Annotated in this window: 36 protein-coding genes and 1 pseudogene (2 of these 37 cut by a window edge); 21 read left to right on the forward strand and 16 right to left on the reverse strand. The window is 69.7% G+C overall.

Features of this window, described 5'->3' with window-relative positions:
* From ACGFZW_RS17915 to ACGFZW_RS17930, 4 genes are all read right to left on the reverse strand, one after another.
* On the reverse strand, positions 1–111 hold the 5' portion of the coding sequence (locus ACGFZW_RS17915) for a DUF4232 domain-containing protein (protein ID WP_393894069.1). The gene continues 624 nt to the left of window position 1, outside the view; only the first 111 of its 735 coding nucleotides appear in the window; its start codon is at positions 109–111; the stop codon falls past the left edge of the window.
* A 408-nt stretch (positions 112–519) separates the two neighbouring features.
* Complete coding sequence (locus tag ACGFZW_RS17920) at positions 520–765, reverse strand: helix-turn-helix transcriptional regulator (protein ID WP_393894070.1); 246 nt, start codon at positions 763–765, stop codon at positions 520–522.
* Positions 766–1,030: 265 nt separating this feature from the next.
* A complete protein-coding gene (locus tag ACGFZW_RS17925) occupies positions 1,031–1,789 on the reverse strand; it encodes an alpha/beta hydrolase family protein (protein ID WP_393894071.1) in 759 nt (252 codons plus the stop codon).
* 121 nt (positions 1,790–1,910) lie between these two features.
* Positions 1,911–3,455 (reverse strand): FMN-binding glutamate synthase family protein, encoded by a 1,545-nt coding sequence (locus tag ACGFZW_RS17930; protein WP_393894072.1) that lies wholly within the window; start codon positions 3,453–3,455, stop codon positions 1,911–1,913.
* Positions 3,456–4,107: 652 nt separating this feature from the next.
* Here ACGFZW_RS17930 and ACGFZW_RS17935 point away from each other — a divergent pair.
* Together ACGFZW_RS17935 and ACGFZW_RS17940 are read left to right on the forward strand one after the other, a co-directional pair.
* Positions 4,108–5,799, forward strand: a complete 1,692-nt coding sequence (locus ACGFZW_RS17935) for an SPFH domain-containing protein (protein ID WP_393894119.1) — start codon at positions 4,108–4,110, stop codon at positions 5,797–5,799.
* Complete coding sequence (locus tag ACGFZW_RS17940) at positions 5,796–7,094, forward strand: SPFH domain-containing protein (protein ID WP_393894073.1); 1,299 nt, start codon at positions 5,796–5,798, stop codon at positions 7,092–7,094. The genes ACGFZW_RS17935 and ACGFZW_RS17940 overlap by 4 nt, the downstream gene beginning before the upstream one ends.
* Before the next feature lie 30 nt (positions 7,095–7,124).
* Here the strand turns inward: ACGFZW_RS17940 and ACGFZW_RS17945 are convergent, their stop codons facing one another.
* Positions 7,125–7,616: a MarR family winged helix-turn-helix transcriptional regulator gene (locus tag ACGFZW_RS17945; protein WP_393894074.1), complete on the reverse strand. Its 492-nt coding sequence runs from the start codon at positions 7,614–7,616 to the stop codon at positions 7,125–7,127.
* A gap of 76 nt (positions 7,617–7,692) precedes the next feature.
* Here ACGFZW_RS17945 and ACGFZW_RS17950 point away from each other — a divergent pair.
* The 4 genes and pseudogenes from ACGFZW_RS17950 (at position 7,693) to ACGFZW_RS17965 (ending at position 11,162) form a co-directional block, all read left to right on the forward strand.
* A pseudogene (locus tag ACGFZW_RS17950) lies at positions 7,693–8,942 on the forward strand (MMPL family transporter).
* A 327-nt stretch (positions 8,943–9,269) separates the two neighbouring features.
* The gene (locus ACGFZW_RS17955; RefSeq protein WP_393894075.1) at positions 9,270–9,503 is read left to right on the forward strand and encodes a hypothetical protein; all 234 of its coding nucleotides are present in this window, start codon (positions 9,270–9,272) and stop codon (positions 9,501–9,503) included.
* Between the two features lie 452 nt (positions 9,504–9,955).
* Positions 9,956–10,282: a hypothetical protein gene (locus ACGFZW_RS17960; protein ID WP_393894076.1), complete on the forward strand. Its 327-nt coding sequence runs from the start codon at positions 9,956–9,958 to the stop codon at positions 10,280–10,282.
* 556 nt (positions 10,283–10,838) lie between these two features.
* Positions 10,839–11,162 (forward strand): hypothetical protein, encoded by a 324-nt coding sequence (locus ACGFZW_RS17965; RefSeq protein WP_393894077.1) that lies wholly within the window; start codon positions 10,839–10,841, stop codon positions 11,160–11,162.
* 265 nt (positions 11,163–11,427) lie between these two features.
* Here the strand turns inward: ACGFZW_RS17965 and ACGFZW_RS17970 are convergent, their stop codons facing one another.
* Complete coding sequence (locus tag ACGFZW_RS17970; RefSeq protein ID WP_393894078.1) at positions 11,428–12,159, reverse strand: SDR family oxidoreductase; 732 nt, start codon at positions 12,157–12,159, stop codon at positions 11,428–11,430.
* 84 nt (positions 12,160–12,243) lie between these two features.
* On the opposite strand from ACGFZW_RS17970, the gene ACGFZW_RS17975 reads away from it, so the two are divergent.
* The 3 genes from ACGFZW_RS17975 to atpD all read left to right on the forward strand — a co-directional run bounded on the left by ACGFZW_RS17975 (position 12,244) and on the right by atpD (position 16,063).
* Positions 12,244–12,861 carry a TetR/AcrR family transcriptional regulator gene (locus tag ACGFZW_RS17975; protein WP_393894079.1) on the forward strand — a complete coding sequence of 206 codons (618 nt, stop codon included), beginning with the start codon at positions 12,244–12,246 and terminating at the stop codon, positions 12,859–12,861.
* Between the two features lie 1,132 nt (positions 12,862–13,993).
* The gene (locus tag ACGFZW_RS17980) at positions 13,994–14,470 is read left to right on the forward strand and encodes an ATP-binding protein (RefSeq protein WP_393894120.1); all 477 of its coding nucleotides are present in this window, start codon (positions 13,994–13,996) and stop codon (positions 14,468–14,470) included.
* Positions 14,471–14,644: 174 nt separating this feature from the next.
* The gene (gene atpD / locus ACGFZW_RS17985; RefSeq protein ID WP_393894080.1) at positions 14,645–16,063 is read left to right on the forward strand and encodes a F0F1 ATP synthase subunit beta; all 1,419 of its coding nucleotides are present in this window, start codon (positions 14,645–14,647) and stop codon (positions 16,061–16,063) included.
* Between the two features lie 112 nt (positions 16,064–16,175).
* Here the strand turns inward: atpD and ACGFZW_RS17990 are convergent, their stop codons facing one another.
* The gene (locus ACGFZW_RS17990) at positions 16,176–16,523 is read right to left on the reverse strand and encodes a winged helix-turn-helix domain-containing protein (protein ID WP_393894081.1); all 348 of its coding nucleotides are present in this window, start codon (positions 16,521–16,523) and stop codon (positions 16,176–16,178) included.
* 510 nt (positions 16,524–17,033) lie between these two features.
* Between ACGFZW_RS17990 and ACGFZW_RS17995 the strand changes: the two genes are divergently transcribed.
* The gene (locus tag ACGFZW_RS17995) at positions 17,034–19,778 is read left to right on the forward strand and encodes a LuxR C-terminal-related transcriptional regulator (RefSeq protein WP_393894082.1); all 2,745 of its coding nucleotides are present in this window, start codon (positions 17,034–17,036) and stop codon (positions 19,776–19,778) included.
* A 113-nt stretch (positions 19,779–19,891) separates the two neighbouring features.
* Here ACGFZW_RS17995 and ACGFZW_RS18000 read toward each other — a convergent pair whose 3' ends face one another.
* Both ACGFZW_RS18000 and ACGFZW_RS18005 read right to left on the reverse strand, forming a co-directional pair.
* Complete coding sequence (locus ACGFZW_RS18000) at positions 19,892–22,504, reverse strand: LuxR C-terminal-related transcriptional regulator (protein WP_393894083.1); 2,613 nt, start codon at positions 22,502–22,504, stop codon at positions 19,892–19,894.
* A gap of 227 nt (positions 22,505–22,731) precedes the next feature.
* Positions 22,732–25,359, reverse strand: coding sequence for a LuxR C-terminal-related transcriptional regulator (locus ACGFZW_RS18005; protein ID WP_393894084.1), 2,628 nt, complete (start codon positions 25,357–25,359; stop codon positions 22,732–22,734).
* Between the two features lie 1,134 nt (positions 25,360–26,493).
* Here ACGFZW_RS18005 and ACGFZW_RS18010 point away from each other — a divergent pair.
* The gene (locus tag ACGFZW_RS18010; protein WP_393894085.1) at positions 26,494–26,988 is read left to right on the forward strand and encodes a hypothetical protein; all 495 of its coding nucleotides are present in this window, start codon (positions 26,494–26,496) and stop codon (positions 26,986–26,988) included.
* Between the two features lie 86 nt (positions 26,989–27,074).
* Positions 27,075–29,141, forward strand: coding sequence for a cellulase family glycosylhydrolase (locus ACGFZW_RS18015; RefSeq protein WP_393894086.1), 2,067 nt, complete (start codon positions 27,075–27,077; stop codon positions 29,139–29,141).
* Positions 29,142–29,311: 170 nt separating this feature from the next.
* On the opposite strand, the gene ACGFZW_RS18020 is transcribed toward ACGFZW_RS18015, so the two are convergent.
* Positions 29,312–29,809 (reverse strand): MarR family winged helix-turn-helix transcriptional regulator, encoded by a 498-nt coding sequence (locus ACGFZW_RS18020; RefSeq protein WP_393894087.1) that lies wholly within the window; start codon positions 29,807–29,809, stop codon positions 29,312–29,314.
* A 437-nt stretch (positions 29,810–30,246) separates the two neighbouring features.
* Between ACGFZW_RS18020 and ACGFZW_RS18025 the strand changes: the two genes are divergently transcribed.
* Entirely contained in the window at positions 30,247–31,572 is a 1,326-nt protein-coding gene (locus tag ACGFZW_RS18025) for a hypothetical protein (RefSeq protein ID WP_393894088.1), read from the forward strand.
* Positions 31,569–33,428, forward strand: coding sequence for a GMC family oxidoreductase N-terminal domain-containing protein (locus ACGFZW_RS18030; protein WP_393894089.1), 1,860 nt, complete (start codon positions 31,569–31,571; stop codon positions 33,426–33,428). The genes ACGFZW_RS18025 and ACGFZW_RS18030 overlap by 4 nt, the downstream gene beginning before the upstream one ends.
* 64 nt (positions 33,429–33,492) lie before the next feature.
* Here ACGFZW_RS18030 and ACGFZW_RS18035 read toward each other — a convergent pair whose 3' ends face one another.
* Together ACGFZW_RS18035 and ACGFZW_RS18040 are read right to left on the reverse strand one after the other, a co-directional pair.
* Complete coding sequence (locus ACGFZW_RS18035) at positions 33,493–34,194, reverse strand: FadR/GntR family transcriptional regulator (protein ID WP_393894090.1); 702 nt, start codon at positions 34,192–34,194, stop codon at positions 33,493–33,495.
* 231 nt (positions 34,195–34,425) lie between these two features.
* Positions 34,426–35,727: a DUF3103 family protein gene (locus ACGFZW_RS18040; protein ID WP_393894091.1), complete on the reverse strand. Its 1,302-nt coding sequence runs from the start codon at positions 35,725–35,727 to the stop codon at positions 34,426–34,428.
* Positions 35,728–36,144: 417 nt separating this feature from the next.
* On the opposite strand from ACGFZW_RS18040, the gene ACGFZW_RS18045 reads away from it, so the two are divergent.
* Complete coding sequence (locus ACGFZW_RS18045; RefSeq protein ID WP_393894092.1) at positions 36,145–36,930, forward strand: lysozyme; 786 nt, start codon at positions 36,145–36,147, stop codon at positions 36,928–36,930.
* Between the two features lie 723 nt (positions 36,931–37,653).
* The gene (locus ACGFZW_RS18050; protein WP_393894093.1) at positions 37,654–38,805 is read left to right on the forward strand and encodes a hypothetical protein; all 1,152 of its coding nucleotides are present in this window, start codon (positions 37,654–37,656) and stop codon (positions 38,803–38,805) included.
* 376 nt (positions 38,806–39,181) lie between these two features.
* Here ACGFZW_RS18050 and ACGFZW_RS18055 read toward each other — a convergent pair whose 3' ends face one another.
* From ACGFZW_RS18055 to ACGFZW_RS18070, 4 genes are all read right to left on the reverse strand, one after another.
* Entirely contained in the window at positions 39,182–39,514 is a 333-nt protein-coding gene (locus ACGFZW_RS18055; protein ID WP_393894094.1) for a winged helix-turn-helix domain-containing protein, read from the reverse strand.
* A complete protein-coding gene (locus ACGFZW_RS18060; RefSeq protein ID WP_393894095.1) occupies positions 39,514–40,011 on the reverse strand; it encodes a hypothetical protein in 498 nt (165 codons plus the stop codon). The genes ACGFZW_RS18055 and ACGFZW_RS18060 overlap by 1 nt, the downstream gene beginning before the upstream one ends.
* Positions 40,012–40,938: 927 nt before the next feature.
* Positions 40,939–41,664 carry a 4'-phosphopantetheinyl transferase gene (locus ACGFZW_RS18065; protein WP_393894096.1) on the reverse strand — a complete coding sequence of 242 codons (726 nt, stop codon included), beginning with the start codon at positions 41,662–41,664 and terminating at the stop codon, positions 40,939–40,941.
* Positions 41,661–42,497: a metallophosphoesterase family protein gene (locus tag ACGFZW_RS18070; RefSeq protein WP_393894097.1), complete on the reverse strand. Its 837-nt coding sequence runs from the start codon at positions 42,495–42,497 to the stop codon at positions 41,661–41,663. Before ACGFZW_RS18070 ends, ACGFZW_RS18065 begins: the two co-directional genes overlap by 4 nt.
* A gap of 439 nt (positions 42,498–42,936) precedes the next feature.
* Here ACGFZW_RS18070 and ACGFZW_RS18075 point away from each other — a divergent pair, with 439 nt between their 5' ends.
* The 5 genes from ACGFZW_RS18075 to ACGFZW_RS18095 form a co-directional block, all read left to right on the forward strand.
* The gene (locus ACGFZW_RS18075; RefSeq protein WP_393894098.1) at positions 42,937–45,684 is read left to right on the forward strand and encodes an AAA family ATPase; all 2,748 of its coding nucleotides are present in this window, start codon (positions 42,937–42,939) and stop codon (positions 45,682–45,684) included.
* A gap of 235 nt (positions 45,685–45,919) precedes the next feature.
* Positions 45,920–46,795 carry a glucose-1-phosphate thymidylyltransferase RfbA gene (gene rfbA, locus ACGFZW_RS18080; protein WP_393894099.1) on the forward strand — a complete coding sequence of 292 codons (876 nt, stop codon included), beginning with the start codon at positions 45,920–45,922 and terminating at the stop codon, positions 46,793–46,795.
* 4 nt (positions 46,796–46,799) lie between these two features.
* Positions 46,800–47,777: a dTDP-glucose 4,6-dehydratase gene (gene rfbB / locus ACGFZW_RS18085; RefSeq protein ID WP_393894100.1), complete on the forward strand. Its 978-nt coding sequence runs from the start codon at positions 46,800–46,802 to the stop codon at positions 47,775–47,777.
* A 147-nt stretch (positions 47,778–47,924) separates the two neighbouring features.
* The gene (locus tag ACGFZW_RS18090) at positions 47,925–52,706 is read left to right on the forward strand and encodes a type I polyketide synthase (RefSeq protein WP_393894101.1); all 4,782 of its coding nucleotides are present in this window, start codon (positions 47,925–47,927) and stop codon (positions 52,704–52,706) included.
* Positions 52,703–57,671 carry the 5' portion of a type I polyketide synthase gene (locus ACGFZW_RS18095; RefSeq protein ID WP_393894121.1) on the forward strand. Its footprint extends 62 nt past the window's final position, so the window shows 4,969 of its 5,031 coding nt (coding positions 1–4,969); its start codon is at positions 52,703–52,705; the stop codon falls past the right edge of the window. Before ACGFZW_RS18090 ends, ACGFZW_RS18095 begins: the two co-directional genes overlap by 4 nt.

Below are 57,671 nucleotides of genomic sequence, written 5' to 3' on the forward strand. Positions count from 1 at the left end.
GTCCGAGCCGGAGCAAGCGGTCAGGGTAAGGGCGGCGGCTGCGGTCAGTGCCGCGGCGGCAACGCGCAGGGTGCGGCGACGGACAGTGCGGCCAGTGGTGGCGGAGTTCATTTCGGTTCCCCCGGGTCAGTCGGTGTCGTTGATTCCTCGGTACGTCACCCACTCTGGTCGGGGCCACTATTGCGAGGCTGCCGCTCCGCTAACGACTGGCTAACACGGGTGTGAGGGGTGCGCCGTCGGTGCGCTACGAGTGCACCGGCGCTTCACCACCTGGTCCGCAGCTCGGGTATGGGCCAAGCAGCACCGGGTCCTTCTGGACCAGCTCGGCGCGAAACGACGACGTGGACTGCCGCGTTGCGCGATCGCTTCGATCCGCGTCCGCGCGAGCAAAGGGGGCCCTGACGGGACGGACTCCGACCGGTCGCGGCAAGGACGGTGAACGGTGAGGGTCCACGTCATCTGTGACCGCAGCGGCCTGCCGATCGCGGTAGGCATCTCTGCCGCCGACGTAACTGAGGGTCAGAGATGCTTCGGATTCGCGACGTCGTCGGGTACAGCCTCAGGCGCGCCGCCGGAGAACGGCTCTGCAGTGTCCACACTCAGAGCTTCCGCCAATCGAGCAAAGCTCGCCCTTCTGGCGGACTTCCCTTGCTCATTGCTCGCGACCGTTGTGAAGGAGACGCCCGACCGCTCGGTCAGAGCCTCCTGGGTCAATCCTGCGGCGCGACGGTGCTTGCGGACGGAGTTGGAGATCTGCGCGGACATCCGCCTCACCTACCTTGTCGTCAGCGTACTCGCGCAGATCAACGCAGAAAGCTCCCGCCGGATGTTCCCGACGGGAGCTCTCTCGTTCATCCTTGACGTCCCCACCCCGCCATGCGGAGGGTTGCGGCGCGACGCTGCTCGATGGTGAGCGCCAGTGTCTCGACTGCGCGACCGGACGACCTGCCTGCTCCACGTGGTGATCTTGTAGTCACGGTGCCACTCCGAGCGAGCACCAAACCACCTGAGATGCCTCTCCTGCGGGCCGTCACCCGTGGATGTACTGGTCGGCCCAGGCGCTGATGATGTGGGCGGCTCGCTGTGCTTGTCCGCGGGCGGTCAGGAAGTGGTCTGCTCCTTCGAGGGAGACGAAGCTTCGTGGGTGTCGTGCTTCGCGGAAGATTTCTCCGGCGTTGTCGATGTCGACGGTGTTGTCGGTCGGCGAATGCAGGACGAGTAGCGGCAGGTCCAACTCACCGATCCGATCCCGCAGGTGGGCACGGCGGACGTCTTCGACGAAGGCGCGCTTGAGGATCAGGGTCCTGCCGCCGACGAACCACTCGTGCGACCCGTCACTGAGCACGCGATCCACGACCGCGTCGTACTGTCGCTCGACGTGGCTGGGATCGACCGGTGCTCCGATCGTGACGACCGCGCGGACGCCGGTTGCCTCAGCCGCCGCGGCGAGGACGGCGGCTCCTCCCCACGAGTGCCCCACCAGCAGGTCTGCCGGAGTCCCTCGCTCCGCCATCATGGCCGCGGCACGGATCGTGTCCTGGACCTTGACGGTGAAGGAACCGTCCCCCCAGTCGCCGTCGGAGTCCCCGATGCCGAGGTTGTCGAAGCGGAGCATTCCGATCCCCTCGCGTGCCAGCTGTTTGCTGACACGCGATGCGGCCGGCGAGCCCTTGCCGAGGGTGAATCCGTGCACGAAGATCCCCCAGCCGCGGATCTCGCCGTCCGGAAGGTCGATCGCTCCGGCCAGCTCGGGGCCGACGACGCTCGGGAATCTCACTTTTTCGCTCATGTTGTGATCACCTAGGCAGGGCTGTTCGTGGAGTAGGAGAGACAAGGGTGCCATCAGCCGGCGCCATACGCGCGCTCCGGGCAGGGGAGCGGCGGACGTGGTGCCTGCCGTGCTCGGCGCGTCAGGCGGGCGGCTTCTGGTCGGAGGGCTGCTCGGTGGTGAGCAGTGCGGTGATCTCCTCGGCGAGGTGCGGGCCGAGTTCGCCCCAGCCGTCCTTGTAGCCGTAGACGCCGGCCAGGGTGCGGGCCTCGTAGTCGCCGTTCATGATCTCGATGTCCGTCGCCGTGATGAGCGCCGGGTGGGCGACACCGACGGCCGCCGAAATCTTCATCAGCTCCTTGCGCAGGGTGCGCAGGTAGACGGCGGCACGGGTGGCCTTCGAGGCCGGGTCGAGGCCGCGGGCCAGCCACGGGCTCTGGGTGGCGATTCCGGTGGGGCACTTGTCGGTGTGGCACTTCTGCGCCTGGATGCAGCCGATCGACAGCATCGCCTCACGGGCCACGTTGATCATGTCGGCACCCAGAGCGAAGGCGACCGCGGCGTTCTCGGGCAGGCCGAGCTTGCCGGAGGCGATGAACGTCAGGTCGTCGGTCAGCCCCCGCTCGGCGAACGCGCCATAGACCCGGGAGAAGCCCATCCGGAAGGGCAGCGACACCGAGTCGGAGAAGGTGAGCGGTGCCGCCCCGGTGCCGCCCTCGCCGCCGTCGATGGTCACGAAGTCGACACCACGCTCCCCACGCGCCATCAGCGTGGCCAGCTGCTGCCAGAACTCCATCTCTCCCACCGCGCTCTTGATCCCGACCGGCAGGCCGGTCTCGGTGGCGAGCAGTTCGACGAAGTCGAGCATCGAATCGACGTCGCCGAACGCGGTGTGCCGGGACGGGGAAGCGCAGTCCTCGCCGAGCGGGATGCCGCGGATCTCGGCGATTTCCGGGGTCACCTTCGCGCCCGGCAGCATTCCGCCCAGACCGGGCTTGGCACCCTGGGAGAGCTTGATCTCTAGCGCCTTGACCGGGGCGCCGGCGACCACATCCTTGAGCTTGTCGATGTTGAAGCTGCCGTCCTCGTTGCGGCAGCCGAAGTAGGACGTACCGATTTGGAGGACGAGGTCGCCGCCGTTGCGGTGGTACGGCGACAGACCGCCCTCGCCCGTGTTGTGCAGGGTGCCTGCCAGCGCCGCCCCCTTGTTGAGCGCCGTGATCGCCGCGCCGGAGAGCGAACCGAAGCTCATCGCCGAAATGTTCACCACGCTCGCCGGGCGGAATGCCTTGGCGCGCCCGCGCGGCCCGCCCAGCACCTTTGCTGACGGCAGCGGGGCCTGCGGGTCGTGCATGTCGGGCAGCGTGCCGGCGAACGTGCGCTGCTTGAGGTATGCGTGCCCCTGCGTGTGTTCAACGTCGTTGTCGGTGCCGAATCCGAAGTAGTTGTTCTCCCCCTTCGCCGACGCGTAGATCCAGGTGCGCTGGTCACGACTGAACGGGCGCTCCTCGTCGTTGGAGGTCACTATGTACTGCCGCAGCTCAGGACCGATCGTCTCCAACAGATACCGGGCGTGCCCGAGCACGGGGAAGTTCCGGAGCAATGCGTGCTTCTTCTGGACAAGGTCACGAGCGGCGACCACTGCCAATGCTGTTGCGGTGGCCGTGGCGATGGTCCGGGCGCGCATGAACGTTCCTCTCCTCGGCGCTCGACTCCACTGCCGTGTGGCGGAGTCGTCGTGCCGGGCGTTGGGCGGCGGGCGTCAGCGTCCGTCGGAGGACGCCCAGTGATATTAGGGGCTCGCCTGGACAGCGGGTCGCGCGTGGGGTGGTCTTCCCTGTGCGGGTGGTCCAGGCACATCGGAACAGGCTATGCACGGTGACGCTCGTGCAACACGGTATAGCGTCTGAGCGTCGGCCGGGCCGGGCGGGACAGGGACTGCCGGATGGTCTCGTCACCGAGACCGCGACCAACCGCCCCACCCGCACCTACCGTCCGGTCGCTGGTCGTTCAGCCCTCCCCGGGGGCAGCAGGCTCACTCCGCCACTGCCGCACGAAAGGTACCCCGGAAGGCAAGGCCCCAGCGGCCGGCGACTCCGCCGGCGTAGCCCCCTTTTGACGGATACCGGGCGGACAGGTCGCCAGTTGCCGTCATGTCGGGTTGTCGGCGATCGCGTCCGCCGGGGCGAAGGAGCCTCCTTGATGACGCTGTTGTCGACGGGGCCGGTGGTGCTGAACAGGCCCGTGAAGAGCGCGAGGGTTGGCCGTACACCCGACGTTCTCCGCCCACGAGGCATGCGATGTGATGGAGGCGGCGCTGTATGCGCAGCCGAACGCACATGGAGAGATCAAAAGGGGGATTTGTGGCAGGGAGCCAGAGCGTGCGGAGATTCGCACGGGCGGTGTCCGAAAACGAGGAACTACGGGGGCTGGCTGAGGAGGAGCTGCGTCGTCGCGCCGGCTTCGAGGCCGGCGCGGCGACGGAGGGGGCCGGCGACGCCGTCGCCTCGCGTGAGGCGAGGGAGTCGAAAGTCGACGGTATGGATCCCGCCGACTTCCCTGCTGCCCGGGAGCAGGGCGGCAGCATCGACACGATCATGACGCAGCAGACCGTGCCGCTGGATGAGGCGCGGGAGGTGCTCAACCGCAGTGAGCAGCGGCGCGAAGGCGGGCAGAAGGTCCATGCGATCTGTCCGATGGTGATTCCACGCGGTCGCTCGTTCCTGAGCATGCTGCCGGTGTTGCTGCTGTTGGTTGTGGGAGTGGTGGGGAGCGTCGTCGTTGCCGCGGCCGGCGCTGGCGCGTTCACTCATCCGCTCTTCGGGATCCACTATTGGGTGCTGTCGGTGGCGGCAGTCGCCTTCGTGTGGTGGCGGCAGGGCATGGTGATGGTGCCGGACGGCTGCCAGGCGCTGATCACCCGTTTCGGGAAGCTGGAGCAGGTGGTCGGTCCGGGTCGGGTGATCTTGCTCAACCCGTGGAAGCGGGTGTCGTACATCATCAACACCACCCGCGAATACCCGTTCAACGCGCCGGTGCGTGAGGCTCCGACCAAGGGCGGGGTGAAGGCTTCCATCGACCTGTTCATCCAGTTCCGGATCAGCGACCCGGTGGAGTTCGTCTACACGCTCGGTGCGGTGCGCGGCTTCGAGGAGAAGCTGAGCAATGCGGTCAGCGAAACGATCCGCAGCCTCATCTACGAGCAGGAGGCCGCAGGGATCTACGACATGGTGGGCGAGGACACCGGTCGGCTGCTGGAGCAGCTGAACCAGCAGTTCCGGCCCGCGGTGGAGCTGGCGAACGCCAACATCACGCATGCCGAGCCCTCCGACCGTGCGTACCGCATGGACTTGGCGGCACCGGAAATGGTGCGGGTGGCCAAGGACGCCTACACCCATGAGTACGCGCTTCACCTGCGCAAGGAGCAGGACGAGGGTGACCTGACCAAGGAGCTGGCATCCCGTCAGGAGACGCTCTCGGCGATCATGGCCGATATCGCGCAGTACCAGGCGCAGATGGATACGGCAGAGGAGCGGGAGACCAACCGCGCGGAGGCGCTGGCCCGACAGCGGTATGTGCAGGCCGAGTCGGAAGCGAAGGCCAATGCGGCGCTGCTGGAGGCGCAGGCACTGGACATCCGCGCGGTGACAGCGGCCGAGGCCCCGGAGATTCTGGAGTACCGCTACCAGCAGCAGGTACTGGACACGCTGGAAGAGGTCGCGGACCATCTGCCGCGGCTCGTGCGGATCGGTGGCTCGTCCGGCACCGACGGTGCCGCTGGGGTCGACTTCCTGGCGCTCGCACGAGAGTTGGTCGGCGAGCGGGGCACGGAGCTGTTCTCGGATGAGGACATGGCTGCCGTGCGCGCACGTCTGGCGGAGGTCGGCGACCGGATCTCCGGGCGTGAGGAAGAGATCGCCGCTCTGCTGGAGGCCGAGCGACCGACCGTACCCGCCGTCGACGGGCCCGCAGTGGAGCAGGCATCGGCGACAGCGGAGCACGAGAACGAAGCCGAGGGGGACGGGCAGTGAGCACGGCACGAAACCGCAGGTCGGTCATCTCCGAGGAGGTGGCCCCGTGGAGTGAGATCCGCCAGCTGCTGCGCGGCGGGGAGGCGGGCAAGCTGATTCCCGTCATCATCCCTCGCCAGCACCGCAGGCTGTGGTGGTTGCTGCTGCTGTGGCTCGGGGCGTTCGCGCTGCTGACCGGTCTCATGCTGAACCTCAGCGGGTCGGACGGCGCGGTCGGCGCCGCCTATGGCGCGCTGGCCGTCGTCAGCTACCTCTGCGGGGCGCTCCTGGTGCTCGCCGGTCTGCTGTGGTGGTGGCGCTCGTCCATCGCCGAGATCGAGCAGGGCACCAACGGCGTCCTCACCCGCTACGGCGCCGTGACACGCACCCTGGACCCGGGCCGGCACTACCTGTGGCACCCGTGGTCGCGTGTGGACTTCGTGGTGGACACCGCCACCGAGATCCCGTACTCGGCCCCTGTGGTGGCCTGCCCCACCCGCGAGAACGTGCCGCTCCGGTCGATCGAGTTCTTCCTGAAGTTCAAGATCACCGATGCGGTGTTGTTCGTACGGACCATCGGAGCGGGCAACTTCGACCTGGTGCTGTCCAGCGCGGTGCAGGACGCCATCCGCCAGCGCGGCCGTCAGGTACAGACGGAGCGCGCCTACGACCTGCGCGGCTCGGACGTCGCCGATATGCAGGAGCTGCTCAATCGCCAGCTCTCCCGCTACGGAGTGCGCATCACGGGCTCCAACATTCCCGACGTCCAGCTGCCCGCCCAGTACCAGCAGCACCTCGCTACCCGGGAGCGCGTTGCCAAGGAGCGGACCGCTTACGAGCAGGAGTGGGGCCTGACGCGTAAGCGTCGCATCGACAGTCTGCAGATGGACATCGAGCGGGCGAAGAAGGTGCGCGACGCGCGCATCGTCGAGGTGAAGGCGGCACTTAACAAGGCTCGTGAGGCGGTGGCTCAGCTTTTGGAGGAGCAGGAGACCAACGCGCAGAAGGTCCGCTTCGAGATCGAGACCCGTGGTCGCAGTGGGCTGATTTCCGCGGAGAATGAGGCTCGCGCCCAGCGCCGCCTCGCGCAGGCGTACCGCGATAACCGCGTGGTGCTTCAGTATGAACTGGCCCGTCGGCGGCTGGAAGTCGGTGCGATCCTGGCGGGCAGGGCCCCGCAGCCGGTGGTCGTGCGCACGGACGGCACGGGCACGGACACCTCGGCGCTCTCCACCCTGCTCACCGCCCAGCTGCTGCCGCGGCTGACCGCCTTGCCGCCCGTGAACGCCCCTCGTCGGTCGGCGGAGGACGAGTAGTCGGGTCGTTGTGGCGGTGGCTTCGACCTGTCACTGGCGCAGTTGCGCGAGTTCGTGGTTCATGGCGTCGAGAAAGCGCACCACCACGAGCAGCTCTTCTTCGCTGAACTGCGGACGTGCGGCGTCGGTGCTCCGCGCCAGAGGCATGAAGAACTCCCTGGCCACGGACTTGGCTGCGGTCGCGTAGTGCAGGTGGACGACGCGTCGGTCGTCCGGCGCCCTGACGCGATGGATGTGGCCGGAGCGTTCGAGGCGGTCCAGGCAAGCGGTCACCGCCCCTGAGGTGAGGTTGAGCTGGTCTCGCAGGCGCCCCGGCGTCATGGGGGAGTCTTCGTCCCCCTCGCCGGCGTCCATGATCGCGATCAGTGCCTGCACGTCTGTGAGGTGCAGCCCCTGCTCGTGGGCGAACTCTTGGGCGATCCGGTTGAACTCGGCGTTCATTCCGCGCAGTAGGACCGCGAATCTCTGCAACCCGGTGGGTCCGTCCGGCAGTGTGCTCGGGGACTGATCTTTGCTGCGCATCCGACCGGGATGAAATCTCTCACTCATTGGGATATGCAATGAGTGAGAGAATCGGTCTCGCGCACTTCGGGAAGCAGTGACATCCGCGTCTCGATGGGCCCGCCGCCTCGTCCCGCTCGCTTTGCTGCTCGTCTGGTTGGGCATCGGAGGCACGCTCGGCCCCTACGCGGGCAAGCTGAGCGAGGTCTCCACCAACGATCAAGCCGCGTTCCTGCCGCAGGGCGCCGAGTCGACGCGTGTCCTGGAAGCCCAGAAGGCCTTCAATCAGTCCGAGACGGTGCCTGCGATCGTCGTGTGGACGGTGGCCGACGGCCAGGTCGCTCGGCAGCAGCGGGCCGACGCAACGAGGCGGCTGGCCGCACTCGCGGAAACCGAAGGGGTAGCGGGCACCCCTTCGCCGGCCCTGCCCTCCCGGGACGGCAAGGCGCTGCAGGCTGTTGTGCCACTGGAGCCGAATCTCGGCGACGAGCTGCCCACGGTCCTTCGCGACGTACGTCAGGCCGCCCAGCGGGTGCCGAGCGCTGAGGTCCAGATCGCCGGTCACGCACCGAAGGCGTGGCGTCGACGGGAGCCGTCGGCCGGTCGGGGAGGCCCGGTGCGGGCGATCCGCTGATCGTGGACGGACGAGTCCGCCTCGACGCCACCCTCAAGGACGCCGCCGACAGCGACGCGGCCAAGCAGACGATCCAGCGGCTGCGGGACCGACTCGACAAAGTCTCCGGCACGCACGCACTGGGGGGCGGCTACACGGCACAGCAGTACGACACCCAGCAGACCGCTGCCCGCGACCGGACGCTGATCGTTCCGGCGGTTCTCGCCATCATCCTGTTCATCTTGGTGCTGCTGCTGCGCTCGGTGCTCCTGCCCGTCCTGCTCGTGGCCACCGTCGCGCTCAACTTCCTTGCCACACTGGGCGTTTCGGCCCTCGTCTTCCAGTAAGCGTTCGGCGTCAGCGGCACGGACGCCTCGGTGCCCTTGTACGGCTTTGTGCTCCTCGTGGCTCTGGGGGTCGACTACAACATCTTCCTGATGTCCCGCGTGCGAGAGGAGACGCTCGCGCACGGTGCCCGCCAGGGCGTACTGCGAGGTCTGACGACCACAGGTGCGGTGATCACCTCGGCCGGGGTCGTCCTGGCGGCCACGTTTGCGGCGCTGATCGTGATCCCGCTGGCCTTCCTGGCCCAGGTCGCCTTCATCGTCGCGTTCGGCGTCCTGCTGGACACCCTCGTGGTCCGCTCGCTTCTGGTGCCCGCCCTTGCCCTCGACATCGGCCCGCGCGGCTGGTGGCCGAGCGCCCTGTCCCGGACCGGCAAACGCATAGGCTGAGTGGAGATCAGCGCAGCAGCAGAGAAAACGGCGGAGCGCGCCCCGGCGCGGCGGGTGGGGCTCAACATCGCAAAACCCCCGACCGACGACGATCCGCCCCTCGCAACGCACGTTCGACGCATTACCCAGGCACCGGCCTGGCCAGGGGCGTGCCAGGGAGCGGGGCCTGCTGAGCGCCACAACGTATCGAGGGGCTGCCGCCCGGATGACGCTCTCTTCGTCTCGTCGAATGCCATGGCGTCGGGATCCCGGGCGCCAGACACCTGTGACGACGGGCGCCTTGGCCTCGGCAACCGAGCGACTCCAGGTTCGGGCATGCTGGTGGCCATGAAGAGGCGCAGCGCACGGCAGACCCTGGTGGTGGACGGGGAGAAGTTCGAGGTCTCCAAACGGCCCGGTCAGCGGGGCACGTACGACTTCACCTGGCTAACAGGCCCCAACCCCGGATACGGCTTCACTTCTGCGGCCCATCCGCCCAGAGCGCTGAGCGTTCCGGAACTGGAAGCGTCAGCCCGCGACTTCCTGGATCAGGTCGACCCGACTACGGGGTATATCGAATAGAGCCGCCCGTCCCCCTAGCCGGCAACGCCTCGCGCGAGCGGGCCTCAGCCCCTGAAAGGTGAAGCCGAAAAGCAGCCTGGTCCGGGAGTGAGGCGGACCCACCGTCACGCCGGCTCGTATCAGCCCGACCTGACTCCCCACCAGCCTGTGCGGTCTGCCGTCGCCTGGGAGCGCCCCGACTTCCTGCGCTCCGGACCCACTGCGCGCTCGGCCCCTCGCAACTGTGAGGCCACTCGAACTCTGCCCCCGGCCCTCTGTGCGGACCGCCACACGGCCATATCTCTGGCCGGGCATCACTGGACCGACGCAACCAGTGCCCTCCCAAGGAGGTCTTCAGGGTCATCGTCAACCCGGGACCCTACAAGTTTGAACACCGGATCAACCCGCAGGGTGTCATCACCGCGTACAGGCCGACAAACGCCGCTTCCGCAACTTCCTGCTAGGAGAGTCCAATGCCATCTGCTCAAGGTGTTCGAGACCTTCTCGTCCCGCACCTGATGGGAAGGCTCGATTCCTCCGGTACGACCTTGGAGGTCACCGATCTGGAAGTAATCGAAGAGGGCCGCAAATTCACGGTCGCATTCGAATTGACTGCCCAGGGTGAGCGATGGCGCGTGCGGATCCCCTGCGACAGTTCGGAAATGGGGATTTTCGACGGCAATCCGCCGTACGACCTGATCCGGTACACGGCAAGGATGCTGCATATCCGGCTCTTCGAGTGGTGGCAGACCAAGGGATCCGAACGCCAAGCGGCAAAGCAAGGCGAACGCATCGACTGACCCAAGTATGTGTTCGCTGGCGCGGTTCAGGGACAATTGGTTGCCGGGGTGGGCGAGCCGTGATCGGGCTCGCCCACCCTGGCGCCGTTGACACCCCAACGCCGGCGTCCGCAAGCCTTTGGAACAGGGCGTATGGCTGAGGATTCGGCTGGCGGCTGTGCGTCGTAATTGAGGCTGAGCGTCCGAGGAGCCGGCTGGTGTCGCGCCGTGGAAGTGAGGGAGAGGGGCCGAGTACTTCAGGCTCGTCTGTGATGAGCCGGGGAACGATGTCGTGCTCGTGGACAGGGGGACTCGGCCCATCGAGGTCGTGCGTCCACTGCACAAGCTGACAGGGCTGAGCCGGTGGCGCAGCAAGGTTGCGACCGCTGAACTGTCGGCGATACTGCTCAGGGACGCTTCCGATGATCAGTCTGCTGCCTTGGTGGAGGCACTTCGCGAGGCGGGAGCGCAGGCCGAAGTTCGACAGTCGCAGACACCGTCGGGCCGGAGTTGGGGGCTTGAGGTGGCGAGCCCGCTGAGGTGCTCAGCCGCGCAAGCCCGCCCGGAACGGAGCCCCATGAGCCCCGATGTGTACAGGCAGGCCCCGCTGATCCAGGAGGAGCATGAGGAGCTAGTCCGCAGCAAGCGTCAGCTACCGGTCCGTGAATGGCTTCTGCGACGTGCCGCCCTGGCGGACCGCGGCAGTCTCGCCGTTTCGTCCGTGGACGAGAAGCAATTGCAGGACCTCGTCCTCGCCGCGCCGAAGCTGGCCCGCTACGACCGTGAACACCAAGCGGCGGCTGGCCCTTTCTACCTCTCGGAGGTCACTTTCGACAGCCCCGCTGATGAGCTCCGGGCCTACGTCCGGCAGGAGTACACCGCTTGGTCAGCCGCCCGCTAGCCCCACGATGCATCCTTGTGCCGGCGGTCTTCCCCGCGGCGGGAAATGACGCTGTGCGCGTACGAACAACTTGGCCCACCTCTCGCGTTCTGGCTTGCCTCGGCGGTACCGGCGCCGGGGTGCTCGATCTGCGGATGGCCGGCGGGTCCACGCACCACAGGACGGGCGCGACCCCTGCTTCGCCTACCGTCGCTACGAGCGGCGTGGTAACCCTTCAGAACCTGACAGGCGGAGCGGGGGGTTGTCCCAGGATCTCCGTGAGGCGTCAGCCCTGGGCCGTGGGGCGGACGACGATGTCGCCGACGTCGACGTTCGACGGCTGCTCGATCGCGAAGGCGATAGCGCGGGCGATGTCGTCGGGGGCGAGGGAGAAGTCGACCGTCGGGGCCTGCGACTTGACGGTGGGGCTGGTGACCGAGTCAGCGAACTCCGTCCCGACGTAGCCGGGCGAGACCATGGTGACCCGCAGGTCGGGCCCTGCTTCCTGGCGCAGCCCCTCCGAGAGGGTGCGGACTGCGTTCTTCGTCGCCGCGTAGACGGCCTGGTTCGGCACGATGCGCAGCCCGGCGGTCGAGATGACGTTTACGAACTGCCCCTTGCGTTGCTCGCGGAAGACGGGGAGTGCTGCGGCGATCCCGTACAGCACGCCGCGGAAGTTGACGTCGATCATCTGGTCCCAGTCCTCGACGCGCAGCTCGTCGAACGGGGAGATGGGGCCGACCCCGGCGTTGTTGACGAGGACGTCGAGCGCACCGTAGCGCTCGCGGGCGCACGCCACCAGGTCCGCGAGGTCGCTGCGGCGGCGCACGTCCGTCGTCGTCCAGGCGGCCGTGCCGCCCTTGGCCTCGATGCGGGCGGCGAGCGCTTCCAGGCGGTCGCTGCGACGCGCTCCGAGGACGAGCTTTGCACCGCGCGAGGCCAGCAGCAGTGCGCTCGCCTCGCCGATCCCGCTGCCCGCGCCCGTGATGGCCACCACTTTGCCGTCGATCCCTGTCACGTGCGGCCTCCAGCACTAGAAGTAAGAGGGCTATCACTTTTAAAGTAAGAGGTCTCTTACTTCTGGTCAAGGCAGGTGGGTCGAGTGGCCGAGGCCACAGTCGGGGCGAGCATTGAGCGTCCCGCCCGGGGACAGCTCCGCTCGGCGCTGATCGCCGAGAGTTTCGCGCTGCTCTCCGAGAAGGGGATGGCCGGCTTCTCCGTCGCCGAACTCGCCCGCAGACTCAAGGTGAGCACCGCCGCCCCGTACCGCCACTTCCGCAACCGGGAGGCGCTGCTCGCCGTCGTCGCGACACAGGCCGCCGACGAGCTCACCCGCGCCATGGAGACCGCCGCGCAGACGGCCGGCCCCGAACCGATCGACCGGCTCGCGGCCACCGCGGGGGCATACGTGCGCCACGTGTCCGACCGCGGCGCCGGCTTTGACGTGATCTTCGCCCGGGAGCTGAGGCCGCTGCGCGACGCCGACCTGGCCCGGGCCGGCCGCAATCTGATGACGCTGCTGCTCGACCTCGCACGGAGTGCGGGCCACGCCGATCCTTCCCGGGCACTGCTCCTGATCGAACAGCTCTTCTGCCTGGCCCACGGCTACATCACCTTGAACGCGGAGGACTTCCTGAGCCGCTCCCGCCTTTCCCCCGAGGATGTCGCTACCCGCGCCACGCGCGCGGCCACGGCGCTGCTGCGCGGCAACGCGACGTGAGTACCGGCCGAAAACTGCGGTGGCCATCATTCGCCGACCGCTTTCTAGCGGTTCGCCGCATTCCAGGCAGGTGGGCAAAATGGCGTCGCTGCGGAACCTGGCGGTCAGGCGCCTGAAGTCGCTCGGCGCGATGTATGTCGCCCGGACCACCGGAGCCATACGGGACCTACGAACGAGCCGCCTGAGTCCTGGGCATTGCCAACAATCCGCATCCTTCGGGAACTTGAAGCCACCCTGAACGGCCCTTGGTGCAAGCCGCGCGTTGATGCTGCACGTTGCACCGCCCCGTCATCGCCATCCCTGAGGGTGACGGATTTGAGGATCCGCCGGTCCTCGAGCCCCCGCTTGGGCAGTGTCGGCACCGACAGGTCTCGGCATCGTCGGGGAGGGCGCAGTGATGGGTTGGGGACTGAGGAGTTCGGGTCGTCGCACGAAGGGTTGGCAGCGGCCGTGCTCGCCGACGGCAGCGAACCCAAGCCGGTGTTTCTGGACACCGGGAGCGGTGGCCACATGCACCAGACCACGGAGTGGTGGGCTTAGTGGGCGTTCCGGAATTTTGGGCGATCCGCCAGAATTCAGCGGCGAGCCGAGATGTCCCGACCCCGGATATGCCGTGTATGACACAGCCTTCCGAGTCTGTTGCCCGCAGAATACGTCGAAAGCTGCGCAATTCCCCCGACCTCGCCACGAGCGGCCATTCTCGGGCCACGTCCGGAATTTCCATGTCGTCTCCACGTGGCAGGGGATCGCGTAGGGCCTCCGCCGGGTGCGAGGGAGAAAACGCAACGTCCACGCAGTCACTTTCGGTCACCGCATCGCGACGCCGCGACCTGGCCCAACAGTAGCTTTCCGGCTCCGGCCGGGCAGCGGGGGAACGTGCCCGGGCGACGCGATCGCCTGCGGTGTCGGCCTCGGCCGGCGGTTGCTCATGCGCCCCGGGGAGTGTGCGTGAAGTGTGAGCGAGGCCGCCGAGGGGCGAATCCGGCGGGCAGGGGCGTCGATGGTGATGGCGGCCGCGGACTTCAGCGATTTTGAGCACAAAATGCTCATGTTCAGGGCGGAGTGCCGTGCTGGCGCTGGAGCCGTAGTCCACACCACTCGCTACCGAGCAAAGGTGAGTCTCGTGTCCACGATGCGTCAGTCCGACGCAGGCGGCGGAGGGGAAGTGAGCGTCACCGTCCCCGTCCCCGGCGAAGGCCCGCTCGCTTCGGCGCCCGGCTGGGCGCCTCTCGCCGCGGTGCGCTCCGCGCCCGATCGTGGTCCGCTGGCTCCCTCCCAGGCGCGCCGCGTGGCGCGCCGCGCCTTGGCCGACTGGGGCGTCGGTCAGGAGCGGGGACATGGCGTCCTGGTGGTCATATCCGAGCTGGTGGCCAACGCGGTGGAGCACGCGACACCCCCGGTTCATCTGTGTTTTGACCCTGGCGGGGGAGCCGCGACACAGGGGGCGGTCCGTATCTCGGTGGCCGACGGTTGCCCCCCGCTCACTCGCGGCGAAAGGGTTGCCGGCTGCGGGGTCGATGAGCGCGGTCGAGGGCTGGCCATCGTGGAGGCCCTGGCCTCCGGCGCCGCCGGGCCGGACCCGGGCCGGTGCGCGTGCCACGTGGAGTGAGGGCGGTGGTCGGGCGCGGCCGGGTCCCGTGTGACGGCGGGGTGTGGTGACGGGGTCGTTATGGGGCCCGCCGAATGCATACAACCCGAGTTGAGAATCTATAGTTGTGCAACTATGGTTGTGCGTAAGACGGGATGGGGCGAGCTCCATCCGCGAAGGCAAGGAGTGCCCCTCATGGCTACCGCCACTGATGTCACCGGCAGGGTTGCCCGCGTTTTCGGGCCGGTCGTGGACGTGCAATTCCCCTTGGACGGACTACCTGAGATTCACCATGCCCTGCATGTGGACGTGGATTTCGCGGGCGAGCGGCGCACTTTGACGCTCGAGGTGGCCCATCATTTGGCGGACGGCCTGGTGCGATGTATTGCCATGCAGATCACTGACGGTTTGGTCCGCCGGGCCCCGGTGACCGATACCGGCGCCCCGATCTCGGTCCCTGTCGGCGATTTCACCAAGGGCAAGGTGTTCAATCTTCTCGGCGACGTCCTGAACGGGGCGGAGGAGCCCGTCGACACTGTCGAGCGCCGGCCGATTCACCGCCATCCGCCCCGTTTCGATGAACTCGAGTCGAAAACGGAGATGTTCGAGACCGGCGTCAAGGTCATCGACCTGCTGACCCCGTACGTCAAGGGCGGCAAGATCGGTCTGTTCGGTGGTGCCGGTGTCGGCAAGACCGTGCTCATCCAGGAGATGATCTACCGCGTCGCCAACAACCACGACGGTGTCTCGGTGTTCGCCGGGGTGGGCGAGCGCACCCGTGAGGGCAACGACCTCATCGAGGAAATGACGGACTCCGGCGTCATCGACAAGACCGCGCTGGTCTTCGGTCAGATGGACGAGCCGCCGGGCACCCGTCTGCGCGTCGCTCTGGCCGGTCTGACCATGGCCGAGTACTTCCGCGACGTGCAAAAGCAGGACGTGCTCTTCTTCATCGACAACATCTTCCGCTTCACCCAGGCCGGTTCCGAGGTCTCCACCCTGCTGGGCCGCATGCCCTCCGCGGTGGGCTACCAGCCGAATCTGGCGGACGAGATGGGCCTGCTGCAGGAGCGCATCACCTCGACCCGTGGTCACTCGATCACCTCGATGCAGGCGATCTTTGTCCCCGCCGACGACTTGACCGATCCGGCTCCGGCCACGGCCTTCGCCCACCTCGACGCGACGACGGTCCTCTCCCGTCCGATCTCGGAGAAGGGCATCTACCCGGCGGTCGACCCGCTGGACTCCACGTCCCGCATTCTGGACCCGCGGTACATCTCGCAGGAGCACTACGACTGCGCCTCACGCGTCAAAAGCATCCTGCAGAAGTACAAGGACCTTCAGGACATCATCGCGATTCTGGGTATCGAAGAGCTCGGCGAGGAGGACAGGACCACTGTCCACCGAGCGCGTCGGATCGAGCGCTTCCTGTCGCAGAACACCTACGTCGCCAAGCAGTTCACCGGCATGGACGGCTCGACCGTACCGCTGGATGAGTCGATTCACGCCTTCAACGCCATCGCCGACGGGGCCTACGATCACTTCCCGGAGCAGGCGTTCTTCTTGTGCGGCGGCATCGAGGACCTTGAGCGGAACGCCAAGGCGCTGCTCTGAAGGAGCCCCGGCCCGGGGACGCTTGAGTGCGGCCCGGGGCTCGGTGCCCGCCGGACGCGGTCCCCGACGGTCCGCTGCGCCGACGCGGCCCGGAGCGGAGTCGCGGCTCTGCTCAGGGGGGCGGGAATTCGCTGGTGTGCTGCTCCCCGGCCCGGCGTGAGGCGGACACGATGTTCTGGAGGGCTATGAGATGCCCCTCCAGGGCGCGCCGTCCCGCGTCGGAGAGGTTGAGCCAGGTTCGGGGCCGTTTGCCGACATGGCCACGCTTCACCTCGACGTACCCGCGGTCCTCCAGCTTGCTGACCTGCTTGGACAGGGCGGAGTCGGAGAGCCCGACGGTGTCGCGCACGAAGGCGAACTCTGCCCACTGTGCCGAGGACAGCACGGACACGATCGACAGACGGGTGGGATCCACCAGCGCGGGATCCACCGACGTCGGATCCGCGGGAGTGTCGGTCACCTGGCTGCCTGTTTCTGTGTGCGTGCCGGCCCCCGGGCCCGCAACCGCCGGTCCTCCGGGCTGAGCACGGTGGCCACGACGATCAGGGCGAGGATGCCGAGTGTGTGCCAGAAGGATACGTGATCGCCTCTCGTCTGCGGGGGCCGGACCGTCCCCGCAGACGGCTCGTGGATTGCATGGGCCGTGCCGGGGCCCATCCGTGCGGACACCGGCCCGTTGTCATCAGCCGTCACTGATCAACTCCCCTGCCGGCGGTCGGAGAGAGCGACCGATGCATGGCGAGAGAACGGACGCCGCAGTTCCCGCGCGGTGGTCGCGGGCGGGGATGGCGAAGCCGGGGAGGGAGGCGCATCGCGCTGCCCGCGTCGCGGATCCGGCACCACGGGAGCAACCCTTACTCATGTGCTGATGGCCGGCAGCGGACAAGATAGGGGTGGGCCGGCCAAGGTCCGCCCCCGCGGGGTGGCCGGCCGGTCACCAGCGCAGGGCACGACGAGCAGGGAGCATGAGGTGGCGTCCCCCCGGTCATCCTCGGGATCGAACGACAGCGCACGTGAGGGCCCGGCGGCCGGTGCCCGTGACGGGGCGCCCGCCGCGGTCGCTCGGCGCCACCGCTGGCCGTTCGCGTGCCGCGCCGAAGAGCTGGCCGCCTTCCGGACCCACCTCGACAGCGCCGAGGCCTGTGTCCTGTTGCTGTACGGCCCGGCCGGTGTGGGCAAGAGCCGGCTCGCGGAGGAGTTTTTGCGCGACGCGGAACGGTCCGGTCATCGCACCGAGCGAGTGGTGGCCACCACCGCGGACGCCGCGCTGCCGCTCGGGGCGCTCGGGCATCTGCTGCCGCCTGACGCGCCTGTCCACGACCCGGTGCGGACCTTCCACGCCGCGGCGGAAGCCTTCGCCTCGCACCCCGCGGACGAAGGCTCCCGGCGCACCGTGGTCCTGGTCGACGACCTCCCCCTGCTGGACAACGCCTCCGCCGTGCTGCTGGGGCACCTGGTGCGGACCGGAGCCGTCCTCCTGGTGGGCACGGTGCGCACTCCGGTGCCACCGTCGGACGTGGTGGAGTCCTTCGAGCACGAAGAGGGAAGTCACCGCCTGGACCTGGCCGCGTTCGACGCGACGGAAACGGCCGAACTCGTCCGCGGAGTGCTCGGCGGGCCGGTGGAGCACGCCACGCTCCGCACCCTTAGCCACGCCTCACGCGGCAACGCGCTGGTCCTGCGCGAACTGGTCGCCGGCGCCCTCGACTCGGCCGGGCTGGTGCGCGAGAACGGGCTGTGGCACCTCATCGGCCCGCTGACCGGTACGCGCCGGCTTACCGAAATCGTCCACAGCCGACTGGCCGGCCTCGACGGACGTCGGCGCCGGGTGCTGGAGCTCCTCGCCCTGTGCGAACCTCTCTCACCCGACGCCCTGGTGCACGGAGGCCACCGGGCGGAGGACGTCGAGGTGTTGGAGGAGGACGGGCTGATCCGCGTCCGGATGGACGGCAGGCGCGTCGTCTGCGTGCTGGATCACCCGCTCTACGGCCAGGTGCTGCGCCGCGGCATCTCTGCCGCGCGCCGCCGGGCGATCTACTGCGACCAGGCCGCTTACCTTGTCGAAATGGGCGCCCGCCGTCGTGAGGACGCCCTGCGCCTCGCCTCCTGGCGGCTGGCCGCCGGACTTCCCGTCGGCCTGGAGACATTGCTCCCCGCGGCCCGCATGGCGCGCCACGTACGCGACTACCCCAAGGTCGTCGAACTCCTCGCAGGTGTCCCGCGGAGCGACGCGGTCCTGGAGGTCTGGCTGCTGCGCGGGGAGGCATACCACCACACCGGCCGATGGGTGGCTGCCGAGGAGTCCCTGAGTGCCGCGGAACGCCTCGCGGAGTGCCACGAGGACGTACTCACCGTCGCCATGGAACGCACCCAGAACCTCTACTGGGGACTGGGCGACACCGCTCGCACCCTGGAGGTCAACGCCCGTGCCGCCACCCGGCTGGACGCCGGCGGACGACGGGTGCTGCGCGTCAACGAGGCCGCCTATCGGCTCAACGCGGGCGCGGTTCCCGACGCACTGCGGCTGTTGGCCGACGCCGAGGACATCACCGTCCCGCGGCTGCGGCTATGGGCTCAGTTGCAACGGTCCCTCGCCCTCGGCTACGCCGGCCGCACCGGTGAGGCCGTGGACCTGGCCCGCGACGTGCACGAGGAACTCGTCGCGGCCGAGCGCGAACAGCGGCCGGGCAGCCCCTCGTCGCACGCCAGTGGGCCGGCCATCTATCGCGTCGCGGCGCTGACGGATGCCGGGCGAGGCGGGGAAGCGCGTGCCGTGGGCCGGGCGGCCTTCGCCCAGGCGGTCGGGGCCCGTGCTCTGGCACCGCAGATCTGGATCGCCGCGCACCTGGGGCGCTGCGAACTGATCGCCGGTCATCTCGGCGCCGCACACGACTGGTTCACCGAGTCGTTGGGCCTGGCACGCGGGCACGGCTTCCGGCGGGCGGTGGTGTTCGCGGGTGCGGGGCTGGCCGCGGTGCACGCCCAGGCCGGGCGTGCCGACCTGGCCGAGCGCGAACTTGCCGCCACCAGCGGTCCGGAGGGCGAACGCCAGCAGGCGTCCTGGCTCATCCGGCAGCTCGCGACGGCCTGGCAGAAAGCGGCCCGAGGAGCCCGCCCGGCGGCACAGCGACTGCTGATGGAGGCCGCAGCCGGCGCCCGAGCGACGGGCATGGCCTCGTACGAGGGGTGGCTTCTGGCGGACGCCGCGCGGCTCGGCGCCGCCCGCGAGGTGCGCACCCGGCTCGCGGAACTGGCCGCGGCCGGCGACAGCCCGCTCGCCGGGTCCAGGGCGGAGCTGGCCGCGGGGCTCGCCGACGAGGACCACCGGCTGCTGCACGCGGCCGCGGAACGATGCGCCCGGCTGGGTTCCGACATGACGGGAGCCGAGGCCGCCGCCGGGGCGGCGGCGCTCGCGGCCCAGGCGGGGGAGTCGCGTACCTCCGCGGCCGCCGCGGTGTTGTCCCGGAGGCTACTGGAGCGCTGCGGTACGGACCGTGTGAGCGCGCCACCGCAGCACCGGATCGAGGCTGTCCCGCTCACCGACCGCGAGCGGGACGTCGCGCACCTGGCGGCGGGCGGGCTGACCAGCCAGGAGATCGCCGCTCGGCTCGTGCTGTCGGTGCGCACCGTCGACAACCATCTGCAACGGGCCTACGCGAAGCTCGGAGTGAGCTCGCGAGGTGAACTCGACCGCGTGCTGCGATGGTGGGAATGACCGCAGGGCGCCGTGGAACCGCGCCGGCTGCGGGGGCGCGGGTGGGGCCCGTCACCGTCACGGCGACGGGTGCCTGCTCCGGCCCCCGCGGCCGCGCACCTGACGACGCCGCGTCAGCCCGCGGCAAGCTCCCCGGGCGTGCGGTGGATCGCGGTCCGCAGCATCGTCCGGTCGTTGATCTCCAGCTTGGCGCAGATCCGCTGGACGTGATTGACGACGGTGCGGACCGCCAGGGACAGCCGCCGGGCGATCTCCTCACTGCTCAGGCCGCTCGCCGCAGCCAGTGCCACGTCCAGCTCACGTCCGGTCAGCCGGCAGCGCACCGCCGGCGGTACCAGTCCGGGAGTTCGGGCGCCACCGGGGCCCGTGAGCGCCAGCGCGCGCTCCCGGGCGGCGCGTGCGGAGGCAGCGGCGCCGGCCCTGGTGTGCACGGTGGCGGCGGTGTTCCAGGCTTCCGCGGCGAGCAGCCCGGCACCCAGCGAGGACAGCCGGCCGGCACACCACTCCAGTTGGCCGGCCCGCCCGGTGGCCAGCGCCCGCGCCAGATCCGCGCGTGCGGCGGCCAGCGCACTGTCCGAGCCGGCCGCCAACTCCGCCAGCGGGGCCATCGCCTCCCGCGCGCCGCCCAGCCGGGCCGCGTCACACCACAGGTGGGACTCCGCGGTACGCAGCCCCCGCCGAGAGGCGTCCCCGGCGGCCTCGACGAGCTCGGCCCGGGCACGGGCCGGCCGGCCGGTCGCTGCCGCGAGCCAGGCGCTGACCATCGCCGCCTCCGGACGCCACCAGCGGCCCGGGCGCAGCGACCGAGCCTGCTCCCACCACAGTTCCGCGCGGTCGACGTCGCCGCACACCGCCGCGGTCAGCGCTTGTCCGCACAGACCCACCCACTCACCGGAGCGCAGCCCCACCTCGCGAGCGTGCGCGAGCACGCTGCTGTACCAGACCCGGGACTCACCCAGCCTGCCTCCGAGGTAGCAGATCCAGCCCAGGTGTTCCGACAACCAGGTCTGGGCGAGCCCCGCGCCGGCATCGACCGCCTGGTCGTAAGCCTGCCGAGCCAGTTCCTCAGCCGCTGACAGCGCCCCGGACTCTGCCAGCGCACGGGCCTCGGCGCCGATCAACAGCGCCGGGTGCGCCACGCCGTCGGCACCTCCCTCCGCCCGGCCGTGGGCACGCGTCTGCCGGGCGGCCCGCACCGCGTCGCCCGTGCGGCCCGACTCCGTCAGGTTGTACACGCGCGGCACCGCCGCGAGTGCGGAAGCGGGGGTTCCGGGCTCCGCAGGGACGTTCCGCAGGGACCGCTCGGCGCGCCGTACGTCTCCCAGCAGGCTCCACAGCGCGGCCTCGTTCGCTTCCAGAACAGCCACGTCCGGGTGCCCGGCGAACGCCCGCCGGGCCGCGGAGTTGACCGTGAGCGCCTCGTCCACCCGCAGCAGGCCGAACGCCAGACTCTGGACGTGCACCACCACGGCGAGCAACCGGTCGTCGTCCTGAGTGGCCTCTTCGAGCGCCCGTCGCACCGTGCGCTCGGCCTCTCGCGGATGGCCGCCCTCGTACAATTCCTCGGCCAGCAGCAGCAGTGTGCGGGGTTCCGGGCGCATGTGGGCCAGCTCCCGGGCCAGCCGCAGCGTGACCGCATGGTCCTGGGCCCGGCGGGCCAGTACGACCGCCCGCTCCAGCTCGCCCGGGTCCACGGCGTCGGCAGCTTCGAGGCGCCAGCACACCGAGCGCAGCAGCCCGGCGGGGCCGGGGTCCAGCGCCCGCGGGCGTGCGGCCTGGTCCCGCAGGATGCGACGGATTCGCTGCGCGGGAAGCCCCGCGCGCAGCACCTCCGGGTACAGCGGGCCGGTCGGCTCGGCGCACTGCTGCGACCCCTCCGCCACGACGCGGAGCCAGCCCTCGTCCGCCAGGACCTCCGCAGAGGCCCGTTCCGCGGAGTCCAGCGCGAGGCGTCCGCACACCGCCAATCTCTGGAGGAACGCGCTGTGCGGCGGGTCGAGGCGACGCAGGCGGCTCTCGACCAGGGCGTGGAGCCTCGGGGTGGCGGTGAGCGGGCCCACCAGCCGCCACAGCGGGCCTTCCGGCACCAGCGCCCGCCGCCGCACCGCGTCGTCCACCAGTTCCCGCAGGTCGCGCGGTCGCCCCCCGCTGGCCTCGTGGAACAGGCGCACCGCCCTGCGCTCGACCGAGCCGTCCAGCACCCGTTCCAGGAGTTCTCCCACCACGGCCTGTGGTAGAGCCGCCAGGCGGACGGCGTGCAGGGCGTGCTCCGGCCACGGAGCGGCGGCACCCCGTGCGTCGGTCGTGGCGACCAGTGCGATCCGCCCACCACGCAGCCAGGAAGCGAGCAGCCGGGCCGACGTGTCGTCGAGATGGTGTGCGTCGTCCAGAAGCAGCACGGGCCGTCCCCGTCCCGGCAATGCGTCGGTGTCGAGGGCGGGCGCACCGTCGGAGCCGCGCCGGAGCAGCGGGGCCAGAGCACCGAGGGGCACCGAGCGCGCGGCTGCGGTCGCCGTGACGCGGAGCCGGGGGTGTCCTCGGTGCCCGGCCCGCTCCCAGCACTCCTGAGCCAGTCTGCTGCGGCCGGTGCCTGAGGGCCCGGTCACCAACACCCCACCGTGGTGGGGGTCCTCGATGACGCGGCCCGCCTCGGCCAGCTCCGGATCGCGGCCGAGCAGCGGCCAGCACTGCTCGCGCCGGGAGCGGTCGGGAGTCGTCGTCTTCATTGGTGCTTCCTGCCATCGGCGGTGCCAGGACGCCGCGGCGGTCGGCCGGTGGCACCGCAGGCTGCCGATCATCGTGGGGGCAACGGCCGGGCCCGAAGACCTGCCACGAGCATGGGTACCCCGCGCACCTGTCGGCCGTCAATGCCATGCGCCGCGGCCGGGCCACCCGCCGTGCGCCGGACCGCCCGCGGGCCACGGGGCCCGGGCGACGGCTCAGCGGGCACGGATCACCCCCCGTCCCGCTGCGTCATCAGCACGCGAAGGTCCCGGCGGTTCACCGCCCCGACCTTCTGGTAGACCCGGTAAAGGGTGTTGCTGACCGTACGCACGGACAGGCACAGCTGCCCGGCGATCTCCTTGTCCGGCAACCCGCGGGCCGCCAGTCCGGCGATCAATCGCTCGCGGTCCGACAGGAGCGCCGAACGGCCGAGGAAGCGTAGCGGCGGAGTGTCCACCGGACCGCAGTCGCGCAGCAGCTCCCGGGCCCGCGCGGTGGCTGCGGTGGCCGCCTTGGCGCCTCCGCAACGCTGGTGGAAGCGGGCCAGTTCGGCGTACGCCTCGGCCGCGAACAGGCCGGCGCCCATCTCCGCGAAGGCCCGCGCCACCCGTCCCATCGACTTGGGCTCACGGGCGGCGTACGCCTCCGCGTATGCCGCCCGCGTCTGCAGAAAGGCTCCCTCCAAGTGCAGTTCGGTGGCCGGGGGCACCGGGGTCGGCAGGGACAGCCGCGCGCACTCGTGCAGTCCGATGGCCGCGTCGGCATGTGCCGTGTCCTCCAGCGCCCGCGCCACCGCGTCGTGCAGGACCCGCTCGGCGAGAGCCGTCTCCCCTCGCTCGTGGTGCCGCCGGGCCCGCACGACCGCCAGGAACATCGCGCAGTGACCGGCCTCGTCCGCGGTCAGGTTGTCGGGCAGCCGGTCCGCCACCCGCCGGTCCAGCGGCAGTGAGCTGATCGCGAGGGCGGCGTGGATCCCCGCCTTGACGTGCCACTGCCGCCATCCCACCCGGTAACTGGAGGTGAACGTGAAGCACTTCAGGGCTCCCTCGATGTTGCCGCGATCGTGCAGCAGGTGTCCCAGCGCCAGGCCACGCTGTGCGTCGATGCGCACGTGGTGGTTCTCCACGGCCTGCGCGTACTCGCGCCAGTAGATTTGTTCCGCCTCGTCGAACCTGCCGCAGTAGTGAAGAGCGGAGGCGTGCAGCTCCTCCAGGGAGTCGGCGTGGAATTTGGCGGGGCCGCCGGGTGTGCGGTCCAGCTCCGAGCGGAGCGTGCGGTACAGGCACAGCGCCTGGTCCGGCAGCCCCATGTGACACAGCGACCCCATCATGATGAGTCCGGCTTCCAGGGCGTGGGCGTCGGGCCCGTTGCGGCGCAGTGCCTCCGCCCGCGCGTGGGCCTCGCTGAAGCGGCCCTGGAAGTACCGGGCGGCCATGCGGTAGTAGTCCTGTTCGCCCTCCGGCAGGAGCGGTAGCACGGCGTCCAGCTCCGCGTACCGGGCCTGGAGCAGCAGTGCGCGTGCCTCGGCCCGCTCCAGGGCACGGGCGTATTGGGGGGCACTGCTGTGGACGGTCGCGACGAACGCCGTCAGCTGCGCGAACTCGGCGCCGGCGGTCAGCGCCCGGGCGTGGAGTTCGGCGGTGTCCTCACCAGGGTAGTGCTGCCATCCCGCTTTGGTGAGCCGGATCGCGCTCGGCAGCACCTGCTCGCGCAGACTCTGCTCGACCGCCCGGTCCAGCAGCGCCCTGGGCGGCCGTTCGAGGGCGTCCAGATGCCATTCGGCCAGGCGTAGGCAGTCGTCGTGCCGCATCATCTCCGCCGGTCCGCCGTGCGCCGCGAGCCAGTCCCGCAGCCGGCGCCGTCGGCGCAGCGGCGGAAGGCCGCAGGACAGCGCGTAGCGGACCAGCGGGTGGGTGATGCGTACGCGCGGTTCACCGCCGCCGGCAGGGGAGCCATCGACGGTGCGCAGCAGATCGCGCTGCTCCAGTTCCTCCAGCTGTTCGGCATCGCAGAAGCGCTCGACCGCCGCCAGGCGCGGTTCCCCGGCCAGGGCCACCAGCTCCAGGACCTCCCGGCCCACGGGACCGAGCTGCTGCAACTGAGGGTGCACGAGCTCCAGTAGGGACGGCGGTACGGGCAGTCGTTCATGGATGAAATGCCAGCAGCCCTCCGATCGCACCAGCAAGCGCTGCTCGACGGCCGTGCGGGTAACCTCCCGCAGGAGCCGTGGGTTGCCGGCACACACCTGGGCCAGTCGGGCCGCGCTGGTCTGCCCCAGCCCGTCTTCGAGCAGTGAATCCGTCAGTTCCTTGACATTCGTTGCGTCCAGCGGTTGCAGGTCCATGCGCACCAGCGCGTGGTCGCTCCACAGTGCCTGGATCTCCGGTGGGAGGGGCTGCCCGTCGCCCGTCACCGAGAGCAGCACCTTGCCCGCCGGATGACGCGCCGCCTCGTACACCAGGGGCCACAGCGCGGGCCCCAGCAGGTCCGCGTCGTCGATGCTCAGCAGCCAGGCGCACGCCGGGTCCCGCCCCGTGCCCCGGACCAGATCGGCGAGGGCTCGGGCAGCTGGGGAGGGGCACCGGCCCGTGTCGTGGCCGGAGACCGTGGCGTCGGCGCGCGGGTGCAGGCTGACGAGCTGCCGGCGCGGGGCCAAGGCCCGGGCCTCGTGCAGCAGCCGGGACTTGCCGATGCCGGCCGGGCCGGCGACCAGAACGCCGCGCGGACCCTGCCGGGATGACAACACGCGACGGATCTGCTCCAGTTCGCCGACCCTGCCGACGAAGGGCGAGCCGGTGGCGAGCACCGGCTGCGGGCGGGCGACCGGGGAGTGAGGGGGCAGCGGAAGAGTATTCATGAGTTCCTGTGCTGAGAATCAGGACCGGCCCGTCGATGGCCGGGCAGCACGACGCGTGCGGAAGAGGGGAGCAGGCCACCGGGGTGACGGGACGCTTCGGGGCCGGGTACGGAGAAGGGGTGCGCAGTGGCTGCCGGGGCGTACGTGCCGAGGCGGTCGGGCGCAGGGGTGTGCGTGACCGGGCGAGGAACCGGAAGCTCAGCGCGGCGACGGACGGATGCGGAGACGGTGGGGCCGACCCCGCGGCGGCCCGCCGACCGCCCGTCCCGGCGGCGGTGGGGTGTGCCGGATTCGGTGGCGTGCTGGTGCGGACATGTCCCCACCTCCTCCTCGGGTCCGGGGCGGCCGTGTGGGCAGTAGCGGGGCGGCGCCAAGTGATCAGTGGTCCCGGCCAGTCTCGGCATCCGTCCCGGCACCGACCAGGGGAGCGATTACTCAACTCCGCACGAATACTCCGTGTATGGGCGGCGGAACTGCCCGTACACGCGGCATTGTGGCGCCCGGCAGCCCCCTCGGCCAGTACCTCGTGCCCCGGAGCCGGCAGAACGCCGCGCCGCGCCGCCCCGGGCGGGGTTCCGGCGACGAAATGCACGCCGGACGCACGCCTTTGAGTAGCCGTTGCTCCATCGGGGACCGCTTTCCGGGCCGACCCTGGGGCCACCGCACCGGCCGGGGACCTGTCGGCAGCACCACGGCGGCGTCCCGGCGGACGCAGAGGCCCGGTCCGAACCGCCGGGCCCGGAGCGGGTGCGTCCGGCCTCGGTGTCCCCGGGCGACGTGCGCCCCCACACCTCTCGATCCGAAGGCACCGAATCCTATGCGTCGAGCCAGGCCCCGACCCCTCGCCATGCCCCACGTCCTTGACCTGCTGTGCATCGCGGCCGCGACCTGTGTGACACCAGCTCGGGCCGAGGCGGCGCCGACCGGGCCGACCACCGTCGTCTCACTGGGCGACAGTTACATCGCGGGCAACGCCGGCCGGTGTCGCGGCAACAGCGACGACCCGTTCGGCGACCGCAGCGGTACCGACCGCGCCGCGGTGCCCAACGGATACGCCCGGGCAAGGTCTACGGGACCACCGACGGGGGCTGCTTCCGGTCGGACGTCGCCGAGATCAAGAGCACCGGTATCCCGGTGGACCAGGTCATCAACCTCGCCTGCTCCGGTGCCGAGTCCTCGAACATTTGGCGGCTCTCGCACGGCGGGCAGTCTCTTGAGGGCGAGCGGCCCCAGGCGGATGCCCTGGCCGAGGTCGCGCGTTCGCACCGCGTGCAGATGGTGGTGCTGTCGGTCGGTGGCAACGACGTCGGATTCGGCGACATTCTCCAGGCGTGCATGACCGGCTACCTGACCGGGTCCGGCAGTTGTCGCACCGCCCAGCAGGCCCAGGTGCAGGCGCGGTTCGCCACCGCCATGGCGGCGGTCGACAGGTCGGTCAAGGAAATTCGGGCGGCGATGGCCGACGCGGCACACCCGCCCTCCGCCGCCTGGAGCGCTGCAGGGGGAGCTCAAGGAATCCCTGCATCCCAACGCCTACGGACAGATCGCGCTTGGCCGCTGCCTGGGCCGCATCTGGAACGCCGGAGGCGGCATGTGGAAGTGCCGCAACACTCCTGGCCAAGGCCATGACGCCATGTACCTGACTGCCGGCTGAAGTCGTTCTCCGCTCCCTCGTCCCGCGTTCTCGATCCGCCCTCACAAGACAAGGCAACAGCATGCATCACAAGGCCCGCGCTGCCTCCCGCATACGGCGCACTCCCGTCCTCCTCACCGCTCTGCTGGGCGTGGTCGCCACGATGAGCACGTCGCCGGCCCGTGCGGGCGAGGTACACCACAGCCTGGACTACGAGTGGCAGCCGGGATTCTCCCGGATCAGCATCGGCGACAAGACCGTCGTCAGGGATCTCGGCCCCGCCGGCAAGGTCTCCGTGACGGACAAGGTCTTCCGGGACGGTACCGGCCGGGAAGTGTCCCTGCGCGGCTGGAACGCCTCCGGTGAGACGAAGACCGCCGAGGCAGGCTTCAAGCCTTTCAAGACCACCGAGGAGGCCGCGGCCGCCTTCCAGCAGATGCGCAACCTCACGGGAACCAACGTCGTGCGCTTCCTGATCTCCTGGGAGGGCGTCAACCCGAATCCGGGCGTCATCGACCACGACTACCTGGACGAGGTCGCCGCACAGATCAAGGAGGCCACCGGTCGCGGACTGTACGTCCTGCTGGACTGGCACCAGGATCTGTACTCCCGGCACCTGTGGCACAAAGACTCCTGGTTCACGGGGAACGGCGCACCGCGGTGGGCGGTGCCCGGAGGGAAGGAGTACTGCGGGGTCGTGTGTCCGCACTGGGGGATGAACCTGCAGACCAACGACCTGATCCGGAGCGCCTACCGCAGCTTCTGGAAGAATTCTCCTATCAAGGACCTCGGCGGCCCGGCCGGGCCGCTCCCCGCGGGCACCCCGGCGGAGCAGACGCGGGTCCAGGACGCCTTCGTGTGGCAGGTCTCCCAGGCGCTGGAGTACCTCGGCCCCCAACTGCACGCCGAGGATCGTGATCACTTCCTCGGTGTGGACCCCTTCAACGAGCCGGCCGACGGCGGTGTCGTCGGCAGCGACTGGTCGAAGTTCGACAACGACTTCCTGTGGCCGTTCTACAAGCGGGTCCGCAAGGTCATGGACGACACCGGATTCAGCACCCAGCAGGTCTTCGCCGAACCTCTGGTCTTCTGGAACTCCCAGGCCGGAGTCTTCGCCCCGGCGACCGGCGGCCACTATCTCAAGCAGAAGCCCGGCCCCGGCTTCGTCTTCAACAGCCACTTCTACGACTCCGGCCGGATGGGGCCGAATCCCGACGGGGTCGACAACAACACTTACCTGCCCCAGCTTCAGGACGTCCGAAACGAGGCCCGGTATCTGGGCATTCCGATGTTCCTCTCCGAGTACGGGATGTGGCTCAACGGCATCGGCGCCAAGGACACCAACCGGATCATCAAGGCCACTTACCAGGGCATGGAACAGAGCGATCAGTGGAAGGCCGCCAACGGCCCCAACCGCATCGACCCGTACACCCCGCTGATCTCCGGTACCCAGTGGCACTGGGACATCTACCACGACAAGCATCGCGAGATCATGAACGGCAATCCGGACAAGGTCATCACCAAGGGCGACGGCTGGAACGACGAGAACTTCTCCGTCGTGAACAGGGGCAGCGGACCGGTTTCTTTCACCATCGACCCGGCCAACGCCGAGCGGGTCTACCCCCGTGCGGTGCAGGGCGACCTGATGAACTTCACCTACAACGACATGGCGAAGGACGGCTGGCAGGCCCCGCTCGACTGGTACGGGATCGCTCCGCAGGGCACCGACGCGCACTACTTCAAGGGCAAGAGGTTCGCTCTCGTCACCTGGCGCAGCCGGCACTCCAGCGCCCCGACCGAAATCACCCTGCCGCCGCAGTTCAACCCCGCGTCGACTGCGGTGATCACCGAGAAGACCACCCGGTTCGGATTCGGTACGCAGGACGAGACGCCCAGGAATCTCCCGGACGAGGTGATGATCACGCAGGACTCCGGGACGGATGCCTCGACCGCACAAGGACACCGGCTCATGGTCTGGGACGACCCGGAAACCGGCGAGACCGACGACACCTGGCACTATGCGGTCGTCGTCGCCGACCCGAGCGCGAGCGACAAAGCCGACCTGACCCGCATCCAGTCGCAGCTCAACCAGAGCATCGTCCGGGACCACAAGAATCCCGTCGAGCTCCTCGGCAAGCTCGATCACTGACAAATGGTCCGCAGGAGCAGGCGCCCGGCCGGGACCTCCGGACCGGTCGCACGTCCTTGCCGGCTGTTCCGTGCCCCGGCCCGTGAGCCCCGCACCGCGGGTCACCGGTACGGCCAGTTGACCGGGCCTCGGGCCGGGTTCACGAGGCCCGACCCACGCGAAGGGTGACCCTAGGCGGGCGGGTGGACGCTGCGACGCCGGACATCGGTCGTGCCGCCGAGTTCGTCCAGCAACTGGGCCAGCAGAGCACGGTGTTCGGCCAGCCGATCCGCGCCGAACCGGGCGGCCAGGCGTTCGTCGACGGCGCTCCGGGCGCGTCGCGCCGCGGCGACCGCTGCGCGCCCGTGGGCGGTCAGCGCCACACGGCGGGCGCGGGCATCCTGCGGATCGGCGACACGCTCGACGTACCCGAGGCGTTCCAGTTCGACGACGGCCTTGGAGGCGCCCTGCTGGGTCATATCCAGCTTGGCGGCCAGTTCCCCGACGGTGGGCCGGGCGTCGTCGACGAGGTGCTGGAAGACGTAGCCGTGCGAGAAGCGGAGATCGCCGAAGCCCTGTTCGGCGAGCTGCTCCTGCACCAGCTGGGAGGAGGCGAAGCCGACGAAGAGCGCGAGGCTGCCGGTGTCCAGATCGTCGGTGGAAACGGCATGCGAGGAAGGTTCGGGCACAGCGCCATTGTGTATTCGACAACACAGGTTGCGCAAATGTGGTTGTGCTAATGGGGGTGGCCGAAGGGGTCGGCCGGGCGCCACGAGGGCGAAGCGGTAATTGCCCGCCGGAGGCGTCCGGCTGTTGGCCCGTGGGGTCGCGACGGGCGGGCGGGGATGCGTGCGACGCACGCAACGGCGGCTCCACTTCGAGCGGTTGGTCCGCCCGAACGCAAGGGTGGGGAGGGGCGGGAGCGTCTTGTCAGGGGCATCCGATAGTGGTTGAGTGGCTGAGCCACTAACCCACTGGGTGAGGTCTTCGGCGAGCGGCGGTGCGTGCGTCGGACCCCCGGTACACGGATCAATCGGAGGCAGAAGCGATGGGTGGCCGGTCGACGGAATTCAGGGAAACCATGAGGGGCTCGGTGCGGCTTGCAGGAGAATCCGCCGGGCGACGGATGCGGTTCGACCTCACGGTGCGCACCGACCGGATGTTGCTGCCGCATCGCACGACGGACGGCCGGATCAAAGGTCGGGTGCGGATCGAGGGCCTCGCCGTGGACGTGCCGGTGTGCGGGGAGATGGAGATCTCGCCCCTCGCCCGGCGCCGCATTCGCTACCGCATGCGGTTCACCGTGAGGGGACGCCACTACACGCTCGACGGCTGGAAATCCGTCTCCCCCCGACGACCGCTGGCCTCCTTGACGGTCCTTCCGTTCGTCCTGCTGGACGGCGGGCAGCAGGCCGGACACGGTCTACTGCGGTTCGAAGTGACGCGCTCCCTGGTGCCGTTCGTGACGAGCTTCCGATGGCCCCGCCTGGGCGATGAACCGGCATCCCTGCACGCCCGCCGCTGGGAGGGCGAGCCCGGCCGGACCGAGGTCTGGTACACGACCGTGACGGACCCGGTGACCGGTACCGGCCTGTGGCTGCACCATGAACTGACCGCACCCTCCGACGGATCGTCCGCCTACGCGCACGGATGGGTCGGGCTCTTCCCGCCGGACGCACCCCCGCAACACGCCCGGTTCGGACCGGATCCGGTGGCACCATCGGCAGGATGCGTACCGCAGTCCTTCGAGGCCGAAAGGGTCGAAGCCGGCCCGGACAGGCTGCGGGGCACGGCAGGGGCATTCGCCTGGGACCTCACCAGGCACTCCCGAAGCCCCGCGCTGTACACCTTTCCCCGCTGGGCCTGGCGGCGCGGGCTGCTTCCCGCCGCCCACCTCGTCAGCGCACCGTCCGCCACCTACACCGGCAGCGTCACGCACGAGGGACGACGGCTGCCCCTCGAAGCGGCACCGGGCGCCGACGCCCGGATCTACGGCGAGGGCAACGCCCTGCGATGGGCCTGGCTGCACGCGGACCTCGGATCGGGGGACATTCTGGAAATAGTGGCCGCAGTTTCGAAGAAGGCGGGACTGCGCAAGCTGCCGCCGACCGTGTTCCTCCGGCTGCGCAGGAATGGGGGCACCTGGCCGCGGACCGCGGAGCGCAGTGCCGTCGGCTGGCTGGGGGCCGGCCGCTTCCGCGCCCGGATCGGACTGCCGTCGTGGACGGTCACCGGGAGGTCCGGCCTGCGTCGCATCCGGGTCCGGGTGACCCAGCCGGTGGACCGGACCCTGGCCCTTGAGTACACCGACCCCGACGGCAGCACGGCGGTGTGCCGCAACAGCGAGACGTCGGACACACGAGTCGAGTTGGAGCGCTGGTGGGGCCGTTGGCGCACCGAAGCCACCTGGAGCCTGAGCGGCACAGCGCACGCCGAAGTGGGGGAGCGATGAGCCGCGCACTGGAGGGACTGATCGCCACGTTGCTGGCGGAGGACGACCACTCGCCCTGGGCGGCTTCGGTGCCTGCGCGGCTCACGACCCTGCTCGGCCGGATGCCGGTCGCGGCCCGTGCGGCGGTCCACGGCGCCGCATCAGCCGTCGATGCCTACGCCGCCCTGCGGACCGGCCGCCGGCTCGGCGAACTGCGGCCCGCCGAGCGGGAGGACCTGCTCGCCGCGATCAGCCGGCGGCCCGGACTGCTGGCGCAGTTCGACGTGCTGAAGATGCCGGTACTCCTCGCCGCGGGCACGGCACGCATGCTCCATCAGGCCCCCGCCGCCGACTCCGCCGCCACGGCACCGGAGGACCCGCCGCTGGACTGCGTGCCTTCGGGCGCGTGGCCGGGCCGCTCCACCGCAGACGCCGTGGTGATCGGGTCGGGAGCCGGCGGGGCGATGGCCGCGCGCACGCTCGCCCAGGCGGGCCTGCGGGTGATCGTGCTGGAGGAAGGGCGGCAGCACACCACCGCGGAATTCACACGGCGGGTTCCCCTCGACAGGTTCGGGGAGTTGTACCGCGACGGAGGGGCCACCTTCGCCGTCGGGAATCCGCCGGTACTGATTCCCGTGGGGCGCGCAGTGGGCGGCACCACTGTCGTCAACTCCGGGACGTGCTTCCGCACGCCCGAGCATGTACTGGCCCGCTGGCGCGACGTCTACGGACTGGGCATCGCTGACACAGCCGCGTTCGGCGCCTGCCTCGATGATGTGGAACGCACCCTGAGGGTGACGACCCCACCCGTCGACCTCCTGGGCCGAAACGGCCGTACCGCCCTGCGCGGCGCCGAGCGCCTCGGTTGGCAGGCTGCGCCGCTGCGGCGCAACGCGACCGGCTGCAAGGGCTCGTGTCAATGCGTGGTCGGCTGCCCGACCGGCGCCAAGCAGAGCGTCCAGCTCTCCGTGCTTCCCGACGCGTGCCGGGCCGGCGCCCGGATCGTCACCGAGGCCAGGGCGCTGCGCATCCTGACGGAGCCGGATCGTCCGGGCGGGCCGCGAGCCTGCGGTGTGGTCGTCCGGCGGGCGGACGGCAGCGAATGCGAGATCCTCGCCCCGCTGGTGGTGGTGGCGGCAGGCGCTCTGCAGTCCCCGCCCCTGCTGTGGCGATCCGGGCTCGCCCGCCATCCGCGGCTGGGACGGAATCTGGCGATCCACCCCGCAACCAGCGTCGCCGGTCGGTTTCCGGAGCCCGTTGAGTCATGGCGTGGGGTGCTCCAGAGCGTCGGCGTGGAGGAACTGCACAGCGACGGGATCCTCATCGAGGCGACCGGAGGGCCGCCGGGCATGAGCTCGTTCATCCTCCCCGGCCTCGGAAGGGAACTCCGCGCGGAGTTGGCGGACGCGGGCTCTCTGGCGACCCTCGGCGCGATGGTCGCCGACCGCCCCTCCGGACGGGTGGGCGGCCGCGGACTGATCCGGTACGCCCTCCACCCGCGTGACGGGGGCCGCCTGCTGAGGGCGGTCCGCGCCATGGGACGGCTGCTGTTCGCCGCGGGCGCGGAGGAGGTCCTCACCGGCGTCACCACCGCCCCGCGGGCCCGGTCAGCCGACGAACTCGACGAGACGGTGCGCACGCTCTCGGCCCGGCAGCTTCACCTCTCCGCCTTCCATCCCACCGGAACGGTAGCGATCGGCACCGACGCGCAGGTGTGCCCCGCGGACGAGGACGGTTGGCTCCGAGGGATCTCCGGTGTACTCATCGCAGACGGGTCCGCCCTGCCCAGCTGCCCGGAGGTGAATCCCCAACTCTCCATCATGGCCGCCGCCCTCGCCGTGAGCCGCAAGGCACTGCTCAAGGCGGGTGTCTCCTGACCGGCGAGCCGAAGATCGCCCGCCGTGGCCGCCTGGCATGGGCCCGGCGGGACCGGCCTGTCGATCAGCGTGTGGTCTCCAGGGAACGGAGCATCTGCTTCTCCGTGGTTCGCAGATAGCGCTCCGCGGCGCGCTCGGCGTCCTCCGGCCGGCCGTCGCGCACCGCCTCCACGAGCGGGGCGAGTTGCGCGGCGGCCTCGGCGGGCTGCTCGAAGGGCGCACGCAGGGCGAGCCGCACGGGTAGATAGGCATTGAACAAGGTGTTGGTGAGCAGCAGATACACCCTGTTGCCGGTGGCCCGGGCGAGTTCCCGGTGCACTTCGACGTCGGCGAGCTGCGCGGCGTCACCGTCCGCCGCCTCGGCCACTGTCGCCAGCAGTGCGGACAACCGCCGCCCCTGGGCAGCGGTGCGCCGAGTGGCGGCGCGCCGGGCGATGAGGGTGCCGATGTGCCGGCGGGCCTCGAAGATTTCCGCGAGCCAGGTGCTGTCCCGTGCCACCAGCACCGGCAGCAGCTCGGCGCCGCCTACCTTCAGGACGTCCCTGACCTTGGTGCCGATGCCGTGCCGGGTACGCAGCATGCCGGCCTGTTCCAAGCGGGTGAGGGCGTGCTTGAGCGTCGTACGGGTGACGCCGTAGTGCGCGGCGAGATCGCGTTCCGGGGGGAGAAGCGACCCCGGCTGATGTGCACCGTCCAGGATGTCGTCGCGCAGTCGCGCTTCCAGCAGGTCGACCACCGACTGACGTGCGAGCGTCTCGTCAGGCATGGGGGAGTCTCCAGGAGTCCGGTGGCTGAACCAGTGGCTCAGCCACTGGGATCCGTAGTGAAGCAATGACGCAGCGGCCCGTCAACTCTGCCCGCCGGCCGATCCCGTCGGCACCGGCGGCCGTGCCGTTCTGCTCGTGGTCGCTGATGCGCCCGCCCACCTCTCGATGAAGGCCCGCCGCGTCTGCGGCGGGCCTTCATCCGACGGTTCCGGGTGCGCCGGAAACCCCTCTCAGGTCTTCGGGATGAAGACGTTGCTCAGTCCGAGGGAGATGTTGCCCCCGGCGCCGGAGTACGTCAGGCCGGCGGCGCCGGAGCTCTGCGCCCTGGCGATGCCAGCGTGGCTGACCGAGTACACCTGGTCCAGCTCATCCGTCTCATCGGTCCACCACGTCTCCGGAATGGCGTCCATGATGGTGTTGGCGAGCGGGATGCCGGTCGTGCCGTAGCCGGTGACCGTCAGCAGCGCGTCGACGATCGCCTTGGTGAGGTCCCGGTAGTTGGTCCCGTCGTCTTCCTCCAGGAACACCAGGTCGGCGGAGTCGTAGCCGAAGTGGCTCCAGTCGATCAGGTTCTGGTTGGGGTGGTAGGCGAGGCCCGTCGAGTCGAGGTAAGGCATCTGCAGGGTGGGCTCGGCGAACGCTTTGTCGTTCTTGTCCCAGCCGACGACGACGGCGAACGCCTCGGCGCCGCCCTTCCAGAACGGCTCCTCGTTGCTCTGGAGCAACGAGACGTCATTGATGCGGGTGACGTCCTTGCCCTGCGAGGGGTCGGTTGCCTCGGCGGTGGCGATGCCGGACGCGTCTGCCGCCGGCTCCTCGTGGTCGGCCGGCCGGGGGAGCGGCGCCGTGCGTGAGGCGGCCCGGGCCGCGGCCGCGGTCCGCGGCTTCAGGGCGGAGTGGTCGCCGCTGGAGTCGGCACCCGCTTGAGGCCAGGCGGCCTTGAAGCCCTCGCTCATCACCTTCATGCCGGCCGCCACGATTCGGTCGCCGTCGGTGCCCACGATCAGAACCGGGACGTCGGAAGGCGCCGTGGCTCCGAGCTTCACCGCGGTGCCGTCGGGCCGGTACGCGGTCAGTGAATCTGCCCCACGGTCGGAGGGCTCCGCGGCGATCAGCGGCTGCACGCCCTTGGCCAGCGCGGCGCGCGCCTGCGGGTTGGCCAGCCGTACCTGCAGGACGTTGCCGGTCGAGGCGGGCAGTCCCTTGGCCGCGAGGATCGCGTTGTTGGAGGACTTCACCGACGCGCGGAACTTGCTGGTCGACCGGACCGGCAGTCGATCGAGTCCCACCTCGTCCGCCGAGGCCGACAGGCCGGACATCGCCTCCTCGACCTGGCCGGCGGCGTACGCCTCCCGCAGGCTCCGCGCCGCCGCCTGCTTCGCGTCCTGCACGGCGTCCGCCCGCGTGGGCTGTGCCCCGGACGGCGCGGTACGTGCGCCGGGCTGCGCCCATGCCCCCGCGGCTCCGCTCACCAGGCACACGGACGACGCGGCCACTGCCACCGCCGTCCTGATCAGTCCAGACCGGTACATGGTTTCTCTCCATTGCTCGCGGCGGAGCGTTCGGATGTCGCGCCCGCCTCGGTCCACGATTCGGCGCGGCAGTGGGACGTCACCGCTTTGTGGGCCGTGACCGTCCCGGACGCACACCCACACCGCGTTCCGCGCCGAGGTCTCATTAAGGCCATGAGGGAGACACCTGCCATGGGTATTCGTTACTCAACTACGCCTCGATACAAGGCGATTGCGGCAAAGCTGCATGTCCTCGGCCGGAGACGCACGTGATCGTTGCAGGGGGCTGGTCACTGAGCCCCCACGCCCCTATGTTCGCTTCAGATCACCGCGTCATGGACGCAACGACCCGTGCTGCGCAGGCACTTCTCCGCCTCCCACGGGTTACGCCCTACCACTCCCGGTCCCTCGGACCACACCACCGGAAGGCATCCCCACATGCCCCTGTCTCCACGTCGACGCCCCCACAGTGCCCTGCGCACAGCGCTGCTCACCGCTCTCGCCACCGTCACCGCCTCCGCGACGCTCCTGACCCTCCCGCCGCCCGCGCGGGCCGCGGCGTCCGGGCACGGCACCTCCGCCGCGGCCGGTGCCGAAGAGGTCCCCGGGATGGACGTGAGCCGCCACCAGGGCACGGTCGACTGGCAGGGCGCCTGGGACGACGGCGCCCGCTGGGCCTACGTCAAGGCGACCGAAGGAGCCACCTTCCAGAGCCCCACCTTCCCGGAGCAGTTCCAGGGCGCCCACGACGCCGGCATGATCCGCGGCGCGTACCACTTCGCCCGTCCGGACACCTCCGGCGCGGCGGAGCAGGCCACACACTTCGTCGACCACGGCGGGAACTGGACGGCGGACGGCAACACGCTGCCACCGGCTCTCGACCTGGAACACAACCCGTACGGCTCGGACGCCTGCTACGGCCGGGGGCAGGCCGACATGGTGTCCTGGATAAGAGAGTTCAGCGACACGGTGAAGGCCCGCACCGGACGCGCCCCCGTCCTCTACACCACCAGCGACTGGTGGACCCGCTGCACCGGAGGCGACACCAGCTTCGGCGCGACCAACCCGCTGTGGGTCGCCCGGTATGCCGCGTCCCCCGGCACCCTCCCGGCCGGCTGGCCGGCTCACACCTTCTGGCAGTTTGCCGACTCGGGTACGTTCCCCGGCGACCAAGACCTCTTCCACGGTTCCTACGACGAGCTGAAGGCATTCGCCCAGGGGTGACGACACCCCCGGCGCGAGTGGTCGGCCAACTCCGCCGTCGGACGGCGACGGAGTACTGGACCGACGAGCGGGCGGCCCCGTAAGGGAAGCTCAACGAGGAGCCGACCCGGCCGGAGCGGTCCTCTTCCTCGACGAGGAGGGCCGCAACCTGATCGCCGAAGCGCCGCGGTGGACCACAGTCGGTTCGGGTTCGCCCTTCAGATGTGCACCGTGCGCTACGACCCCAACGGCACGGGCGCCATGTTCTTCGCCGTCCTCGCCGCCGCAGGGCAGATCGAGCGAAACTACATCCGGGAGAATACCCACGATGGCCAGGCCGGGCCATGCCGGGCCAGGCCGGGCCATGCCGGGCCAGCCCGTGCCGCCGGGCGGCATCGGGCGGCCCTGTCCTCCTGGCCGTCTGCGTCGTCGCGGCACCCCTCACCTGGGCGGTCGGGGAGCAAGCCGAGTGCACCCCCAAGTCGCGGGAGTACTGGAAGGCGCGTCCACGGGACTTCGCGGCCGGGAACGGCCGTCCCGGAAGCCACCGGCGGTGAGCAGGGATTACTCAACTTTCCCTGCTGCTGCACCGGACTCTGACGCCGACGCATCCGACTCGACTAACGTCGCCGTCGACATCCGAAGGCATGCGCGGTACCTGCGTCTCCTGGCGAGCGCCACCGCCCGACGTGCGCTGCTCCCGGAACCGGACCCTGGCACCGGGTGGGCGCGGAGAGATCCCTCATGACGCACAGAAAACCTCCGACACGACGACATCTCCTGGCCTCTTCGGCGATCCTCGGCGCAGTGATGGTGAGCGGCTACCTGGCCTGTGCGAACGCCACCGAGCCGGACCCCTCGGGACACCAGGCAGGCGCCACCCGGTCGGCCCGCCCCTCGTTCGGGCCGTCGGCGTTCCCCTCCGACGTTGCCGTCGCACCATCTGCGCCCGCCCGGCCCCGGACCGCTGCCCACCCTTCCTCGGAGCCATCGAGGAAGTCGCCGGGCCGGGCGGCGACCGCACAGCAGTCCTGCGACGAAGTGGCGCCGGCATCCAGCATCTGGCGCACACCGGCCGATCAACTTCCCCGCCACGCACGGTCGGACACCTACGTACAAGCCATCGGGGCGGCGAAACCGCTGCACCCCGACTTCGGTTCCGGACCGATCGACGGCAAACCGTTCGGCATACCCGTCACCACACTCGACAGCCCGGCCCCGGAATCCGAGGTCACCTTCGACTACGCCGACGAGTCCGACCCCGCGGGCTATCGCATCCCCTCCGACGCACGGATCGAGAACGGACCGCACGGGGACGGCGACCGCCATGTCGTGGTGCTCGACCGGCACCGGTGCAGGTCCTATGAGCTGTACGACGCCACGCCCGCAGCAGGGCACTCGTGGCACGCCGGATCCGGGGCGGTCTTCGACCTCCGCTCCAACGCGCTGCGCCCAGAGGGCTGGACCTCAGCGGACGCGGCAGGTCTGCCGATCCTGCCGGGACTCGTGCGCTATGTCGAGGTGGCAGCCGGGGAGATCGACCACGCCCTGCGGATCACCGTGCCCCGGTCGGACACCTCGCATCTCTGGCCGGCCCGTCACGACGCCGGATCCGCGACGGACGACAGCCTGCCGCCGATGGGCCTGCGGCTGCGCTTGAAAAGCTCTGTGCACACCGCAGCCCTGCCGCCGCAGGCACGCGTGATCGCCAAGGCGCTCCAGCGCTACGGCGCCTTCGTCGCGGACAACGGTTCGAGCTGGTTCGTCTCCGGCGACGAGGACAAGCGTTGGGACAACGACCAGTTGAACGCGCTCAAGCGACTGCGCGGCGAGGACTTCGAAGCAGTCGACGAAGCTTCCCTCAAGGTCGGAGACAGCTCGGGCGCCGCCCGCTGATCCGTCCGAAACCACTGGTGATCCGAGTCGGAGATTCGTTGTCAGCCTGGGGCGATCCCGCTGTGGCAGGGGTAGGCGACGACGGGTCCGGATCTCTTCGCCGCCTGGTGTGGGTGGACGGCCGTGGTCCGCTGTGCAAGGTCAGGGCAGAGCTCCGCCTGGTGCATCCCGGGGGGTACCTGACTCAGGGACACACTTTCCTGCACGTTGTGGACTTCGGTGTCTCGCTTGAGGCGTGCAAGAAAACACCTCGGCGGGGGCATGGGCGCGTCGCGCTGGTTGTCGACGTGGGCCACCCGGCAGGCCGGCAACGAGGTCGCCACGGGTCAGTAGGGCAGCATCCGCTTCGCGGTGCTGGACGAGTTCCGCTCTGCCTCTAGGTTCTGGACGACAGAGGAGTGTGTGCCTCGCCGGTCGCTCGGGCCTGGGTGATGATCTCTTGCAGAGCCGAGATGTGGCTCTCCAGGACTCCCCGGCCGGCCGGTGCAAGGTTGATCCAGGTGCGGCCCCGCTGCCCGACGTATCCGCGGCGGACCTCTACGTATCCGTGGTCGCTCAGCTTGCCGACCTGTTTCGACAACGCCGAGTCGGACAGGCCGACCGTGTCGCGGACGAAGGCGAACTCCGCCCACCGCGCCGTGCTCAGCAGGGACAGGATCGACAGCCGCGTCGGATCGACCAGAAGAGGGTCGATGGATGTCGCGGCCACTACACCCCCCGCTTCGAGGTCAGCTTGAACAGCCACATCCGAAAGCGCGAATCGAGGGGAGCCAGGGCGGTGGTCACCGCAATCAGGAGCAGCATGCCCGTCGTGTGCCAGTAGGGCACGTGGTCGTTCAGGTATGCCGTGTGGGGGCTGATGCTGAAGTAGCCGATGGCCATCAGCAGAGCGACCACGGCGAGCACGGCGAGGACGTAGGCAGGAGGTCGGTTGCGGGCCCCGGCAGTGCCGTAGCCGAGCAGAGCGGCTCCGCGCGGAGTTCTGGAAGCGATTGCGTGTGTCCAGGTCGTGGCGGCGACCGCCAGGACGGGGATTGAACCGGGGTCGTTGAACACGTCGTAACAGGCGCCGAACGCCAGCCCTGTCACGCCGAACGCGACCTTCACCCGCATTGGCTCCCGGCGCCCCGTCAATGCCGCACCCTGATGCTCTCGTGCCCCCTGCAATGCGAGAGCGGCCTGCTCCGGACTCGGTCGATCGGTCATTCGAGCTCTCCTTAATTTCCGTACGAGCAATTTCTTGCCTGGCAAGAAAGTTACTATGCTCTTTCCTCGTGGGCAAGTATTTTCCTTGAGTGGAAGGGTGATCGCCGCGTCCCCGCTTCGGCACCTGCGCCGGACCCCGCCGGCTTCCGGTACGGCGCCACGGAGCAGTCGACGGCCCACCGGATCCGGACCGCGACGTGGTGGAGTTGACCAGGGCACCCGCACCGAGTTGGGAGGAGCGCGCGAGCATCGTCCGTCGCTTCCCTGTGTCTTTGGTCTTTCCTCGCAGGGCTCGGCGTTCGATGACGCGCACCCGGGCACGGCCTGCGATCCGCTCGCCCACGCGTACAGACCGCTGCCCCTAAGGCAGGCTTCCCCAGCCTGGATGTTGAGCGCGTCCGCGACCTGAGTAATGCCTACTCGGGTCGCGGACGCGGCCCAGTAGCGTTCAGGGGAGAGGCGCTCGAGAAGACCGATTGCTGTCGCCACAGGGAGCAGTGGACCGACCGAGTATGCATGAGCACAACATCTGGTCGCGGAGCGGGAGACGGCGTGCGCCGGACTACCGCTTCTCGTCCCGCCGCCACTGAACGCGCCACCCGACGCCGCGAAAGTCTGCTGCTCGCGCTGCTCATTCCGGTCTCCCTTCCTCGTCGGTTGGGCCGCGGGCACCGTCACCGAACCCGCAGCACCCCAGACCCTTTACCTGGACGAAGACCGCCGACGAAATCCTCGACAAGGTCGCCGCCTTCTGCCACCGAATCTCTGACTCAGGTCACTGGTTCCAGCTGTAGTGGGAGGGGGGCCGCCGGCCAGGCCCGGGGAACACGGGCTTGATCCCGCTCGGATGAACGCGAGGGGCCTTCAGCGGTCGGCTGGGGCTGTGTGCGGGCAGTCGGTGATACCCGTTGTGAGGCTGCTGCGGGCTCACGGGTCGGCCACCGGCACGGTGACAGCAGCCACTACCAGACTCTCGGTTGCCAGCCACTGCCCGGAGAACCCGGTCACCGGCCGACCGAAGAGCTCCGGTCCGGGACGCAGGAGCCGGGCCGTGAACGTACGCTGCGACGGGTCGACGGTGAGGTGCGCTTCATCGAAGTCCAGCATGCAGTGAGCCAACGGGTACCACGCCTTGTAGACGGTCTCCTTCATGCTGAAGAGCAGGCGGTCCCAGTGCACTTCCGGGCGGACGCGCCGCAGCGTGTGGACCCACATCCGCTCCGCCGGCAGAGCCACCGCGTCCAGGACACCGGCCGGCAGGGGCTGGTTGACCTCGGCATCGATGCCGAGGGTCGCGATGTCGCAGGTGAGGGCAACCACGGCGGCACGGTATCCGGCACAGTGGGTGATGCTGCCGATCGCTCCGGACGGCCACCGTGGAGCGCCGCGTGGGTCGGCGAGAATCGGGCCCGTCGGCATCCCGAGCTCGGCCAGGGCCCGGCGGGCGCAGGTACGCCCAGTGGTGAACTCCGCACGACGGCCGGCGACGGACGTACGGATCAGCGCCTGCTCCTCAGGAGGGAGCGGGATGCCCGTGATGTCTGTTGTGGTCTCGGCGGAGGCGACGGAGTCCGGCAGTATGGCGCGGATCAGCGACGGCCCGTCGGTCGGCGTGCCGGCCGACGGGCCACGGCCTCCGGTGCCGACGCTCATGATCCCGCCGGAAGGATGCGGCGGGGAACGGTGCGCGGGTGGCCGGGGCGCCGCCATTCACGTGGATAGCCGACCGAGACCTCCTCGAACCGCACACCGTCGTGCCAGGTAGTGCGGGGGATATGCAGGTGCCCGTAGACCACTGCGGTGGCACGGAACCGTACATGCCAGTCGCTCGTACCTTCGGTGCCGCACCACTGGGCGAACTCCTGGTGTGTCAGGACCCTGGTGGGCTCACGGACCAGTGGGTAGTGGTTCATGAGCACCGTGGGGACATCCGGGTCGCAGGCCGAGAGTCGGCGCTCGGACTCCGCGAGCCTGGCCCGGCACCAGGCGTCACGGCTCGGGTAGGGGTCCGGATGCAGCAAAAATTCGTCAGAGCAGACGATCCCCGCCTCCTCCGCCTGGGCGAGCGACTGTTCCTTGGTGGCGGCGGTGGAGGTGCGGAAGGAGTAGTCGTACAGCACGAACAGGGGGGCCACGGTGACCGGCCCGTCCGGCCCCTGCCACTGCGCATAGGCGTCTTCGGGGGTAAGGACGTCCAGGCGCCGGCACATGTCGACGATGCGGCGATAGCGCTGCACGCCGCGGTCCTGGACCGGGTCCTCCCTCGGGGTCCACAGGTCGTGGTTGCCGGGCGACCAGATCACTTTGCGGAAGCGGGAGCGCAGAGTTCCCAGCGCCCACTCTATGTCGGCAAACATCTCGCCCACGTCGCCGGCCACCAGCAACCAGTCGTGGTCCGATTCCGGGCGGATTTTCTCAAGTCTGGCTCGGTTTTCGGGAAAGGCGACGTGCAGGTCGCTGATGCCGAGCAGTTGGCTGTGGGGCATCAGCCGGTGCGGCCAGGAAGGTGAGAGTGGAGACGGTCCCGCTTGAGTCTGTGGAGAGGTATCACGGCACCAGGCTACGGCGACCGGTCTCCTTGCGCGTACCCCTGTCCTCCCCCCCCGTGCCGCTGTCTTCGTAGGGGTGTGCCCGGACGCCTATGCGTATGAGATGAGTGATCATTACTCATGTCCCCACCCTTGTGCGTTGGGAGACTTCGGAACCGGGGAGGCGCTCGATCGCGGACCCCGGGGCGGTGCGGCGCCATCTCGACCAATACCCCCAGGGCGCGGGGGGATGTGAGCGGAATCCGATCACGGACATTCGCGAGGTGAACCCCCCTTTCGGGTTCGGAAGGTTGTCCGCGCCGAGTTCAGCTGGAGCCGAGACGCCCTGACAGCCCCTCGGTGTGTGGCGGATTTCATGGAGGAGTGACTGCCGAAAATGGCAGAGATGAACGATGGCGGGGCGCTGGGTGCGTCGGTCGGCAGAGGCGAACAATTGAGGGAACTCAGGGACAAGTTCTCTCGATGCCTTTCCGGTGCTGCCAGTACTGTGGTCCTCCAATGCCCGGCCGGATTCGGCAGGACGACACTTCTCTCGGAATTTGCGCGATACTTGAAACACTGCCGCGCCACCGTTCTTCGCATCACCGGAACCAGAGACGAGCAGGGAATTTCGCTGGCGGGCCTGCGACAGTTGCTCGATGAACCGGCTCTGCCGGCCCGTGTGGCTGAGCCGTTGCGCACCGTATTGGCCGGACGGCACGCCGCCGGGACCCCCGACGCGCCCGTCGGCCCGGCGGGCGCACGTGCCTTCTGCCTCGCGCTGCACGACCTTGCCGGACGCACCCCCGTGGTGATCATGGTGGACGACATGCAGTACGTCGACGGGGCGACGCTGCGCCACCTGCTTGCCGCCGTGTCCTTCGCACGCGCATCGCCACTGTTGCTCGTCCTGACGGAGTCCGAGCACGCGCGCCGAGATGATCCGGCGCTGCGCACGCTGTTCCTGCAGCAGCCGAACCTTGTCCGTATGTACCTTCCGCCGCTCAACCCCCAGGACGTCGCCGAGTTGCTCAACGGGACGCTCGGGCCGACCGAGTCGCAGCGGTGCGCTTCCGCCTGGTGGGCGGTCAGCGGTGGGAATCCGCTTCTCCTTAGGTCTTTGACGGAGGATCATCGCGCGGCCGCAGTCGGGCGGGCCCCGGCGTCCTGTGAGCCCCGGGTCGGCGAGGCATTCGTCGCGGCGGTGCGCAGCCTGCTGAAGCGTTCCGGGCCGCTCGCGGAGGACCTGTTCAAGGGCCTGTCGGTGCTGGGGCGGGCCGCGTCGCCCGAACTGCTGAGCCTCATGCTGGACGTCAGCCGCGGCGCGGTGAACGGAGGCCTGCAGGCACTCGGCGCGATCGGCCTGGTGGACGGCTGCAGGGTCCGCCATCCGTTGGTGCAGTCGACGTTGCTCGACGAATTGGCACCGCAGGTACGCGCTGCTCTGCACCACCGTGCGGCGGAGCTGCTGCACCGCACGGGCGGCAGCAGTCCGGAGGTTGCCGGGCACCTGCTGGCCGCCGGCGCCTCTGTCTCGTCCGCCCAGTGGGCCGTCGACGTCCTCAGGTGCGCAGCCGAGCAGGTTCTCGCGGGCGACGCACCGCTTGCGGTGCGCTTCCTGCAACTTGCCTGTGGCGCCTGCACCGACCCGGCGCACCGCGTCGAAATCCGGCTCCGGCTCGCGGCCGTTCTGCTGCGGCTGGACCCGTGCGCCGTCGAAGGCCACTTGGTGGAGCCCTTGGCGCTGCTGCGTGCCGGGACGCTGCCCGAATCCTGCGCCGGCCCGCTGGCCCGTCTGCTTCTCGCACTCGGGCGGTTCGACGACGCGCGGGGGACCCTGCACCGGTTCGATGGCGCAGGGGAGAACGTTCCCGATACGGCCGACGTGTACAGGGTTCTCAACACCTCACTCTTCCCCCCGTCGTTGACATCGGTGGCTGCCCCTCCGGCGGCATCTGCCGTGTCCCTCCCGGGACGCCGGATCCGCAATGAGCCGGCTCTCCTCGTTGCAGAGGGATCGCTCCAGCTCTTGGCACTCACCGAGGCGACGTTCGAGCCGGCGGCTACGGCCTTGTCCGCGCTGGTCCGGGGTGACCGGTCGGCCGGGATCGAAGCGTGGTGGGGGTCGCTGACCGGGGAGGCCCGGGGGTGGCAGACGCCAGGGTGGCGGACCATCCTTTCCATGATCCGTGGCGAGATGTTCCTTTGGCAGGGCAATCTGCACGAGGCGGTGGACTGCGCGGCTGCTTCGCTGGACGGCGTAGCGGAGGAGGTCGGGAGCGTGTTCGCTGCGGGAGCCCTGGCCACCCAAATCTTGGCCTACACGGCGATGGGGCGGCTGAGCGCCGCGGCCCGCCAGATCAGTCGCCCCGTGCGGGACAGTGTGTTCCGGAGCGTCTACGGACTGAAGTACTTGCGGGCGCGGGGGCATTACTACCTCGCGACCGGCCGGGCGCACGCCGCGCTGGGGGAATTCCTCACGGCGGGACGACTCGCCGAGCAATGGAAGGTCGACCAGCCCGTGCTCCTGCCCTGGAGCATGGACGCCGCGGAGGCATGGCTGCGGATCGGCGAGCGCGAGCCCGCCGAGCGCCTGATCAGGAGTCAGCTGACAAGAGCGGGTGGTTCCCGCGTCCGGGGGGCCGCCCTGCGTATGCACGCGGCCGTCAGCGAGCCTGCGCTGCGGCCCCGAACGCTGGCCCAGGCGGTGGCGGAGCTGGAGAGTTCCGGCGACCGGCTGGAACTGGCCCGTGCCCTGGCCGACCTCGGACGGGCGCACCGCGCGCTGGGCGAGTTCAGCAGAGCCGGCGTGATCACGGACCGGGCCTGGCAGATGGCCAAGGAATGCGGGGCCGACGCCCTGTGCGAAGCCATCCGTCCGGGGTGCCTCAAAGCGTACGAGCAGTCTCCGCCGGACGACGACAGGTCCAGCCCGATCTCCAAGCTCAGCGATTCGGAAACGCGAGTGGCCGCCCTCGCGGCACAGGGCTCCACGAATCGAGAGATCGCGGCCGAGCTGTACATCACGGTGAGTACCGTCGAGCAGCACCTCACCCGGGTCTACCGAAAGCTGAATATCCGGGGGCGGCGACAGCTCACGATGAACTTTGCTTTGAGCGCGGAGCACATCACCGTGGCCTCCTGAATCGCTTAACGGAATCAACCGGGTGCGGATGGTGACGGGGAATGGTCGCGTCCGCCGTCCCACCCCCCTGTCCTGCACGGAGAAACCCCTAAAAGAATCTCTGAAGTCGGTTTCGTCTCGCCTGCGTTGATAGTTTCGGTTGTGCCGGCGCAGCTGCTCCGACCTCACTTCCAGCCGGTTCAACCGCCACATCGGAGAAGTCAGAAATGCAGGTATTCGATCACCGGGAGTCCTGGTGAAGGGAATTGTGCTCGCCGGTGGCAGCGGCACCCGGCTGCACCCTTTGACGCGCGCGGTGTCAAAACAACTGCTTCCGGTTTACGACAAGCCGATGATTTACTATCCGCTGTCGGTGCTCATGCTGGGCGGCATACGTGACATCCTCATCATCTCGACGCCGGATCACCTCTCGCTCTTCCAGGTGTTGTTGGGCGACGGGTCGAATCTGGGGCTCAACATCGAGTACGCCGAGCAGCGGCAGGCCAATGGGATCGCCGAGGCGATGGTCATCGGCGCCGACCATATCGGCAGTGAATCGGTGGCGCTGGCCCTCGGGGACAACATCTTCCACGGTCCAGGGTTCTCGAAGCTGCTCCACGACCACACCCGACACGTCGACGGCTGTGTGCTCTTTGGCTATCCGGTGAGTGACCCCGAGCGTTACGGCGTCGGGGAGGTGGACAAGGGCGGGAAATTGCTGTCCATCGAGGAGAAGCCGTCCCACCCCCGATCCGATCTGGCCATCACCGGTCTGTACCTCTACGACAGTGACGTGGTCGACATCGCGAAGAACCTGTGCCCCTCCGCCCGGGGTGAACTCGAGATCACCGACGTGAACCGCATCTACCTGGAGCAGGGCAGGGCTCAGCTGGTGAACCTGGGCCGCGGCTTCGCCTGGCTCGACACCGGTACCCACGACTCGCTCCTCCAGGCCGGTCAGTACGTCCAGGTCCTGGAACAGCGACAGGGGGTGCGGATCGCCTGCCTGGAGGAGATCGCATTCCGCATGGGCTTCATCGACGCGGAAGCCTGCTACGCGCTGGGAGCTCAACTGAACAAGTCCGGGTACGGCGAGTACCTGAAAGACGTCGCGTCGAAAGGTGTGAGATAGCCCCGTGCGCATTTTGGTGACCGGAGGGGCGGGCTTCATCGGCTCGCACTTCGTACGGCAGACGCTGACCGGCTTTTACCCGGCATTCGCGCAGGCCGATGTGGTGGTGCTGGACAAGCTCACCTACGCCGGCAACGAGACGAACCTGGCCGCGGTCGCCGGCTCCCGGCTGCGTTTCGTCCGGGGCGACATCTGTGACAGACCGCTGGTCGAGGAACTGATGCGCGGCACGGACCTCGTCGTCCACTTCGCCGCCGAGTCCCACGTCGACCGGTCGATCGCCGGCTCGGCCGAGTTCGTGATGGCCAATGTGGTGGGAACCCACACGCTCTTGCAGGCCGCGACCGACGCTGCGGTGCCGAAGTTCGTCCACGTCTCGACCGACGAGGTCTACGGCTCCATCGACGCGGGTTCCTGGAGCGAAGAGGAGCCGCTCCAGCCCAACTCCCCGTATTCGGCGTCCAAAGCGTCTTCGGACCTGCTGGCCCGGGCGTACCACCGAACGCACGGGCTGCCAGTCTGTGTCACCCGTTGCTCGAACAACTACGGCCCGTACCAGCATCCGGAGAAGTTCGTCCCGTTGTTCATCACCAACCTGATGGACGGCCGCAAAGTGCCGCTGTACGGGGACGGCGGGAACGTCCGGGATTGGCTCCATGTCGAAGACCACTGTCGGGGGATCGCCCTGGTCGCTGAGGGCGGTGAACCGGGCGAGATCTACAACATCGGCGGCGGCACGGAATTGACCAACCGTGCGTTCGTGGACCGGCTGCTCGATGCTTTCGGATTGGACGACTCGATGGTGAATCGGGTGCCTGACCGAAAGGCGCACGACGGTCGGTATTCGGTGAATATCGACAAGATTCGCAGCCGATTGGGATATGCCCCGCAGGTCTCGCTCGAGACCGGATTGGCGGCGACCATCCGCTGGTACACGGAGAACCGTGACTGGTGGGAACCGCTGAGGCGCCCCCAAGGCTGAGATACGCGCAGGAGGGGGTCATTTCGCTGATCAGGTGTTGGTTCGCTGACGGTGGCTGAATAACCTCCCATGAGTTACCCACTTATTCTTTAACGTTGATTTTTCTGTGGAAAGGCGATCCGAATCGTGATGTCTGGGAACCCCGAGATGCAAAACGATCCGATCGCCGTCGTCGGGCTGTCCTGCCGTCTTCCGCAGGCGTCCACGCCGGACGAATTCTGGAAACTGCTCCGTGACGGTGTCGACGTCATCACCGAAATATCCGAGGCTCGCTGCCGGACCACCGGACTCACCCCGGAGTCCGGCCGCGGTGGATTCCTCAGCCAGGTCGATCGATTCGACCCGGAGTTCTTCGGCATCTCGCCGAGGGAAGCCGCGGCCATGGACCCGCAGCAGCGCCTCATGCTCGAACTCAGCTGGGAGGCGCTGGAGGACGCGGGCTCCGTCCCGGCCTCGCTGACAGGAAGCCGGACCGGTGTGTTCGTCGGTGCCATCGCGGACGACTACGCGGCCCTGCAGCACCAGCAGGGTCTGCCTGCCGTCACCCAGCACTCGCTGACCGGACTGCAGCGCAGCATCATCGCCAACCGCATTTCGTACATCCTCGGGTTGCGCGGCCCCAGCATGGTCGTGGACACCGGCCAGTCGTCGTCGCTGGTCGCCGTCCATATGGCATGCGACAGTCTCCGTCGCGGAGAGTCGCACAGGGCGCTGGCCGGCGGCGTCAACCTCAACATCGCCCCCGAGAGCTTTGCGGGCGCATCGAAATTCGGCGCCCTGTCACCCGACGGCCGCTGCTACACCTTTGACGCCCGGGCCAATGGTTACGTGCGCGGTGAGGGCGGTGCTCTCGTCGTCCTGAAGCCGCTTTCGCGGGCGGTCGCCGACGGCGACCGGATCCACTGCCTGATCGAGGGCTCCGCCATCAACAACGACGGCGGCGGTCTCAGCCTCACCACGCCGGACCAGGCGGGTCAGGAAGAGGTGCTGCACGAGGCGTACCGGCTCGCCGGGGTCGATCCGGCCGAGGTGCAGTACGTGGAGCTGCACGGCACCGGTACCAAGGTCGGTGACCCGGTCGAGGCGGCAGCGCTCGGAACCGTTCTGGGCGGGGCCCGGACAGCGGACACCCCGCTGCGGGTCGGCTCCGCCAAGACCAACGTCGGCCACCTGGAGGGGGCAGCCGGGATCACGGGCCTGCTCAAGGCCGTTCTGTCCATCCGGAATCAGGAACTCCCTCCGAGCCTCCACTTCGAGACGCCCAACGCCGCCATTCCACTGGACGCATGGAACCTCCGGGTCCAGACGGAACGGGAAGAGTGGCCGCGCGCTGACGGCGGGCCGCTGCTCGCTGGCGTCAGCTCGTTCGGCATGGGCGGCACCAACTGCCACATGGTGCTGTCGAGCTGGTCAGGGTCCGCGGAGCCAAAGGATCCCGCGGTGCCGGGTGGTGTTGGTGTGGTGGTGCCGTGGGTGGTGTCGGGTCGGTCGGTGGGTGCGTTGCGGGCGCAGGCGGAGCGGTTGCGTGAGCATGTGGCCTTGTCTCCGGGAGTGTCGCTGGTTGATGTGGGTTTTTCGTTGGCGACGGGGCGTGCGGTGTTCGAGCACCGTGCTGTGGTGGTCGGCCGGGAAAAGGAAGAATTGCTCGCCGGATTGCAGGAGTTGGCGTCTGGGCGGGCGCCGGGGTCGCAGGCCTTTGATGCTTTGACGGCGTTTTTGTTTACGGGTCAGGGTGCGCAGTGTGTGGGGATGGGCCGGGAGTTGTATGGGGTGTTCCCGGTGTTTGCTGCTGCGTTTGATGAGGTGTGTGCGGCGGCGGATGGGCTTTTGGGGTGTTCGCTGCGCGAAGTGGTGTTCTCCGGTGTGGCGGGGCCTGGTGGGGTTCCGTTGTTGGAGGGGACGGGTTTTGCTCAGGTGGGGTTGTTTGCTTTTGAGGTGGCGTTGTTCCGGTTGGTGGAGTCGTGGGGTGTGCGGCCGGATTTTGTGATGGGGCATTCGGTGGGGGAGTTGGCTGCGGCGTTTGTTGCGGGGGTGTGGTCGCTTGAGGATGCGGTGGCTCTGGTGGTGGCGCGTGGTCGCCTGATGCAGGCGTTGCCTGACGGTGGGGCGATGGTGTCGGTGGTGGCTTCGGAGGAGGAGGTCGCGCCGTTCTTGGTGGGGTGTGGGGAAGGGGTGTCGGTGGCTGCGGTGAACGGTCCGCGGTCTGTGGTGTTGTCGGGTATTGAGGATGCGGTGTGTGGGGTGGTGGCTTCGGGCGGTTGGAAGTCATCGCGTCTGCGGGTTTCTCATGCTTTTCATTCGGCGTTGGTGGAGCCGATGTTGGAGGACTTCCGGCGGGTTGTTGAGGGGGTGGTGTTTCGGGAGCCGCGCCTGGGCTTGGTGTCGAATGTGACGGGTGAGGTGGCTTCGTCGGGGTTGGTGTGTTCGGCGGAGTACTGGGTGCGTCATGTGCGGGAGGCGGTGCGCTTTCACGACGGGATGCGTGCACTGTCGGCTCGCGGGGTGAATCGGTTTGTGGAGTTGGGTCCGGCCGGTGTTCTTTCCGCGATGGGTGAGTCGTGCGTTGAGGAGGGCGAGTTCATTGCGTTCTCGCGGAAGGGTCGGGGTGAGGAGGAGTCGGCGGTAGCGGCATTGGGCCGGATGCACGTCGCGGGGATTGAGGTCGATTGGCGGGCGTTCTTCGAGGGGCGTGGTGCGCGTCGGGTGGATCTGCCGACGTACGCCTTCCAACGCGACCGCTACTGGTTCGAGACCCCGTCTGTCCCCGATGCGCCCGTGGCCGCACCACACGACAGGTCCGTCGACGCCGGCTTCTGGGACGCGGTGGAGCGCCAGGACCTCGCGGCGCTGGCCGCGATGCTCGAAGTCGACCCCGCCACACCACTGAGCGGCATGGTGCCCCTGATGTCCTCATGGCACCGCAAGCAGAACGACCACGCCGTCACGGAAGCCTGGCGGTACCGGATCGCCTGGCATCCGGTGGCCGGCGAGCCGCGAGGCTCGCTGTCCGGCACCTGGCTGGTAGCGGTTCCGGCCGCAGCAAACGGCAGCGAGGCGCAGGCCGCCGTGCTGCGGGGGCTACAGGAGCGCGGAGCACGCGCGATAGCCGTCGAGCTGCCCGAGGACGACCGCGATGCGGTTGCCGCACGACTGCGGTCGGCGGCCGCCGGGGAGATGCCGGAGGGTGTGCTGTCCCTGCTCGCCCTCGCCGATAATCCCCACCCCCGCTATCCGGTGCTGTCGTACGGTCTGGCGCTGAACCTTGCGCTGGTGCAGGCGCTGGGGGACATGGAGGTCAACTGCCCCCTGTGGCTCGCGACCCGAGGTGGCGTCTCGGTGAGCCCGACCGATCCCGTCGACCGTCCCGAGCAGGCAGCTGTCTGGGGCCTGGGCCGTGTGGTCGGTCTGGAGCATCCCGAGCGCTGGGGCGGCCTGGTCGATCTGCCGAGCGTGGTCGACGAGCGCGCCGCCGCGCGGCTGGCCGGAGTGCTCGCCGCCGCGGGCGACGAGGACCAACTCGCGGTGCGTGCCGCGGGACTCTTCGTACGGCGGTTGGTGCACGCTCCGCTGGGGGCGTTGCCCGATCAGGAGAAGTGGCAGCCGAACGGCACCGTTCTCATCACCGGCGGTACCGGCGGCCTGGGAGCTCAGGTGGCCCGCTGGCTGGCCCGCACCGGGGCGGAACACCTGGTTCTCACCAGCCGGCGCGGTGCCACGGCGCCGGGTGCCGCGGACCTGGCGGCCGAGCTGACGTGTCTTGGCGCCCGGGTGACGGTCGCCGCGTGCGATGTCGGCGACCGTGAGGCGCTGGCGGGGTTGCTGGACGGCTTGGCGGCCGACGGTTCACCGGTGCGTGCGGTGTTCCACGCCGCCGGGGTGGTCGTTTTCCGGCAGGTCGCCGACAGCAGCCCGGCCGATTTCGCGGCCATGGCCGAGGGCAAGGTCTCCGGTGCCGTTCATCTCGACCAGCTGCTCGACCAAGCCCATGTCGACGCCTTCGTGCTCTTCTCGTCCGTCGCGGCGGCCTGGGGGAGCGGCGGCCAGGGCGCGTACGCGGCGGCCAACTCCTTCCTGGACGCGCTCGCCGAGAAGCGCCGGGCCCGTGGCCTGGCGGCGACATCGGTGGCCTGGGGCCCCTGGGCGGACAAGGGCATGATCGAGGGCGAGGGTGTGGAGGAGCATCTGAGCCGCAGGGGTCTGCCTCCGATGGCACCGGACCTGAGTGTCGCGGCCCTGCACGGCGCGCTGGCCCGCCAGGAGACGACGCTGATTCTCGCGGATGTCCGCTGGGATCGATTCCATCCCGCTTTCACCGCTGCCCGCCGTAGCCCCCTGCTCGACGAACTGCCGGAGGTACAGCGGGTGCGGGAGGGATCCCGAGAGCCCGAGGACACCGTGCAGCAGAGCATCGGCAGCGCGAAGGACGGTCTTGCCGCACTGCCGGAGGCCGAACGGGAGCGGATGCTGACGGATCTGGTGCGTACGCACACCGCAGCCGTCCTGGGCCACTCCACACCGGCTGCGATAGCCGACGACCGGGCCTTCAAGGAGCTCGGCTTCGACTCGCTCACGGCGGTGGAGCTGCGCAACCGGCTGAACGCCGCCACCGGACTGCCGCTGCCCGCCACGCTGATCTTCGACTGTCCCTCGCCGGCGTCGCTCGCCCGGTTCCTTCTGACCGAGCTGTTCCCGGAACAGCCGGCGACGGCCGCATCGGTCTTCGAGGAACTGGACCGGTGGGAGAAGGCCCTGGGGGAGATCACGGCGGCCACCGGCGTACGCGAGCGGCTCGCCACCCGCCTGCAGGACCTGGCGGCTCTGCTGGGCAGTACGCCGCAGAGCGGCGGGGCCTCGGTCGAGGAGCAGTTGATGACGGCCTCCGCCGACGAAGTCTTCCACCTGATCGACAACGAGTTCGGGGCGTCCTGATGGCCAACGAGCAAGAAGCCAAGCTTCTCGGCTACCTCAAGCGGGTCACCGCTGATCTGCATCGTGCCCGGCAGCGCCTCCAGGAGGTGGAGGACAAAGAGCGGGAGCCGATCGCCATCGTGGGCATGGGCTGTCGCTTCCCCGGCGGGGTGCGCTCGCCCGAGGACCTGTGGGAACTGGTCGCCGACGGCCGGGACGCGGTCTCCGCATTCCCCACCGACCGAGGCTGGGACCTGGAAGGGCTCTACGACCCGGACCCAAGCACATCCGGCACCTGCTACACCCGGCAGGGCGGATTCCTCTACGAGGCCGGGCAGTTCGATCCGGCATTCTTCGGGATCTCGCCACGTGAGGCACTGGCCATGGACCCTCAGCAGCGGCTGCTGCTGGAGGTTTCCTGGGAGGCCGTCGAACGTGCGGGGATCGACCCGCTGTCGCTGAAGGGGGAGCGGGCCGGCGTCTTCGTCGGCGCGACCTCGTTCCAGTACGGAGGGGACCCGGCCCTGGCGGCCCGGAGCGTCGAGGGCCACCTCCTGATCGGCAACGTCACCAGCGTGGCCTCCGGCCGTATCGCGTACACCCTCGGCCTGGAGGGTCCCGCCGTCACGCTCGACACCGCGTGCTCGTCGTCGCTGGTGACCCTGCACCTCGCGGCCGAGTCACTGCGGCGGGGAGAGAGTTCGCTCGCGCTGGCCGGCGGAGCCGCGATCATGGCGAATCCAGGCGTCTTCGTCGAGTTCAGCCGCCAGCGGGGCCTGGCTCCCGACGGCCGCTGCAAGCCCTTCGCCGCTGCCGCCGACGGCACCGGCTGGGGCGAGGGTGTGGGCATGGTGCTGCTGGAGCGACTGTCCGACGCGCGCCGCAACGGACATCCGGTGCTCGCCGTCGTGCGGGCCAGTGCGATCAACCAGGACGGAGCGAGCAACGGCCTCAGCGCACCCAACGGTGCCGCCCAGCAGCGCGTCATCGAGCAGGCACTGGCCGCCGCCGGGCTGACCCACGCCGACGTCGACCTGGTGGAGGCGCACGGCACCGGCACCCGGCTCGGCGACCCCATCGAGGCCCAGGCATTGCTGGCCACCTACGGCCGGGGGCGCCCGGCCGGCCGGCCGCTGCGGCTCGGTTCGCTGAAGTCCAACATCGGCCACACGCAGGCGGCCGCCGGCATCGGCGGAATCATCAAGACCGTCCTGTCGATCCGTCAGGGGCTGATGCCCCGGACCCTCCACGTCGACGAGCCCTCGCACGCTGTGGACTGGTCCGCCGGATCGGTGTCGCTGCTCGGCGAAGCAACGCCGTGGCCGGACCGGGGGCGGCCCCGCCGGGGCGCGGTGTCGGCCTTCGGAGTGAGCGGCACCAATGCCCATGTGATCCTCGAACAGGCGCCGGACGGGGAACCGGAGCCGGCAGCCGGGGGAGCGGAGCCGGCCACGTCGGTGCTCTCCGGCGCCGCGGGCGCGATGCCTCCGGGGCCGCTGCCGTGGCCCTTGGCCGGCCGTACCGAGGCAGCGTTGCGGGCCCGCGCCGTAGAGCTACGGCAACACCTGGACCGGTACCCCGAGGCCGACCCGGCCGACATCGGACCGGCACTGGCCCGTACGCGGTCCGCGTTCGAGCACCGTGCGGTGGTCGTCGGCCGGACCCGGGAGGACTTCCTGGCGGGCCTCGACGCGCTCGCCGCCGGATGCTCGGCCGCAGGACTGGCCAAGGGCGTCACGGTCAACACCACCAGGCCGGTCTTCCTCTTCCCCGGCCAGGGATCACAGTGGGCCGGCATGGCAGGCGAACTGAGCACCACCTCACCCGTGTTCGCCCGGTCGATGGCCGACTGCGGTCGGGCCCTGGCACCGTTCACGGACTGGTCGCTGGCGGAGGTGGTACGGGGCGCTCCGGGCGCGCCCTCGATGGAGCGGGTGGACGTGGTGCAGCCGCTGCTGTTCGCGGTGATGGTGTCGCTTGCGGCCCTGTGGCGCTCGTACGGTGTGGAGCCCGCTGCCGTGGCGGGCCACTCCCAGGGCGAGATCGCGGCAGCGTGTGTGGCGGGCGCCCTGACCCTGGAGGACGCGGCCCGTGTGGTGGCGCTGCGCAGCCAGGCGCTGCGGGCTCTGTCGGGACGCGGCGGAATGATGTCGGTCTCGCTGCCGCAGGACGAACTCACCGGACGCATGGCGCCATGGGGCGAGCGCCTGTCGCTCGCCGCCGTCAACGGGCCCTGCTCCATGGTGGTCTCCGGTGAACCCGAGGCGTTGCGCGAGCTGTTGGCGTCGTGCGAGTCCGACGGCGTCCGGGCGAGAACCATTCCCGTCGACTACGCCTCACACTCGCGGCAGGTGGAGCACATCCACGGACAGTTGCTGGAACTCCTCGCGCCGATCAGTCCCCGCCCGTCCGGCACCGCCTTCTACTCGACGGTCACCGGCGAACCGATCGACACCGAGGGCCTCGACGCGGACTACTGGGCCCGCAACCTTCGGCAGACCGTCCAGCTGGAGCGGGCGACCCGCCGGATGCTGGACGCGGGCCACCGGGTGGTCATCGAGGTCAGCCCCCATCCCGTACTGACCTTCGCGGTGCAGGAGACCGCCGAGGCCGCCGGCACCGATGCCGTCGTGATCGGCTCGCTGCGCCGTGACGAGGGTGGCCTCGACCGACTGCTGCTGTCGCTGGCGCAGGCGTACGTCCGCGGTGTCGCGGTCGACTGGGCAGCGGTCTTCCCCGGACGCCGGACCCGTCCCGTCGACCTGCCCACCTACCCCTTCCAACGCCGCCGCTACTGGCTGGAGACCCCGGCCCCGAAGTCCGGCGGCGCGGACGACCCCGCGGAAGCCGCCTTCTGGGCAGCGGTGGACAGCGAGGACCTTCCGGCACTCGCGGCGACGTTGGGGATGGACACCGGGACCGGGACCACCAGCACGGTCCCGGAGACCGCAGGCTCCGCCACTGCCACCGCCCTGGAGAGGGCGCTTCCCGTGCTGTCCGCGTGGCGCCGACACAAGGCGGACCGGTCGGCGTTGGACTCCTGGCGCTATCGGATCGGCTGGCGGCCGCTCCCGGAGTCCGCCGTCACGTCGCTCGGCGGCACCTGGCTTGTCGCCGTACCGGCAGCAGGTGCCGCGGACCAGCGGGCGGCAGCCGTTCTCACCGGCCTCACCGCACTCGGCGCGGACATCCTCCCCGTCGAGGTCGCCGCCGGTACGGACCGAACCGGCCTCGCAGAGCGGATCGGCGGGATGCTGAAGGAATCCGCCGGGCCGCGACCGGCCGGGGTGCTGTCGCTGCTCGCCCTCGACGACGACCGGCAGACCGAGGTTGCGCAGACCGAGGCCCCGGCCATGCCTGTGGGGCTCGCTCTCACCCTGACGCTGACCCAGGCACTGGGTGATGCCGGGATCGAGGCGCCGCTGTGGCTCGCGACCCGGGGAGCGGTGGCGACCTCCGACTCCGACCGGCTCGACAGTCCCGCCCAGGCCGCCCTCTGGGGGCTGGGCGCGGTGATCGGCCTGGAGTCGCCGCAGCGCTGGGGCGGTCTGGTGGATCTGCCGACGGTCTTCGACCACCGGGCGCTGACCCGGCTGACGGCTGTGCTGGCCGAGCAGACGGACGGAGACGACCGGCAGCCCGAGAACCAGCTCGCAGTGCGCGACGCAGGCGTGTTCGCCCGGCGGCTCCTGCGGAGCGCTGCACGCCCGGCGGGAGACGCCTGGAAGCCGAGCGGCACCGTATTGATCACCGGTGGAACCGGCGGCGCAGGCTCCGAACTCGCCCGCAGACTGGCCCGGGAGGGCGCACAGCACCTGCTGCTGATCAGCCGCCGCGGCATCGCGGCACCAGGCGCCACCGAACTGGAGGCGGAACTCGCGGCGTCCGGCGCCCGGGTCACGGTCGCGGCCTGCGATGTCGCAGATCGCGCCGCGCTCGCACGGCTGCTGGACTCCCTGCCCGAGGACCTGCCGTTGACCGCCGTGGTGCACGCCGCGGGTGTACTCGACGACGGTGTCCTGGACTCCCTGACGGCCGAACAGGTCGGCCGGGCCTTGCGGCCCAAGGTGACCGGGGCGCACCACCTGCACGAGCTCACCAAGGACCGCGACCTATCCGCCTTCGTGCTCTTCTCCTCCATGGCCGGCACCGTGGGCGCAGCCGGTCAGGGGAGCTACGCCGCCGCGAACGCCGTCCTGGACGCGCTCGCCCAGCAGCGTCACGCGGACGGCCTGGCCGCAACTTCGGTGGCCTGGAGCGCCCTCGCCGAGGGAGGCATGGTCGACGAGGCGATGGCGGAGCAGCTGCGTCGCCGCGGCGCGGCCCCGATGGCCGGCGACCGTGCCGGCGACGCCCTGCTCCAGGCGGTCTCCCGGGAAGAGCCGTTCCAGGTCGTCGCCGACCTCGAATGGGGCCGGTTCGCCCCCGCGCTCGCCGGTGGACGACTGCTGTCTCTGCTGCGCGACCTCCCGGAGGCCCGCGAGGCCCTCGAATCCGAGAGCGGGCCGACGGGTGAGGACTCCGGTGACTCCGCGGCCCTGTTGCGACGCCTCACCGGACTGGGCGACGCCGACCGGGAACGGGTCCTGCTCGACCTGGTCCGATCGTTGGCCGCCGTCGTGCTGGGCCACGCCCACTCCGCAGCTGTCGACGCCGACCGGGCCTTCAAGGAGCTGGGCTTCGACTCGCTCACCGCGGTGGAGCTGCGCAACCGCCTCGGCGCGGCTACCGGACTCAGGCTGCCGGTCACGCTGGTCTTCGACCATCCCACTGCCGCCGCGCTCGCCGCCCATCTCGACACCGAACTCCTTCCCGGCGGCGGCTCGCCCGCCACGCCCGTCCTCGCGGATCTGGACCGGGTCGAGGCATCCCTGGTCGGGCTGGAACTCGACGAGGACGCCCGTGCCGCGGTCTCCGAGCGGCTGCAGTCCCTGTGGCGCACCTGGGCCGGCGACGCGGATCGGCAGAACACCGTCGACGACCTCG

This window comes from Streptomyces sp. NPDC048248 (genome assembly GCF_043201875.1).
In the GTDB taxonomy this organism is placed as follows: domain Bacteria; phylum Actinomycetota; class Actinomycetes; order Streptomycetales; family Streptomycetaceae; genus Streptomyces.

Bases quoted from the DNA above. Each gene is read 5' to 3' on its own strand.
- ACGFZW_RS17980 (WP_393894120.1), top strand. From the start codon at position 13,994: ATGCGTCAGTCCGACGCAGGCGGCGGAGGGGAAGTGAGCGTCACCGTC.
- ACGFZW_RS17965 (WP_393894077.1), top strand. From the start codon at position 10,839: ATGAGCCCCGATGTGTACAGGCAGGCCCCGCTGATCCAGGAGGAGCAT.
- ACGFZW_RS17960 (WP_393894076.1), top strand. From the start codon at position 9,956: ATGCCATCTGCTCAAGGTGTTCGAGACCTTCTCGTCCCGCACCTGATG.
- ACGFZW_RS17955 (WP_393894075.1), top strand. From the start codon at position 9,270: ATGAAGAGGCGCAGCGCACGGCAGACCCTGGTGGTGGACGGGGAGAAG.
- ACGFZW_RS18060 (WP_393894095.1), bottom strand. From the start codon at position 40,011: ATGACCGATCGACCGAGTCCGGAGCAGGCCGCTCTCGCATTGCAGGGG.
- ACGFZW_RS17935 (WP_393894119.1), top strand. From the start codon at position 4,108: ATGGAGAGATCAAAAGGGGGATTTGTGGCAGGGAGCCAGAGCGTGCGG.
- ACGFZW_RS18025 (WP_393894088.1), top strand. From the start codon at position 30,247: ATGCGGTTCGACCTCACGGTGCGCACCGACCGGATGTTGCTGCCGCAT.
- ACGFZW_RS18075 (WP_393894098.1), top strand. From the start codon at position 42,937: ATGGCAGAGATGAACGATGGCGGGGCGCTGGGTGCGTCGGTCGGCAGA.
- ACGFZW_RS18015 (WP_393894086.1), top strand. From the start codon at position 27,075: ATGCATCACAAGGCCCGCGCTGCCTCCCGCATACGGCGCACTCCCGTC.
- ACGFZW_RS18045 (WP_393894092.1), top strand. From the start codon at position 36,145: ATGCCCCTGTCTCCACGTCGACGCCCCCACAGTGCCCTGCGCACAGCG.
- ACGFZW_RS18070 (WP_393894097.1), bottom strand. From the start codon at position 42,497: ATGCCCCACAGCCAACTGCTCGGCATCAGCGACCTGCACGTCGCCTTT.
- ACGFZW_RS18035 (WP_393894090.1), bottom strand. From the start codon at position 34,194: ATGCCTGACGAGACGCTCGCACGTCAGTCGGTGGTCGACCTGCTGGAA.
- ACGFZW_RS18090 (WP_393894101.1), top strand. From the start codon at position 47,925: ATGCAAAACGATCCGATCGCCGTCGTCGGGCTGTCCTGCCGTCTTCCG.
- ACGFZW_RS17920 (WP_393894070.1), bottom strand. From the start codon at position 765: ATGTCCGCGCAGATCTCCAACTCCGTCCGCAAGCACCGTCGCGCCGCA.
- ACGFZW_RS17930 (WP_393894072.1), bottom strand. From the start codon at position 3,455: ATGCGCGCCCGGACCATCGCCACGGCCACCGCAACAGCATTGGCAGTG.
- atpD (WP_393894080.1), top strand. From the start codon at position 14,645: ATGGCTACCGCCACTGATGTCACCGGCAGGGTTGCCCGCGTTTTCGGG.
- ACGFZW_RS17925 (WP_393894071.1), bottom strand. From the start codon at position 1,789: ATGAGCGAAAAAGTGAGATTCCCGAGCGTCGTCGGCCCCGAGCTGGCC.
- ACGFZW_RS18000 (WP_393894083.1), bottom strand. From the start codon at position 22,504: ATGAAGACGACGACTCCCGACCGCTCCCGGCGCGAGCAGTGCTGGCCG.
- ACGFZW_RS18065 (WP_393894096.1), bottom strand. From the start codon at position 41,664: ATGAGCGTCGGCACCGGAGGCCGTGGCCCGTCGGCCGGCACGCCGACC.
- ACGFZW_RS17945 (WP_393894074.1), bottom strand. From the start codon at position 7,616: ATGCGCAGCAAAGATCAGTCCCCGAGCACACTGCCGGACGGACCCACC.
- ACGFZW_RS18040 (WP_393894091.1), bottom strand. From the start codon at position 35,727: ATGTACCGGTCTGGACTGATCAGGACGGCGGTGGCAGTGGCCGCGTCG.
- ACGFZW_RS18050 (WP_393894093.1), top strand. From the start codon at position 37,654: ATGACGCACAGAAAACCTCCGACACGACGACATCTCCTGGCCTCTTCG.
- ACGFZW_RS18030 (WP_393894089.1), top strand. From the start codon at position 31,569: ATGAGCCGCGCACTGGAGGGACTGATCGCCACGTTGCTGGCGGAGGAC.
- ACGFZW_RS18005 (WP_393894084.1), bottom strand. From the start codon at position 25,359: ATGAATACTCTTCCGCTGCCCCCTCACTCCCCGGTCGCCCGCCCGCAG.